At 59.4% G+C, this 44,077-nt stretch carries 42 protein-coding genes and 4 tRNA genes; 19 read left to right on the forward strand and 27 right to left on the reverse strand.

The window, feature by feature from the left end:
• The first annotated feature begins 87 nt into the window (after nt 1–87).
• A complete protein-coding gene (locus MHX65_RS03560) occupies nt 88–438 on the forward strand; it encodes an ArsR/SmtB family transcription factor (RefSeq protein WP_239268705.1) in 351 nt (116 codons plus the stop codon).
• Nucleotides 439–585: 147 nt separating this feature from the next.
• Here the strand turns inward: MHX65_RS03560 and ndk are convergent, their stop codons facing one another.
• The 5 genes from ndk to MHX65_RS03585 all read right to left on the reverse strand — a co-directional run bounded on the left by ndk (nt 586) and on the right by MHX65_RS03585 (nt 6,185).
• Entirely contained in the window at nt 586–996 is a 411-nt protein-coding gene (gene ndk / locus MHX65_RS03565) for a nucleoside-diphosphate kinase (RefSeq protein ID WP_005277934.1), read from the reverse strand.
• Between the two features lie 86 nt (nt 997–1,082).
• Nucleotides 1,083–1,394, reverse strand: a complete 312-nt coding sequence (locus MHX65_RS03570; protein WP_239268707.1) for a hypothetical protein — start codon at nt 1,392–1,394, stop codon at nt 1,083–1,085.
• A gap of 5 nt (nt 1,395–1,399) precedes the next feature.
• Nucleotides 1,400–1,885 carry a DUF4233 domain-containing protein gene (locus MHX65_RS03575; RefSeq protein ID WP_239268709.1) on the reverse strand — a complete coding sequence of 162 codons (486 nt, stop codon included), beginning with the start codon at nt 1,883–1,885 and terminating at the stop codon, nt 1,400–1,402.
• Nucleotides 1,882–3,453, reverse strand: a complete 1,572-nt coding sequence (gene folC / locus MHX65_RS03580; RefSeq protein WP_370657782.1) for a bifunctional tetrahydrofolate synthase/dihydrofolate synthase — start codon at nt 3,451–3,453, stop codon at nt 1,882–1,884. Before folC ends, MHX65_RS03575 begins: the two co-directional genes overlap by 4 nt.
• A complete protein-coding gene (locus MHX65_RS03585; protein ID WP_239268711.1) occupies nt 3,453–6,185 on the reverse strand; it encodes a valine--tRNA ligase in 2,733 nt (910 codons plus the stop codon). Before MHX65_RS03585 ends, folC begins: the two co-directional genes overlap by 1 nt.
• 57 nt (nt 6,186–6,242) lie before the next feature.
• On the opposite strand from MHX65_RS03585, the gene panB reads away from it, so the two are divergent.
• Together panB and panC are read left to right on the forward strand one after the other, a co-directional pair.
• Nucleotides 6,243–7,064 carry a 3-methyl-2-oxobutanoate hydroxymethyltransferase gene (gene panB / locus MHX65_RS03590; RefSeq protein ID WP_239268713.1) on the forward strand — a complete coding sequence of 274 codons (822 nt, stop codon included), beginning with the start codon at nt 6,243–6,245 and terminating at the stop codon, nt 7,062–7,064.
• 10 nt (nt 7,065–7,074) lie between these two features.
• Nucleotides 7,075–7,896 (forward strand): pantoate--beta-alanine ligase, encoded by an 822-nt coding sequence (gene panC, locus MHX65_RS03595; RefSeq protein WP_239268715.1) that lies wholly within the window; start codon nt 7,075–7,077, stop codon nt 7,894–7,896.
• Here panC and MHX65_RS03600 read toward each other — a convergent pair.
• Entirely contained in the window at nt 7,893–8,855 is a 963-nt protein-coding gene (locus MHX65_RS03600; RefSeq protein ID WP_239268717.1) for a malate dehydrogenase, read from the reverse strand. The genes panC and MHX65_RS03600 overlap by 4 nt on opposite strands.
• 408 nt (nt 8,856–9,263) lie before the next feature.
• Between MHX65_RS03600 and MHX65_RS03605 the strand changes: the two genes are divergently transcribed.
• On the forward strand, nt 9,264–10,022 hold the full coding sequence (locus MHX65_RS03605) for a TetR/AcrR family transcriptional regulator (protein ID WP_239268719.1): 759 nt from the start codon (nt 9,264–9,266) through the stop codon (nt 10,020–10,022).
• A 39-nt stretch (nt 10,023–10,061) separates the two neighbouring features.
• Here MHX65_RS03605 and clpX read toward each other — a convergent pair whose 3' ends face one another.
• Complete coding sequence (gene clpX, locus MHX65_RS03610; protein WP_239268721.1) at nt 10,062–11,357, reverse strand: ATP-dependent Clp protease ATP-binding subunit ClpX; 1,296 nt, start codon at nt 11,355–11,357, stop codon at nt 10,062–10,064.
• Between the two features lie 231 nt (nt 11,358–11,588).
• On the opposite strand from clpX, the gene fabG reads away from it, so the two are divergent.
• Nucleotides 11,589–12,353 carry a 3-oxoacyl-ACP reductase FabG gene (fabG, locus tag MHX65_RS03615; RefSeq protein ID WP_239268723.1) on the forward strand — a complete coding sequence of 255 codons (765 nt, stop codon included), beginning with the start codon at nt 11,589–11,591 and terminating at the stop codon, nt 12,351–12,353.
• An 82-nt stretch (nt 12,354–12,435) separates the two neighbouring features.
• Here fabG and MHX65_RS03620 read toward each other — a convergent pair whose 3' ends face one another.
• From MHX65_RS03620 to MHX65_RS03660, 9 genes are all read right to left on the reverse strand, one after another.
• Nucleotides 12,436–12,690, reverse strand: a complete 255-nt coding sequence (locus MHX65_RS03620; RefSeq protein WP_239268725.1) for a hypothetical protein — start codon at nt 12,688–12,690, stop codon at nt 12,436–12,438.
• 163 nt (nt 12,691–12,853) lie between these two features.
• Nucleotides 12,854–13,144: a hypothetical protein gene (locus MHX65_RS03625; protein WP_023023571.1), complete on the reverse strand. Its 291-nt coding sequence runs from the start codon at nt 13,142–13,144 to the stop codon at nt 12,854–12,856.
• A gap of 3 nt (nt 13,145–13,147) precedes the next feature.
• Entirely contained in the window at nt 13,148–14,452 is a 1,305-nt protein-coding gene (locus MHX65_RS03630) for an inorganic phosphate transporter (protein ID WP_239268727.1), read from the reverse strand.
• A 322-nt stretch (nt 14,453–14,774) separates the two neighbouring features.
• A complete protein-coding gene (locus tag MHX65_RS03635; protein ID WP_239268729.1) occupies nt 14,775–16,277 on the reverse strand; it encodes a peptide MFS transporter in 1,503 nt (500 codons plus the stop codon).
• A gap of 272 nt (nt 16,278–16,549) precedes the next feature.
• Nucleotides 16,550–17,173 carry an ATP-dependent Clp protease proteolytic subunit gene (locus tag MHX65_RS03640; protein WP_239268731.1) on the reverse strand — a complete coding sequence of 208 codons (624 nt, stop codon included), beginning with the start codon at nt 17,171–17,173 and terminating at the stop codon, nt 16,550–16,552.
• A 20-nt stretch (nt 17,174–17,193) separates the two neighbouring features.
• Nucleotides 17,194–17,805, reverse strand: coding sequence for an ATP-dependent Clp protease proteolytic subunit (locus MHX65_RS03645; protein WP_023023580.1), 612 nt, complete (start codon nt 17,803–17,805; stop codon nt 17,194–17,196).
• A 191-nt stretch (nt 17,806–17,996) separates the two neighbouring features.
• Complete coding sequence (tig, locus tag MHX65_RS03650) at nt 17,997–19,352, reverse strand: trigger factor (protein WP_239268733.1); 1,356 nt, start codon at nt 19,350–19,352, stop codon at nt 17,997–17,999.
• A 94-nt stretch (nt 19,353–19,446) separates the two neighbouring features.
• Nucleotides 19,447–19,520, reverse strand: a tRNA-Pro gene (locus MHX65_RS03655).
• A 134-nt stretch (nt 19,521–19,654) separates the two neighbouring features.
• On the reverse strand, nt 19,655–20,509 hold the full coding sequence (locus MHX65_RS03660) for a DUF1542 domain-containing protein (protein ID WP_239268735.1): 855 nt from the start codon (nt 20,507–20,509) through the stop codon (nt 19,655–19,657).
• 121 nt (nt 20,510–20,630) lie between these two features.
• Between MHX65_RS03660 and MHX65_RS03665 the strand changes: the two genes are divergently transcribed.
• The 4 genes from MHX65_RS03665 to MHX65_RS03680 all read left to right on the forward strand — a co-directional run bounded on the left by MHX65_RS03665 (nt 20,631) and on the right by MHX65_RS03680 (nt 22,523).
• Nucleotides 20,631–20,705, forward strand: a tRNA-Gly gene (locus MHX65_RS03665).
• Nucleotides 20,706–21,168: 463 nt separating this feature from the next.
• Nucleotides 21,169–21,333, forward strand: a complete 165-nt coding sequence (locus MHX65_RS03670) for a hypothetical protein (RefSeq protein WP_237799856.1) — start codon at nt 21,169–21,171, stop codon at nt 21,331–21,333.
• Nucleotides 21,323–21,550, forward strand: a complete 228-nt coding sequence (locus MHX65_RS03675; RefSeq protein WP_237799855.1) for a hypothetical protein — start codon at nt 21,323–21,325, stop codon at nt 21,548–21,550. The genes MHX65_RS03670 and MHX65_RS03675 overlap by 11 nt, the downstream gene beginning before the upstream one ends.
• A 139-nt stretch (nt 21,551–21,689) precedes the next feature.
• Nucleotides 21,690–22,523, forward strand: a complete 834-nt coding sequence (locus tag MHX65_RS03680; protein ID WP_239268737.1) for an aldo/keto reductase — start codon at nt 21,690–21,692, stop codon at nt 22,521–22,523.
• Nucleotides 22,524–22,612: 89 nt separating this feature from the next.
• Here MHX65_RS03680 and MHX65_RS03685 read toward each other — a convergent pair whose 3' ends face one another.
• Nucleotides 22,613–23,092: a ribose-5-phosphate isomerase gene (locus MHX65_RS03685; protein ID WP_005277878.1), complete on the reverse strand. Its 480-nt coding sequence runs from the start codon at nt 23,090–23,092 to the stop codon at nt 22,613–22,615.
• A 119-nt stretch (nt 23,093–23,211) separates the two neighbouring features.
• Here MHX65_RS03685 and MHX65_RS03690 point away from each other — a divergent pair, with 119 nt between their 5' ends.
• On the forward strand, nt 23,212–23,613 hold the full coding sequence (locus MHX65_RS03690; RefSeq protein ID WP_239268739.1) for a hypothetical protein: 402 nt from the start codon (nt 23,212–23,214) through the stop codon (nt 23,611–23,613).
• Here the strand turns inward: MHX65_RS03690 and MHX65_RS03695 are convergent, their stop codons facing one another.
• Nucleotides 23,614–24,237, reverse strand: a complete 624-nt coding sequence (locus MHX65_RS03695) for a mycothiol-dependent nitroreductase Rv2466c family protein (protein WP_239268741.1) — start codon at nt 24,235–24,237, stop codon at nt 23,614–23,616. It lies immediately after the preceding gene.
• Nucleotides 24,238–24,335: 98 nt separating this feature from the next.
• Between MHX65_RS03695 and pepN the strand changes: the two genes are divergently transcribed.
• Complete coding sequence (pepN, locus tag MHX65_RS03700) at nt 24,336–26,852, forward strand: aminopeptidase N (RefSeq protein ID WP_239268743.1); 2,517 nt, start codon at nt 24,336–24,338, stop codon at nt 26,850–26,852.
• Nucleotides 26,853–26,855: 3 nt separating this feature from the next.
• On the opposite strand, the gene MHX65_RS03705 is transcribed toward pepN, so the two are convergent.
• Complete coding sequence (locus MHX65_RS03705) at nt 26,856–27,545, reverse strand: SDR family oxidoreductase (protein WP_239268745.1); 690 nt, start codon at nt 27,543–27,545, stop codon at nt 26,856–26,858.
• A 79-nt stretch (nt 27,546–27,624) separates the two neighbouring features.
• Between MHX65_RS03705 and MHX65_RS03710 the strand changes: the two genes are divergently transcribed.
• Nucleotides 27,625–29,496 carry an FAD/NAD(P)-binding protein gene (locus MHX65_RS03710; RefSeq protein WP_239268747.1) on the forward strand — a complete coding sequence of 624 codons (1,872 nt, stop codon included), beginning with the start codon at nt 27,625–27,627 and terminating at the stop codon, nt 29,494–29,496.
• Nucleotides 29,497–29,522: 26 nt separating this feature from the next.
• Here MHX65_RS03710 and MHX65_RS03715 read toward each other — a convergent pair whose 3' ends face one another.
• Nucleotides 29,523–30,680: a cystathionine gamma-synthase gene (locus MHX65_RS03715; RefSeq protein ID WP_239268749.1), complete on the reverse strand. Its 1,158-nt coding sequence runs from the start codon at nt 30,678–30,680 to the stop codon at nt 29,523–29,525.
• Between the two features lie 155 nt (nt 30,681–30,835).
• Here MHX65_RS03715 and MHX65_RS03720 point away from each other — a divergent pair, with 155 nt between their 5' ends.
• Together MHX65_RS03720 and MHX65_RS03725 are read left to right on the forward strand one after the other, a co-directional pair.
• Nucleotides 30,836–31,840, forward strand: a complete 1,005-nt coding sequence (locus MHX65_RS03720) for a mechanosensitive ion channel family protein (RefSeq protein WP_034659037.1) — start codon at nt 30,836–30,838, stop codon at nt 31,838–31,840.
• Entirely contained in the window at nt 31,841–32,224 is a 384-nt protein-coding gene (locus MHX65_RS03725; protein ID WP_239268751.1) for a globin, read from the forward strand.
• Nucleotides 32,225–32,355: 131 nt separating this feature from the next.
• Here MHX65_RS03725 and ald read toward each other — a convergent pair whose 3' ends face one another.
• The 6 genes from ald to MHX65_RS03755 form a co-directional block, all read right to left on the reverse strand.
• Nucleotides 32,356–33,447: an alanine dehydrogenase gene (gene ald / locus MHX65_RS03730; RefSeq protein WP_239268753.1), complete on the reverse strand. Its 1,092-nt coding sequence runs from the start codon at nt 33,445–33,447 to the stop codon at nt 32,356–32,358.
• A 257-nt stretch (nt 33,448–33,704) separates the two neighbouring features.
• The gene (locus MHX65_RS03735) at nt 33,705–34,343 is read right to left on the reverse strand and encodes a hypothetical protein (protein WP_239268755.1); all 639 of its coding nucleotides are present in this window, start codon (nt 34,341–34,343) and stop codon (nt 33,705–33,707) included.
• Between the two features lie 42 nt (nt 34,344–34,385).
• The gene (locus MHX65_RS03740; RefSeq protein ID WP_239268757.1) at nt 34,386–34,799 is read right to left on the reverse strand and encodes an acyl-CoA thioesterase; all 414 of its coding nucleotides are present in this window, start codon (nt 34,797–34,799) and stop codon (nt 34,386–34,388) included.
• 12 nt (nt 34,800–34,811) lie between these two features.
• Nucleotides 34,812–36,482 (reverse strand): energy-dependent translational throttle protein EttA, encoded by a 1,671-nt coding sequence (gene ettA / locus MHX65_RS03745; RefSeq protein ID WP_005277855.1) that lies wholly within the window; start codon nt 36,480–36,482, stop codon nt 34,812–34,814.
• A 110-nt stretch (nt 36,483–36,592) separates the two neighbouring features.
• Nucleotides 36,593–37,189, reverse strand: a complete 597-nt coding sequence (locus MHX65_RS03750) for a single-stranded DNA-binding protein (protein ID WP_239268759.1) — start codon at nt 37,187–37,189, stop codon at nt 36,593–36,595.
• A gap of 192 nt (nt 37,190–37,381) precedes the next feature.
• Entirely contained in the window at nt 37,382–39,433 is a 2,052-nt protein-coding gene (locus tag MHX65_RS03755; RefSeq protein ID WP_370657783.1) for a cytochrome c oxidase assembly protein, read from the reverse strand.
• Between the two features lie 66 nt (nt 39,434–39,499).
• On the opposite strand from MHX65_RS03755, the gene MHX65_RS03760 reads away from it, so the two are divergent.
• From MHX65_RS03760 to cmrA, 3 genes are all read left to right on the forward strand, one after another.
• Nucleotides 39,500–40,423 (forward strand): LysR family transcriptional regulator, encoded by a 924-nt coding sequence (locus MHX65_RS03760; RefSeq protein WP_239268763.1) that lies wholly within the window; start codon nt 39,500–39,502, stop codon nt 40,421–40,423.
• A gap of 40 nt (nt 40,424–40,463) precedes the next feature.
• Nucleotides 40,464–40,537 (forward strand) — tRNA-Arg (locus MHX65_RS03765).
• A 125-nt stretch (nt 40,538–40,662) separates the two neighbouring features.
• Entirely contained in the window at nt 40,663–41,463 is an 801-nt protein-coding gene (gene cmrA / locus MHX65_RS03770; RefSeq protein ID WP_239268765.1) for a mycolate reductase, read from the forward strand.
• Here the strand turns inward: cmrA and MHX65_RS03775 are convergent.
• Nucleotides 41,460–43,004 carry an alanine/glycine:cation symporter family protein gene (locus tag MHX65_RS03775; RefSeq protein ID WP_239268767.1) on the reverse strand — a complete coding sequence of 515 codons (1,545 nt, stop codon included), beginning with the start codon at nt 43,002–43,004 and terminating at the stop codon, nt 41,460–41,462. The genes cmrA and MHX65_RS03775 overlap by 4 nt on opposite strands.
• Nucleotides 43,005–43,164: 160 nt before the next feature.
• On the opposite strand from MHX65_RS03775, the gene orn reads away from it, so the two are divergent.
• The gene (orn, locus tag MHX65_RS03780; protein ID WP_239268769.1) at nt 43,165–43,806 is read left to right on the forward strand and encodes an oligoribonuclease; all 642 of its coding nucleotides are present in this window, start codon (nt 43,165–43,167) and stop codon (nt 43,804–43,806) included.
• Between the two features lie 49 nt (nt 43,807–43,855).
• Nucleotides 43,856–43,931, forward strand: a tRNA-His gene (locus MHX65_RS03785).
• The last annotated feature ends 146 nt before the right edge of the window (nt 43,932–44,077 follow it).

Below are 44,077 nucleotides of genomic sequence, written 5' to 3' on the forward strand. Positions count from 1 at the left end.
AGTCGCACCGTACCGTGCTGCACTGTACCCATTCATATCGATACCTGTCAATATGAATGGGTGGGAAAACGCCCATATACTGAATGCATGGTTTCTTCGCACGGCATGACCAAAAATCCCTACATCAACGAATGCTGTTCGCTTAGCAACGGCCCCCTAGATCAAGACAATGCCGTGCACTTTGCCCAGCAGTTCAAGGTACTTGCAGATCCCGCGCGCCTTCGCCTTTTGTCCATTTTGTGCGATGAAGGCTGCGGCCCGATGAGCGTCTCAGAACTGACCGCATTATCCGGTCTGAGTCAGCCGACGGTGTCTCACCATCTTGCAAAAATGCGGGATGCTGACCTCTTAGCCAAACGACAGACTGGCCGCACCGTCACCCATGAAGTGCAAAAACAAGCTTTCACTGCACTGCGCGAACTACTCTCTTTCGACTAAACAGCCACTAACAATGAAATCTTGGCCTTATATGTTTGCAACACTGTGAGCCAATCAAAGTATTTCGCCCCGCAATAAACCCCCTCTTAAAGGAAAAGGCCCGAGCTTAACGCTCGGGTCTCCTTGAAATCTAGGTAGATTCAGTGCTTAGAGGTTGGGGAACCAAATTCCAATCTCGCGCTCAGCGGACTCTGGGGAGTCGGAGCCGTGCACGATGTTCTCGCCCACGCTGAGTGCGAAGTCACCGCGGATGGAACCGGGTGCGGCCTTGGAGACTGGGTCGGTGCCGCCGGCCAGCTGGCGCCATGCCTCGATGGCGCGCTCGCCTTCAACAACGCCGGCAATCAGCGGTGCGGAGGTGATGAAGTCCACGAGCTCGCCAAAGAATGGCTTGTCCTTGTGCTCTTCGTAGTGCTTTTCTGCGGTCTCGCGGTCAGCCACGCGCAGGTCCAACTCAGCCAGCTTGAGGCCCTTGCGCTCGATGCGGGCGATGATCTCGCCCACGTGGCCGTTCTTTACGCCGTCCGGCTTAATGAGGATCAATGTACGTTCAGTCATGCCCCATACTGTACCGAATACCCACAACTCGTCCACGACCGAGGGCCATAAGCGGGGGCAGCGTAGTGGGCGGCATTTAATAAGCATTAAGTAAGCTGCTGGACTATCTCCGTCGCGCGCTCGTGGGAGGTACCCCGAAACCACAGGCGCACTTGGTTAACCGCCGTGCCAAACTGGCCGTTGCCCAGCAAACGCTTAATCTCTGCTCGCTGCTCTTTATCCAAATCATCAAGGGTGGCTTCTTCTGCCCGCTGAAAATTAGCGCGCAGGGCAAGGGCCAAAAATACGGCGGCAATGATGAGTGCTACCAGCGGCAGCCACGGCGCGCCCGTGGCCGCGCGGGCAGCGACCGCGGCAATGCAGGCTAGGGCCGCGAGGACGAGATAGACGGTGCGCATGGCCACTACTTCTGGTTGAGGTGCTGGGTAGTTAAGTAACCGCGCTTCATGCGGGCGATTAAGTTACTGCGCAAATACGCCGCAAGGAGCCACTCCATGCCAAAGATGATGAAGATCGCGGCGATGGACCAGTGCGCCATAAAACCCAGGATAAGGCCCAATAGCTGCGCCCACACGATGACGGTCAGCGCCCACTTCTTATTCATAAACGCGATCATGCCCAAGTGGAATATCAGGGCACCTATGACTACGCCGTAGTTAAACGGCGTCCACAGCGTACCGTCATACAGCTTGTACAACAGCGGCAGCGCCAAAACGAGCGTGATCGACTCCATGATGAGCGAGCTGGCGATGACCATGCCATTAAAGCTCTTGAGCGGATCCTTAACGGGATCCTGCCCTAGGCCCAATGGGCCGATTTCATTGTCCGCTATGTCGTCGCCGCGGCGCGGCTGACGAGGCAGGCGGGACCTAGGATTGGGGCTGGTCATGCGGGCTCCTTTCCAAACATAGCGCGGGCTTCGCCGGCGGTAACCACCGAACCGGTAATGACAATACCGGAGCCGGATTGCACCTCAGATTCCTCCGCCAGCTCCACGGCTTGCGCGTAGGCACCGGGCAGATCATCGGCCACATAGACGCGCTCTTCGCCATAAATATCGCGGGCCGTTTCCGCCAATTCATAGGCATCGATCGCGCGCGGCGAGGAGTTCTGGGAGATTACCACCTCGCTCAAGTACGGCTCCAGCGCGGCGAGGATGCCTTGGGCATCCTTATCGCCAAAGATGGAGAGCACGCCGATGAGCCGCGCAAAATCGAAATCGCGGTCGAGCGCCGCGCCAAGCGCCTTGGCGCCGTGGGGATTGTGGGCGGCATCGATAAACGTCGTGGGCGAGGTGCGCACTCGCTCGAGGCGGCCGGGCGAAATCGTCTTGGCAAAACCGTTGCGCACGGAGGAAATATCCAGAGGATGCCCGGAAGAGGCACCGAAGAAGGCTTCGACCGCTGCAAGGGCAACGGCCGCATTCTTGGCCTGGTGCTCGCCGTGCAACGGCAAGAAAATATCCTCGTACATGCCGCCGAGGCCCTGGATATTAACCTGCTGGCCACCGACCGCAATGCGGGATTCTAAGGCCGCGAATTCCGCTCCGGAGCGGGCCACGCCGGCATCCATATCCACCGCGCGCTGCAGGATGACCTGCATGGCCTCAGGGTCTTGCTCGGCAATAATGGCGATGTTTTCATTCGGGGTCAGCGGGTCTTCGGCATCGGCGCGGCGCTTGATGATACCCGCCTTCTCCCCCGCAATCTCCCGAATATCGCTGCCCAGGTAATCCGTGTGGTCTAGGCCCACCGGGGTAATCACGGAAACGTCCGCATTGACCACGTTCGTGGCATCCCACGTCCCACCGAGGCCGACCTCGACGACGGCGACGTCAACGGGGGCATCGGCAAACGCTGCATAGGATAGGCCCACCAAGACCTCGAACTTGGACATGGGGACCTCAGAGCGCGCATCCACCATCTCCACGTACGGCTTGATTTCGTGCCACAGGCGCACGTAGTCGCGCGGGTGGATGGGCCGGCCATCGATGCCGATGCGCTCGGTGACCCGCTGCAGGTGCGGGCTGGTGACCAGGCCCACGCGGCGGTGGAAGGAACGCAGCAGCGAATCGACCATGCGCGCGGTAGAAGACTTACCATTGGTGCCCGCAATGTGGATGACATCAAAGGACTGTTCGGGGTGACCGAGCAAATCCATGAGCATCTCGATGCGCTCCAGGGTGGGCTCGATCTTAGTCTCCGGCCAGCGCTGGTTGAGCTCGTCTTCCACCTCACCGAGCGCCTGCAGCTCCTCCGGGGATACCTCTTGGGGCGCGGCGTCGTTATATTCTTCGTCTTCGCCCATGCCGAGGTTCAGGGTCAGGCCCGATTCCGTGATCTCCACCGGGGTGCCATCGGTGCCTTCCTTGAGGGCATCGACGATTTCAAAATCGTCCTCTCCCCCGGCGACCTCGCCGTTCCCGTTGGCGTCGTGATTGAAGCGCTGATCTGTCACTACTTAAGGCCCTCCAAACGGCTGGTAATGCGCTCGACTTCCTCGCGTGCGATGTCTTGGCGCGCCCGAATCTTATTGACCACCTCTTCCGGCGCCTTGGCCAGGAAGTTCTCATTGCCCAGCTTCTTGCCGGTCTGTTCCAGTTCCTTATTGGCCTTGGCCAGATCCTTTTCCAGGCGCTTGCGCTCGGCTTCAACGTCGACCGCGCCGTGGGTATCCAGCGTTACCTCCACGGTGGCCTGGGACAGGCGCACCTCAATGGAGGCCGAGGGGTTAAAGTCCTCGCCCGGCGCGGTGGTATTGGCCAGGTTGCGGACCAATTCCTCTTGGCCCTGCAGGTCTGCCGCGGCGAAGTCGAGGCGGCCCGGCACCTTTTGCGAAGGCTTAACGCCCTGATCGGAGCGGAAGCGGCGCAGCTCGGTAATGAGCTTATCGGCATCATCGATGCGGCGGGCGGCCACCGCGTCCTTGGTGGCGCCGCCGTTGGTATCGGCCACTGTGGGCCACGGGGCGATGACGATGGATTCCCCGCCGGTCAATGCCTTCCACAGCACCTCGGTCACATACGGCATGGTGGGGTGCAATAGGCGCAGCACCACGTCGATGACGCGGCCCAAGACGATCTGGGTATTGCGGCCTTCTACCGTTTCGCCATCGCTCGGGATCTGCGTCTTGGCAATCTCCAGGTACCAGTCACAGAGCTCATCCCAGGTGAAGTGGTAGAGCAGCTCGTTGGCCTTGGCAAATTGATAATCGTCCAAGTAGGCATCGACCTGGGTGCGCACCTCTTCGGCGCGGTCAAGGATCCAGCGGTCGGCATCCGAAAGCTCCGTGCGGCTAGGCAAAGGTGCCACGCCGGCGCCGTTCATCAGCGCAAACTTGGTGGCATTAAAGAGCTTGGTAGCGAAATTGCGCGATGCCGCGGCGGCATCAGAGCCCAGCGGCAAATCCACGCCCGGGTTGGCGCCGCGGGCAAGGGTAAAGCGCAGCGCATCGGCGCCGTAATCGCGCACCCAGTCCATCGGGTCAATGCCATTGCCCAGGGACTTGGACATCTTGCGGCCCTGCTCATCGCGCACAAGGCCGTGCAGGTAAAGGTCTTTGAAAGGAATCTGCGGGCGGCCATCGGTGCCCTTACCCAAAAGCTCTGGGGTCTTGGTGCCGGCGAAGGTGCCGAACATTATCATGCGCGCGACCCAGAAGAACAAGATGTCATAGGCTGTGACCAGCACGTTGGTGGGATAGAACTTCTCCAGATCCGGGGTCTTATCGGGCCAGCCCAGGGTGGAAAATGGCCACAGCGCCGAAGAGAACCAGGTATCGAGGACGTCCGGATCCTGCTCGTATCCTGCCGGCGGCTCCTCATCGGGGCCGACGCACACGATGTCACGCTCGATCTCACCGGACTCGTTCGTGCGCTCCGGGCCGTACCAAATGGGGATGCGGTGGCCCCACCACAGCTGGCGGGAGATGCACCAATCGTGCATGTCATCGACCCACTCAAAATAGCGCGGCTCCAGCGACTGCGGGTGCAAGACGGTATCGCCCTCGCGCACGGCATCGCCAGAGGCCTTCGCCATCTGCGCGACATCGACGAACCACTGCAGTGACAGGCGCGGCTCGATGGGCTCGCCGGAGCGCTCCGAGTGGCCCACGGAGTGGACATTGGGGCGGATTTCTTTGACGATGCGCCCCTGCTCCCGCAGCGCCTCCCGAATTTCCACGCGCGCTTCTTCGCGCGTCATGCCATCAAAACGGGTGCCGGTATGCGCGATGTGGCCGGTGGTATCCATCACCGTCGGCATATCCAAGTTATGGCGGGTGCCCATGGCGTAGTCATTGGGATCGTGGGCCGGGGTGATCTTTACCGCACCGGTACCAAACTCCATGTCCACGTAATCATCAGCGATGATCTTCAGCTTCAAGTCATCGCGGAAGGGGTGTTCCAATTCCTGGCCCACGAGGTGGGCGTAGCGCTCATCGTCGGGGTGGACGGCAATGGCGACATCGCCAAGCATGGTTTCCACACGCGTGGTGGCAACAATGAGGTGCGGCTCATCGTCATTGAGCGAGCCATAGCGGATGGAGACCAGCTCGCCCTCGACGTCCTTGTAGACGACCTCGATATCGGAAACGGCGGTCTCCAGCACCGGCGACCAATTGACCAGGCGGTTGGCCCGGTAAATCATGCCCTCATCGTAGAGGTTCTTAAAGATGGTCTGTACCGCACGCGACAGGCCCTCATCCAGGGTAAAGCGCTCGCGGGTCCAGTCCACGGAGTCACCGATGGCGCGCATCTGGTTCTGGATGGTGCCACCGAATTCTTCCTTCCATTCCCAGACCTTGTCGATGAACTCCTCGCGCTCATAATCCCAGCGCTTTTTGCCCTCGGTCTCCTTGAGCTTGGCCTCAACCTTGGTCTGGGTGGCAATGCCCGCGTGATCCGCACCGGGCAGCCACAAAGTGGAATAGCCCTGCATGCGCTTGCGGCGAATGATGGAGTCAATCAGCGTGTGATCTAAAGCGTGGCCCATGTGCAGCTGGCCGGTCACATTCGGCGGTGGCAGCACGATGGAAAAGCCCTCCGCCTCCGAATTCGCATCCGGGGTGAAGTAGCCGCGGTCGACCCAACCTTCATAGAGGTCTTTTTCTACCGCCTGCGGCTCCCAGGACTTGGGAAGCTGGTCCGCGCGATTGGTGCCAACGAGTTGCTCTTTATTCTGATCAGTCACCTGGCCAACTCTACCCTGTGCGTCAACTGGCACCAGCGCCCTGTCTAAAGTAAGGGCATGTCTCACAACCCTGGCCACCGTGCCCGTCTCCGCACCCGTTACTTCGCCCAAGCCAAAGATAACTCTCAGGCCTTCGCGTGCCTGACGAGTTATGACTGCATGACCGCCGAGATCTTCGATGAAGCCGGGGTGGATCTCCTGCTCGTGGGCGATTCCCTGGCCAATGTAGTCCTGGGCCGCGAAACCACGCTCTCGCTCACACTGGATGAAATGATCCCCCTTGCCCGCGCGGTGGTTGCATCGACCTCCCGCGCCTTCGTGGTGGTGGATCTGCCCTTTGGTTCCTACGAAGCCGGCCCCGCCCAGGCGCTCGAGACCGCTGTGCGCGTCATGAAGGAAACCGGTGCGCAGGCCGTGAAGCTAGAGGGTGGTGCGGAGCGCGCACCGATTGTTGCCGCGCTTGCCGCCGCCGGCATCCCAGTCTGCGCCCACATTGGCTTTACACCCCAGCAGGTCCACGCCTTAGGCGGCTTCGTAGTCCAAGGCCGCGGTGCCGGCGCGGAGAAGCTTCACGACGACGCCCGCGCCCTCGCCGAGGCCGGCGCCTTCGCCGTGGTGCTGGAGATGGTCCCAGCAGCCCTTGCTGAGCAGGTGACCAAGGAGCTGCCCATCCCCACCATCGGCATCGGCGCCGGCGCGCAGACCGACGGCCAGATTCTGGTGTGGACCGATGCCTTCGGCCTAGGCGGGCCCAAGGCGCCGCGTTTTGTGCGCCGCTACGCGGATCTGCGCGGCGCGCTGCTGGAGGGCGCGAAGGATTACGTGTCCGATGTGAACGAACGCTCCTTCCCCAACGCCGAGGAGTCCTTCGAGGACTAAGGTTTTGGCCATGCAGATCCTGAAAACTAAATCTGAACTCCGTGCCTTCCGCGCGGCAGCGTCCGGCTCCGTGGGCTTGGTGCCCACGATGGGCGCGCTTCACGACGGCCACGCTTCCCTCATTCGCCGCGCCCGCGAAGACAACGACACCGTGGTGTGCTCGGTCTTTGTCAATCCCCTCCAGTTCACAGACCTGGGCGATTGCGAAGACTACCGCGCCTACCCGCGCACTCTCGACGCGGATGCCGCGGTGCTGGACTCGGTGGGAGTCGATGCGGTCTTCGCCCCCAGCGTGGAGGAGATGTACCCGGGTGGTACCCCGCGGGTGTGGGTGCGCACGGGTGAGATGGGCTCGGTCTTGGAAGGCGCTTCGCGCCCCGGTCACTTCGACGGCGTAGCCACCGTAGTGAGCAAGCTGTTTCACCTTGTTGCACCAGACCGCGCTTATTTTGGGCAAAAGGATGCCCAGCAGGTAGCCATCATCCGCCGCCTGGTGGCGGACCTCGATGTGCCGCTGGACATCATCAGCGTGCCCATCGTGCGTGCAACGGACGGCGTGGCCGAGTCCAGCCGCAATGCGCGCCTCAGTGCCGCCGAGCGTGAGCAGGCGGTCGCCTTATCCCAGGCACTCTTCGCGCTGCAGGATGGCGCCTCACGTGAAGAAGCTGAGGCCCAGCTCGCTTCCTCCCCCGGCGTGACGGTGGATTACCTCACCGTGGTGGACCCGGCCACGCTCGAGCCCGTAGATGCACAACACCGGCCCGCCTTGGCGCTGGTTGCAGCGCAGGTGGGGCCGGTGCGGCTCATCGATAACTTGGTGCTGGAGGCTTAGCCCTTCAGCAGGTGGGCTACGGCCTCGCGCTCCTCACGCAGCTCCTGCACGGAGGCCTCGATGCGCTCCTTCTGGAAATCGCTGAGCTCGAGGCCCTGGACGATTTCCCACTTGCCGTCGCGGGAGACCGTGGGGAAACCTGCGACGAGGCCCTCGTCCACACCATAGAAGCCATCCGAAACGATAGCGGCGGTGCGCCAATCCTCAGTGCCGTGGATCCAATCGTGCATGTGATCCACCGCGGCGGAGGCTGCGGAGGCTGCCGAGGAGCGGCCGCGCACGGCGATGATCTCGGCGCCGCGCTTGGCCACCTTAGGAATCATCTCCTCCTTGTACCAAGTCTCATCTACCTCAGCGTTGGAGTAGGTCAGGTCCGGGAACTGGGTGGCGGAGTGGTTGCCCCAGACCGCAATCTTGGAAAAGTCCTTGGTGGCCTTGCCCGTCTTGGCCGCCAACTGGCCCAAGGTGCGGTTGTGATCCAGACGCATGAGCGCGTTGAACTGGGAGCTATCCAGATCCGGCGCGCTATGCGCGGCAATCAGCGCGTTGGTATTGGCTGGGTTGCCCACCACCAGCACGCGAACATCACGCGCCGCGTAGTCATTGATGGCCTTGCCCTGCTCGGTAAAGATGGCGCCATTGGCCTCGAGCAGGTCAGCGCGCTCCATGCCCTTGCTGCGCGGGCGGGAGCCCACAAGGAATGCGGCGGAGGCATCCTCGAAAGCGACCTTGAGGTCATCGGTCACCGTAATCGAGTTCACCAGCGGCAGGGCGGAGTCGCGCAGTTCCATGGCCACGCCCTCGGCCTTTTCTACTACCGCGGGGATTTCCAACAGGGCAAGGTCAACCGGGGTGTCCTTGCCAAATACGTCGCCCGCGGCAATCCGCCACAGCAGGGAGTAGGCGATATTTCCGGCGGCACCGGTAACGGTTACTTTTACTGGCTGGGTCATGCTCATTCCTCCTCAAATGTCGTGGAGATGTAAGCGTCCCTCATGCACGCCACCCTCCACGGGATGTATCCACCCCCGAGCTTAGCGCTATACGGAGGTAGCGTGTTGTGAAATAAATCCCCCTCTTTCGGAGGGAAAACGCCGCCAAATTTCCGGATATTACCCCCATTTACCTCCAAATTAACGCCCCCAATGGGCACATTCCTCCCGCGGGGTGGGGTTAATCGGGCATGATGGAAGCGGCACAGACCCCACTTGGGAGCGCGCTTGCAGGGATGCATTCACCGCCTGTGGGCGGCTGCACGGTGGCCAACCACTGCCGCATCGAACCAGCATGAGGCCGATCGTGCAGTTCCCGAGACACTACCCACCATCGCCACATCGGCGCCGCGAAGCAGAGATAGGACACATGCTATGAGCACTGAGCACACCGAACCGCTGCACGCTGCGGAGCAGGCGGAGGACTCCGACGCTCACGCTGCGGATTCCATCAGCACCGATGCCGTGGTGGATATCGCCATTTCCCAGTTTTCCGCGTGGGGTTTTTCTGAAACCAAGCTGGACACCATTGCCGCGGAATCCGGCATGTCCAAGCGCATGATTCACTACCACTTTGGCGATAAGCAGGGCCTGTATTTGAGCGCTCTAAGCACCGCCGCCGAGCGCCTCCGCCCCAATGAAGAGGACTTGGAGCTCGATTCCGCGGTCCCGGTCGAGGGCGTGCGCAAGCTGGTGGACTGGATCTTCTGGCAATACGTCAACCACCCCGAGGCCATTCGCATGATGACCTGGGAAACCGCCCAGTCCATCGTGGGCTCTTCCACCAATCCCGTGGCGGATTTCAGCGGCGTCGCCCTCCACCTCGACCGCCTGCTCATGCTGGGCCAGGACGCCGGTGCCTTCCGCCCGGGCATTTCCACCAACGATATTTTCACCATCATCGCCTCGCTCACCTCGTACCGCGTGACCAACCGGGCGATGATGGACAACCTATTGGGCGTGGATATGTCCAGCCAGGCAAATACCGACGGCATGCACCGGCTTACCGTCGATACCGTGCTGGCATTCCTCACCGCCAATATCCCCGATTCCGGCCACGAGTCTTATTTGGTGCCTTCTGATGCCGACGAGGGCGATGAGGCCTCCCCGCAAGATATCTACGGCGAGGCATAAAAGTAGGGGCACCGGCTGCTTGCCGATGCCCCCTTCTAACTAAGCCGATTCCTTCGCCTCATCCTTGTAGGTGAATTCGGGCTCTGCGCCCTGGGTGACGCAGCCCGCGGTGATGTGCACGGCGGAAATATCTTCCCGGTCCGGCAGCTCAAACATCACTGGAACGAGCAGTTCTTCAAGGATCGCGCGCAGGCCGCGCGCGCCGGTTTTGCGCTCGAGGGCGAGCTCTGCGATGGCATCCAGCGCCCCGTCATCCATGTGCAGCTCGCAATCATCCATCTCAAATAGGCGGCTGTACTGCTTGAGCAGCGAGTTCTTGGGCTCAGTGAGCACCTTAACCAGGGCCTCGCGGTCCAAGTTATCCACCGTCGCCACCACGGGCAGGCGGCCGATAAATTCTGGGATCAAGCCGAACTTCACGAGGTCTTCCGGGCGCACCTGGGAGAATAGGTCCACCTTTTCCCGCTCGTCTTCGGTGCCGAGCTTCGCGCCAAAGCCAACGCCCTTCTTGCCCACGCGATCCGCGATCACCTGGTCAAGGCCCGCAAACGCGCCGGCGACGATGAAGAGGATATTGGAGGTATCTAGCTGGATAAATTCCTGGTTCGGGTGCTTGCGCCCGCCCTGCGGTGGGATGGCGGCCACGGTTCCCTCTAGGATCTTCAGCAGCGCCTGTTGCACGCCCTCGCCGGAGACATCGCGGGTAATGGAGGGGTTTTCAGACTTGCGGGAAATCTTATCCACCTCGTCGACGTAGATGATGCCGCGCTGGGCGCGCTCCACGTCAAAGTCCGCCGCCTGCAGCAACTTCAAGAGGATGTTTTCTACGTCCTCACCGACATAACCGGCCTCCGTCAGGCTGGTGGCATCCGCGATGGCGAAAGGCACATCCAGCAGGCGCGCCAAGGTCTGGGCCAGGTAGGTCTTACCTGAACCGGTGGGCCCCAGCATCAAAATATTGGACTTGGAGATCTCTACCTCTTCGCCTTCGGCCTTCTTACGGCGCGCATCTAGCGCGGCGGATTCTTCGGCCTTAATGCGCTTGTAGTGGTTATACACCGCTACCGACAGCACGCGCTTGGCCTTGTCTTGGCCAATGACGTACTTATCCAAAAAGGAAGAAATCTGCGAAGGCTTAGGCAGGCGCACCTCCGCTTCGGAAGATTCCTCGGCCTGCTCGTGGCCGAGCTCTTCTTCAATAATCTCATTGCAGAGCTCGATGCACTCATCGCAGATGTAGACCCCGCCGCCGGCGATGAGCTTTTTCACCTGCTTTTGGCTCTTTCCGCAGAAGGAACACTTCAGGAGATCAGCGCTTTCTTGCATACGTGCCATTCAGTACTTTCACACTCGCTCTTGTTTACCGCTTTTTAAAGGTGGGGCGGAAGGCTCGCTTACTTCCATCCCCGCGGTTGGTTGTTCAAAAATCTACCTTAGTAAATCAACCCGACACGGCTCTTATTCATTCCCTCCGCGTGGCGAAATTCGCAGATCTTTATCCGCCCACACCACTAAACTTGGGATTGGATCCTCCACTTCCTCCACCACCGCCGAAGGAGCCATTTCATGTTTGACCTCACCAACCGTACCGCGATTGTCACGGGCGGAGCTGCGGGCATCGGCAAGGGCATCGTTGCCTGCCTGCGCGAAGCCGGCGCCAGCATCGTCATTGCCGATATCGATGCCGACAAGGCCGAAGCAACCGCCGCAGAGCTCGGCGCGACCGCCTACCCCGTCGATGTCACCGATAGGGCCTCCATCAAAGAAATGTTTGCCAAGGTCCACGCCGCGCACGGGGCGATCGACATCGTCTGCTCCAATGCCGGGGTCTTTCCCAACTGCCCGCTGGAAGAGATGACCGATAAGCAGTGGGAGACCATGTTTGACATCAATACCCACGGCACGTTCAAGGTCGTGCAAGAAGCCCTGCCGTATATGAAGGAGCGCGGCTACGGGCGCATCGTCATCACCACCTCCATTACCGGCTCACACACCGGCTTTCCTGGCTGGGCGCATTACGGCGCCTCCAAGGCGGCCCAACAGGGCTTTATCCGCTCCGCTGCGCTAGAAATCGCCCGCGATGGCATCACCATCAATGGCGTATTGCCCGGAAATATCCTCACCGAGGGCCTCGAGGCACAGGGCCAAGAGTACCTCGATGAGATGACGCGCTCCATCCCGCTGCACCGGCTTGGCAGCCCCCGCGATATTGGCAACGCCGCGGCCTTCCTCGCCTCCACCGAGGCCGGATATATCACCGGCCAAACGCTGATTATTGATGGCGGCCAGCTCCTGCCCGAAACCCCGGAGGCCATCCTGCCGCCGCGCTAGCGCTTGCCGATGCCCAGCCCTATAACGCAGATAACCCGCCAGGCACCTAGGATGGTGCCTGGCGGGTTATCTAGTGCGGCTTTTATTGCAGCCAGCCGAATTCGAGCAAGAATGCCTCAACATCGAGCATTTCCAGCTCATCTGGTGCATGGCCGACAACGAATGCGAAGGACTCAGCGACGTCCTTGGTCGTCGCGGGGGTAAGCCCCGCGTCAACGAGATTTTCCGCTACGCGGGCAGAAACCGGTGCCTGAGACACGGTATCCAAACCCGTACCCGTGGTGGAGTCCTTGAACATATCGCTAATGCCACCAATGAAGGTCCGCATCGTGTTCATCTCTCTCACCTCTCAATGTTGCTCTGTTGATAGGTACAAATATACTTGGTACTTACCCACTAAGCAACCCCTAAGCCATTTAAAGTTAATCTTTTGTTAACATTAAATGGCTATGAGGCATATTACATGGTCACGGGCTTGCTATATAGTCCGCGGGTTACTCTTAAAGGTCGCCAAATGGTGCGAAACCAAAGTAGTGGTCTAGGGAATCGCGCGCGATCCACGCGATTGCCACCACGATAACGACACCCAGTACGGCATAAACGGTCCAACCCAGCAGCTTCATTTGGCGGCTAGCGGGAGTATCTCCTACCACCACACCATTGTCATCCCGAATGGGATCACCTGTCATGGAACGCATGCCCAAGGCGAAGAGCAAGGGGATACCAGCACCGAAGACAAGGGCCAGGCCAGCGACGCGGAGTATAGATTCGAAGATTTCTGCAACAGTCATGTTCTAGCGCTCCTCTTGTGGAGTAGATGAGGTGGAGTCGTTGTCCCCGTTGACCGCCGCTACCGGGGTCATGCCCCCTGAAGCTGCGACAGACTCTTTCGCACCAACGCGTGGCTCCAAGGACGAATCCACGGACTCAGCGTTCTCATCCCAGTCATTATTAACGTTGGATGCATCAACTGGGTTCATACGGGAGCGGATGACGATGAGCGCCGTCATGGCCAAGAGTAGAACGAAGTCCACGATAGCGCCGGTTGCCACATTGGTAGCGGAAGAGACGCCGTGCGCCAACCACCACGATGCGAAGCCAACAAAGGCGGCACAGGGCAGCGTAATGAGCCAGGCAGCCACCATGCGCATTGCAACACCCCAGCGCACTTCCGCGCCACGGCGGCCCAAACCAGTACCAAGGATAGAGCCGGTGGACACGTGGGTCGTAGACAGAGCCATACCACCGGCTGAGGAAGTCAGGATGATGGCCGCGGAGGTAGCCTCGGCTGCCATACCTTGCGGGGATTCGATCTCCACCAAGCCCTTACCCAGGGTGCGGATAACGCGCCAACCGCCGGACAAGGTACCGGCCGCAATGGCAATCGCACAGCCGAAGATGACCCAGGTTGGAATGCGGGCATCGGCAGCCGCGTGGCCCGAAGCCACGAGGGCGAGGAAGATAACGCCCATGGTTTTCTGAGCGTCACCGGCGCCGTGTGCCAGCGATACCAAGCAGGCGGTCACAATCTGGCCATGGCGGAAGTGCTCGTTCTTTTCCTTTTTCGGAATGGTGTTGGTCACCCAATAAACGAGGAAGGTGGCGCACGCAGATACCAAGGCGGCGATAATCGGGGACGCCACCGCCGGAATGATGATCTTGGCCATAATGGAGGTCCACTCCACTCCCCCAGTGCCCATGGCGGCGAAACCAGCGCCGATAAGGCCACCGAAAAGGGCGTGGGAAGAGCTGGACGGTAGCCCGAGCAACCAGGTGAAAAGGTTCCACAGAATACCGCCGATAAGACCGGTAAAGACCACCATCAACAGGGCTTGGCCATCCGAGTCGGCGGCTGCACCCGAAAGGTCATAGGAATCGAGGTTGACGATGCCTTTGGCCACCGTTGCCGCGACATTCACGGACAAGAATGCGCCAACGAGGTTAAGTACGGCAGAAATCGCCACCGCAGTAAATGGCTTCAGCGCGCCAGTAGCAATGGAGGTTGCCATCGCATTGGCTGTGTCGTGAAAACCATTGGTGAAGTCGAAGGCTAAGGCGGTAAACACCACAATGCCCAAGATAATCAGAGTCGCTGTCACAGCATTGGCCCCTTGTAAGCAATTAACAAATGAGAAGAAAGTGTTATTGCGGCGCCATCACGCGTCGCGTACGAAGTGCAGCGTACTCCGCAACAATAAGTTGAGCCAATAGCTTTTCTAAGAAGTAAACTGCACTTTGCCTAGTGTTAACCTTCCACATATGCCTGAGCGCTAGGCACCTGCCAAAGATCTGCGGTTTACCAGCAATTTTTAAGACACCTAATCTATTTTCACCCTTTAATAGCGTGGCAGAAAACACTTAGAGAGGTGCGCCGGCTTAACACCAACACACCTCTCGAAATAAAGGTTTTAGCTTCCCTTTTTAGCGGAAGGTAGCAAACTTCTTGACCACCCAGCGGCTCAGCACGAGTAGGACGATGCCCAGTGCGATGGAGACGACACCTAAGGAAATAAAGAAGGTGTTTTCCGCACCCGCATCCTCTGGGTTGTAGAAGCTAGCCAGCGAACCGGCAAGTGCGGTACCCATGGCCACGGCCATCATCCACACGGCCATCATGCGCGATGGGAACGCCTCAGGTGCCACCTTGGTGGCCAGAGAGTTGCCCACTGGGGACAACATCAGCTCACCCATGGTGAATAGGAAGAGGATCCAGATAATGACATACATTGGCGTGGAGTTTGCGCCCGAGCCGGAGAATGGCAGGAAGAAGAACAGCGAGATACCGATGATGATATTGGCCACGCCGAACTTCACCGGCGTGGACCACTGACGGTCACCGAGCTTCGTCCACATAGCCGCGAAGATTGCAGAGAAGATAACGATGAAAATCGGGTTAATGGACTGCACCAATGACGGCGGAATCTCGATACCAAAGATGTGGCGGTCCAGGCGCACATCGGCGTAAATGGTCATCACGGTAAATTGCTGCTGGAAGATACCGAAGAACAGCACACCGGAGATGAACATTGGAATAAAGCCCAAGAGGCGGTTCTTTTCTTTCCGGGTCACCAAATCAGAGGTGTACATCTGAATCCAGAAGTACACGGCGGCGATCAGGGCAACGGCGGTGACGATATTAGACAGCCACTCTACCTTGATGATCCCAGTACCCAGGCCGATAACCATGACGAGGACAGCGACGACAATCGCGCCCAAGCCCAGCATGCGCTGTTTAAAATCTGCAGGATTAGGAATTTCGTGACCAGCGTCCTTAATCGTGGTCTTACGCATGGCAGTATACTGGATAAGGCCTAGGGCCATACCGACGGCAGCGATGCCGAAGCCCCAGTGGAAGCCCTTCCAGCCCCACATTGCGGTGGTAAGAAGCGGTCCGAAGAGGGCACCAATATTAACGCCCATGTAGAAGACGGAGAAGCCGCCGTCACGGCGAGGATCGTCGCGGCTATACAGCGAGCCCAGCACCACCGAAGCGGTAGTCTTTACACCGCCGGAACCAACGGCGATGAGGATCAGGCCGATAGCCAGGCCGGTTACGGCAGGAATGAAGGCCAAGACGAGGTGACCAGCCATCACCATGAGTGCGGAGTAGAACAGGGTGCGCTCCGCACCGAGGATGCGGTCAGCTACCAACGATGCCAACAGGCATGCCATGTACACCAAGCCGCCGTAGGCACCGACGATCGACGTCGCGTCGCCACGGTCGAGGCCTAGGCCGCCATCGGTGGTGGCGTAGTACATATACAGCAGCACGATGGACTGCATGCCGTAGAAGCTGAAGCGCTCCCACATCTCCACGCCGAACAGGTTAGCCAGCCCCCACGGGTGGCCGAAAAATGTGCGCTCCCCGCTCGAAGCAGCGGGTGCGGAGGTTCGATCCTCCGCTTCTGGTTCCTTATTTGTCATAACATAATACGACCACTCAGAGGCCTAATTCACAAATCGGCCATTATACGTGAAACATCGCACTAAATAATCTGCCTAACGACCTGCAGATATTTCTCTGAAAGATTCACCCCGTTTGGGGTAGATGTGCGTGCACCGTTACTCGCCCAGCGCACCTTCTCATAGGCATATACCGCAGTCGCTTATACGCAAATAATAAAAGCCCTGCGAGGGCTTCTCTCGAAGCGGTCTCACAGGGCCTCCGCTGATGGATTCAGTCCATCAGGACCGAATTAAGAATTGAGCTTGCGGTACTCAAAGACGGTATCGATGATTCCGTATTCCACAGCGTCTTCCGCAGTCAGGATCTTATCGCGGTCGGTGTCGATGCGGATTTGCTCGGACGTACGGCCGGTGTGCTCCGCCAAGGTGTTTTCCATCAAGGTGCGCATACGCTCGATCTCTGCGGCCTGGATCTCCAAGTCCGAGACCTGACCCTGGGTGCCCTGGGTTGCAGGCTGGTGGATCAATACGCGCGAGTTCGGCAGCGCCGCACGCTTGCCCGGAGCACCAGCGGCCAACAGCACTGCAGCAGCAGAAGCCGCCTGGCCCAGGCACACGGTCTGCACATCAGGGCGCACGTAGCGCATGGTGTCATAAATTGCCATCAGGGCAGTAAAGGAGCCACCGGGCGAGTTGATATACATGGTGATGTCACGGTCCGGATCCTGGCTTTCAAGAACCAGCAGCTGGGCCATGATGTCATTGGCAGAGGTGTCATCGACCTGGGTACCCAAGAAGATGATGCGCTCTTCAAAGAGCTTAGAGTACGGGTTGGTTTCCTTCGTCCCCTGAGCGGACTGCTCAATAAAAGAAGGCAGTACGTAACGGGAACTTGGCATCTGCGACTTATTCATAGTGATTTTCTCCTTATTCCCTAGTTGCTCAGCGGGCCGTTTACAGACTCGATTACGTGGTCAACAATGCCGTAATCCTTGGCTTGCTGCGCAGTCATCCAGCGGTCACGGTCAGAGTCCTTGGTGATCTGCTCGAAGGTTTGGCCGGTGTGCTCTGCAATGAGCTCGGCCATCTCGCGCTTGGTCTGTGCGAATTGCTCCGCCTGGATGGCGATATCGGCAGCGGTACCGCCCACGCCAGCGGAAGGCTGGTGCATCATGATGCGAGCGTGCGGCAGTGCATAGCGCTTGCCCTTCGTACCACCAGAGAGCAGGAACTGGCCCATAGAAGCGGCCAAGCCCATGCCGTAGGTGGAGATATCGCAGGGCGAGTACTTCATCGTGTCATAAATGGCCATGCCCGCGGTCACGGAGCCACCCGGGGAGTTGATGTAGAGCGAAATATCGCGCGTGGGATCCTCTGCGGAAAGCAGCAGGATCTGTGCGCACAGCTTATTGGCAATTTCATCGTCTACCTGGGTGCCCAAAAAGATAATGCGCTCGTGCAACAGGCGCTCATAGACGCTGTCACCCAAGTTCAGGCCGGAGCCTGCTGGGGTGGTCATCTGAAGCTGGTCAGATTTCTTAGACATTCGAAAAGTCTCCTTGAGGACGGTTAATCTCTAATGCCACCACACTACTTAATGTGGCGATAATTGTGGGGTCTGTTCGCTATCAGCGTTTGCACCGATCTTTGTCTGCTTTTTCGACCCGGCGATGAGAAAAGCCCAGCCAGACTTCCTCGCTGGTGCGAGGGGCCAAGCTGGGCTTTTAAGGAGAAGATTTACTCCGCGTCGGTAGCTTCGTTCTCATCTTCTTCTACTTCACCGAAGTACTGCTCAACGTCAACGTCGTTGCCTTCTTCGTCCTTTACGGTGGTACGGCAAATGGCGGCAGCCAGTGCCTTGCCGCGGCGTACGTCAGAGAACAGGTTGGCAATCTGGCCGTTGGACTGCAGCTGCTGGATGAACTGGTTCGGGTCCATGCCGTAGGACTGCGCGGTGAACAGGATGTGGTCCGAGAGCTCCTGCTGGGAAACTTCCGGCTCTTCCTTTTCTGCCACGGCATCCAAGAAGATCTGCGTGCGCACGGACTCTTCGGCCTGCTCGCGGGTCTGCTTATCAAACTCTTCGCGGGAGGTGCCCTGTGCCTCGAGCAGCTGTGCCAGTGCCTTCTCATCGTGTGCGAGCTGGCCCAGGATCTGGTGCAGCTGGGCGTGAGCCTGCTCGTCGACTACGGACTGGGGCAGCTCAAAGTCGACATCGGCAAGCGCAGCCTTCAGAACCTCATCGCGGATCTGGCCGGCCTGCTCAGCCTTCTTGGACTCCTCAACCTCGGTCTTGGTGGCTTCGCGCAGCTCCTCGATGGTGTCGTACTCGGAGGCCATCTGGGCAAACTCATCGTCCATATCCGGCAGCTTGCGCTCCTTGGTCTGCTGCACGTGGACCTTGAAGGTAGCCTCTTCGTCCTTGTGCTCGCCGGACTGGATGGTGGAGGTGAACTCGTTATCCTCGCCGGTCTTCATGCCGCGCAGTGCGGTGTCCAGCCCCTTGATGAGGTTGTCATCACCAATGGAGTAAGACAGGCCCTCGGTGGAAGCCTCCTCGATCTTCTCGCCGTCCACCTCTGCGGTGATGTCGATGATGGCGTAGTCACCGGTCTTCATCTTGCGCTTGGTGTCCTTCAGTTCACCGAAGCGCTCTGCAAGATCCTCGAGGGCCTTGTCCACGTCTTCCTCGCCGGCCTTGATGGCCGGGACGATGACGGAGATTTCGGAGAAGTCCGGAACCTCGAACTCAGGGCGAATGTCAACCTCGGCGGTAAACTCGACGAAGTCCTTGTCCTCGATCTTGGAAATGTCTACGTCCGGCTGGCCGATGACCTTCAGGTCCTCGGACTGAACGGCCTGCTCATAGCGGGAAGGCAGCATGTCATTGACAACCTGCTCCAGAATCGGGCCGCGGCCGAAGCGAGCGTCGATCAGCTGGCGCGGGGCCTTGCCCTTACGGAAACCTGGAATAGAAACCTGCTGCGCGATTGCCGCGTAAGCTTGATCGATTTCCTGGTCTAGCTCCGCAAACGGAACGTTGACGGTGAGCTTAACGCGGGTATCGCTCAGCTTGTCTACGGTGGTCTTCACGAGTGAATCTCCCTGGCTTCATTGTTTTTCTACGTACATAAAAATTAAAGGGGGTCTGAAAAACCTTATTAGGGCATTTTCAGACCCCCATACGTCGGGGCGACAGGATTTGAACCTGCGACCCCCTGCTCCCAAAGCAGGTGCGCTACCAAACTGCGCCACGCCCCGTATGTAGGCCACCAAGTTGCCTTGGCTGCGTTGCATACCTGAGACAGTTTAGCGTGTTGGTTTTAAATCTCCTAAATCAACCCCCTGTTAAGGGCGTAGACGCAGGTTAACGGCATAATTTCTGGCCGCTTGACTTAGAAATCGAAATCAAACATACCGTCAAAGAAGCCGCCGCCATCGCCGTCAGATAATCCATCGAAGAATCCGCCACCGTCACCGGCGTCTCCCCCTCCGGCATCGCCGCCCATATCACCGGGGTCACCGGCGTCTCCGGCATCTCCTACGTCTGCGCCGCCGTCGGCTCCGTCTATGCCGCCGCCTTCGGCGCCGCCCCAGTCGCCGTTTTCTGCGGCGGCTGCGGAATAGCCCACGCCGGACATGCCGGCAAACATGGCGTTAAACATCATGGAATAACCCATCATCCACACGCCCGTTTGCAGGGCATCTTCCCACCAAGGGCGGGAGTACCAACCGGCCGGAACGGGACGGCCGGCCACGGTTCCGCCTGGGTAATAGTTCGGGGTTTCCTCAGAGGCGTAGGGGGAGGCAGTCAATTCCTGCCCATTGGCATCCACCGTGCGCTTCTCGGTGACCTTACCGGCGGCGCGCTGCCCCTCCAGCGGCGGCAATTCCGGCCCTGGGTTCATGTCCATAATCTCGCGGGCGGCATTGACGTAATGCATGCCCTCAAGCGCCGATTCGCGGGCCAAATTGGCCTGCTTGACCGTGGTGGCCCTTGAAATAGCGGAGTTAGCCGCAGTAAAGCGCTCTGATGCGTCCGCCATCGCCTGCTGCGAGGCGGTATCCGTACCGGAAATCTGCATGACCTGGCCACCCAGGCGCTCAATCCAGCGGCGCGCATCCGCCTGGGCATCCGCTAACTGCTGCGCCTCTCGCTCCTCCCGGCTCTTTTTTGAGCTGCGCGAGGATAGATACCACGCGCCGCCACCGAGTACGACTACAAGAAGTAGAAGTTCCACAACAATCATCGCTTTCTTTACTGGAATTGGTCCTACCTATTTTAACGGCCTACCCACTGCGCGTGTTCCCTATTTTCATTTTGGGGCGCTCATGCGCTAAAGTAGCCGACAGCGTTCAAGGTAACGCTGTGGGAATGTCGTATAGTGGCTAATACCTCAGCCTTCCAAGCTGAAGACGCGGGTTCGATTCCCGTCATTCCCTCCATGTTTGTACTGCAATAATTGACTATTGCAGCTGGTTGTTAGCGGTAAGTGGAACCATTGGTAGAACCATTTTGGTTGGCGTGTTTAAACCCTCACAGATTGTATATTCTGTGGGGGTTTGAATATTTTTAGCTTTGGTTAGAGTTTCTTCCAGAGTGCGGGCACGGCGGGCGCCCCCATCCGGCTCGTGTGGTGTGGGTTTGGGTTGTTTTTGGGAAATATTCTTAAAATGTTCGTTCTTCCAGTTTACCAATAACGCATTACTGTGTTATACTAGTGAATGTAAGGCTGCAAGGCACTTACAAAACTGAAGAGGTGATGGAGGTCGCGGCGCTAATTATTTCACTGTGTAGCCTAGCTATTCAGATAAAGCAGCACCGCAACGACCACCCACCAAAATCGGGTAGGCATCGCAAATAGCCTCTAGGGGCACACCTCCCAATATACCGAAAGGACACATTACAGTGACATTGAAACAGGCCTCCGCCGTCTCAGGCATCGTAGTCGCCGCCGCCTACTCGATAATTGCCGATTCGCCCATCTGGCTTATTGTCATAGCCTTAGCGGCACTATCCGGCTACAACCTAGCTACAGCCACTAACCAAGGGAGGAAAAACCGTGCAGCCTAAAATCATCGATGTCGATACCGGCGATGAATTGTGGACTGGCTCGGATTGCGCCGCCCATATCGGCGTGAGCTACGCAACCTGGCGCAATTACTCAGCTAATCACCGCACCCCTGAGCATGTGGCCACGATTTTGGGCCGCACGCGACTGTGGCTTGCTGAGGATATTAAGCGCTGGCACGCGTCCCGGCCGGGGTCACCCAGCCAGCTCCGCCGTTAGGCCTCCTTGCTGGTTCCTTAGCTTTATCGAGGTCCCTGCTTGCCGATGCCTCCCTCCATCCCGCCGCCCATCTCCCGCCAAGCGCGGCTATAAATACATCACATTGGGGCGGTAGCCAGAAAAGCGTAATCTGGTGTCCATGACCGTACCTAATATTACTTTGAACGATGGAAATACAATCCCCCAGCTGGGCTTTGGCGTCTTCCAAATGGACCCGGAAAAGACCGAGGAATACGTAGCTGAGGCGCTGCGCGTGGGCTACCGCCACATCGATACCGCAGCCATCTACGGCAATGAAGAAGGCGTGGGCAAGGCCATTGCCAACTCCGGCATCCCGCGCGAGGAACTCTTCATTACCACCAAACTGTGGAACGACCGCCACACCGATGCCGCTGCAGCGCTGGATGAATCCCTGCAGAAGCTGGGCCTTGACTACGTAGACCTGTACCTCATCCACTGGCCTACCCCAGCCAAGGGCACGTACGTGGAGGCTTGGAAGCAGCTCATTGAACTGCGTAAAGAAGGCAAGGCGAAGTCCATCGGCGTGTCCAACTTTGAGCCGGAGCACTTAGATCAGTTGGAGTCACACACGGACGTCGTCCCCGCGATTAACCAAGTGGAGCTGCACCCTTACCTGCAGCGCTGGCGCGAACTGGACGCTGGCCGCGCCCACGGCATCGCCATCGAGGCATGGGGCCCGCTGGGTCAGGGCAAGAGCGATATCTTGGAGGCACCAGAGGTTACTGAAGCCGCCGAGGCGCACGGTGTTTCCCCAGCCCAGGCCATTATTCGCTGGCACCTGCAAAATGGGGTCATCCTCTTCCCCAAGTCCTCGACGCCATCGCGCATTGCAGAAAACTTCGATGTCTTCGGCTTCGAGCTCACTGATGCAGAGATGGCCGCCATTACCTCTTTGGAGGAAGGCGAAGACGGCCGCGGTGGGCACCACCCCAATGACATGAACGACGCCTAATGCGCTTGGTGTAACCACCACATAGAAACGCCGCGTGGCACAAAGGGCCCGCGGCGTTCATTTATGTCTATTTAAGGAACCTGGCGGTTTTAGCGCGGGTCCTTGGGCAGCTCGGGTGGGATATTGGTGCGCTCGTATTCTGCGAGGATATCGATGCGGCGCTGGTGACGCTCGGCGCGGGACCATTCTTGATCCAAGAAAGCATCCACGATTTCTAGGGCCTCTTCCTGCGAGTGCATGCGCCCGCCGATGCCGATGAGCTGCGCATTATTGTGCTCGCGGGCTAGGCGTGCCGTTTCTGGCGACCATGCCAGCGCACAGCGCGCGCCCTTGACCTTATTGGCGGCAATCTGCTCGCCATTTCCGGATCCACCTAGCACGATTCCCAGGGAACCTGGATCGTTGACGGTGCATAGGGCCGCTTCAATGCAGAATGCGGGGTAGTCATCCTCGGCGTCATAGGTATGAGCGCCGCAATCGATGACGTCATGGCCTTGTTTGGTGAGGTGTTCAGAAATCAGGTTTTTGGTCTCAAAACCTGCGTGGTCAGCTCCAAGATATACGCGCATAGCCCCTACAGTACCGGCACCGCCGCCTTCTGGGCACCACTTTCTACAACCTATTTCGTTCATCGTCCGGTGCTGTTAAGCTAAAGCGCAGATTACGTGCTGCATAGAAAGGCTAAAGCATGGCCCCTCGCGTCCTCGCACTCTACGGCAGCATCCTTGCTATCGCGGTGCTGTTATTTGCGGCGAATATCTTCTTAACCAATAAGAACTACCTCGTGCCGCTTATTCATACCGTACTTTTCACTGTCGCCCACCTTGTTCTTGGGCTGTGGTGGCTGAATCAGAGGGTACTAAAGAAAAATCGCCTCGGCGGTTTAGCCGCGGTGATTGGGGTGTTATCCCTGCTTACCGCGGCCTCATGGGCTACGTGGGTGGCCGCCGCTTGGTCAGAATTTCAAGCCCAGACGGCCCTGCCCATTATCAATATCGCCGGGGTGCCGGCGTTTTTACTCACGCCGGTCATCGCGGTGTGCTGCCTGGCCGCCGCCGTGCGCCGCAAGCAAGGCCAGCAGCGCTCATAACTAGTCCTCTTCTACCTGTGGCATCTCTGTGCGAGAGCGCTTGAGTTCGAAGAAGTAAGGGAACTGGGCTAGGCGCACGGAGGCATCGAAAAGCTCACCGGCTTCCTCACCCGTGGGAACGCGGGTAATAACCGGGCCGAAGAAGGCGGTATCGCCCAACTTAATAACCGGGGTTCCTACCTCATCGCCCACGGAAGAAATGCCGTTGTGGTGGTATTCGCGCAGCTTCTCGTCGTACTCCTCGGTGCGTGCCACCTCCGCAAAGTCTGCGGGGAGGCCAACCTGCTCTAATGCCTGGGCGATGATCTCGTCATAGCCGCCATCCCCCTTCTTTCCGCCATTGCCCTTGGCGTGAATCAGGGTGCCCATGGCGGTATAGAGCTCGTCTACCTTTTCTGGCTGCTCGGTCTTTACCTTGGCAAATACGCGGGCAGGGCCCCAGTTGGCCTCCATCATCTCCATGTATTCGGGATCGAGATCGCGGCCATCATTCAGCACCGACAGGGACATCGGCTCGAATTCCACCGTAATATCGCGGACCTTTTCTACCTCTTTGATCCAGCGGGACGTTGCCCATGCGAAGGGGCAGGAAGCGTCGAACCAAAACTTAACTGGGGTGGTCATTATTCCTCCTTGAAATAAGTGCAGTTTGCCCCACCACTGTAAACGCGCTGCTAACCTTGATGCATCACTATTTTCGTTAGCAAAGGAGAATCTAGGCAATGACCTCTGTAAACCTCACGTGGGAGGAAGCAAAAAATCGCTCCCAGATGCTCAAGGTTGAGCATTACGATGTCGCTTTAGACCTTAAGCATTCCGATACCCACTTCCTGTCCACCACCACGGTGCGCTTTAGCACCCAGGAGGCCGGTTCTACCTTCATCGATCTGCGCGCGGACAAGCTGCACGAGGTGCGCCTGAACGGAAACCCGCTGCCCACGCAGTCCTATGACCCCACCTACGGCATTCCCCTCTCCGGGCTGCAGGTAGCGGATTACACGCTCAAGGTCACCGCGGAGATCCCCTTCTCCCGCACCGGCGAAGGCCTGCACCGCTTCGTGGACCCTGCCGATAACGAGGTCTACCTCTACACCCAGTTTGAAACCGCCGATGCCAAACGCGTCTTTGCCTGCTTCGACCAGCCGGATCTGAAGGCCACCTACTCCCTGCACTTTAAGGCCCCAGAGGAGTGGACCATTATCACCAATGGCCCGGTCACCCGCGAGGGCGATACCTCCCATTCTGAGATCGACTACCCGCTATCGACCTACCTGGTTGCCCTGTGCGCAGGCCCCTACCACGAGGTCACCGATACTTGGCGCGGCGAGCTGACCGAGCACCCCGAAGGCAAGCCGGCGCAAAAGCTCGAGGTCCCGCTCGGTATTTACTGCCGCGCCTCGCTGGCAGATTCCCTCGATGCCGAGCGCCTTTTTACTGAGACCAAGCAGGGTTTCGACTTTTACCACCGCAACTTCGGCTTCCCCTACCCCTTTGGCAAGTACGACCAGATTTTCGTCCCAGAGTTCAACGCCGGCGCGATGGAAAACGCCGGTTGCGTAACCCTCCGCGATGAATACGTCTTTACCTCGCAGGCCACGCACTACAAGTACGAGCGCCGCGCCGATACCGTCCTGCACGAGCTCGCCCACATGTGGTTCGGTGACCTCGTGACCATGCAGTGGTGGAATGACCTATGGCTCAACGAGTCCTTCGCCACCTGGTCCGCGGCCATCTCGCAGGCGGAAGAAACCGAATACGATACCGCCTGGGTCACCTTTGCCAACGTGGAAAAGTCCTGGGCCTACCAGCAGGATCAGCTGCCTACCACCCACCCCATTTCCACCGATGCCAGCGATATCGAAACCGTGGAGCAAAACTTCGACGGTATTACCTACGCCAAGGGCGCCTCGGTGCTCAAGCAGCTGCAGGCCTACGTTGGCCGCGAGAACTTCCTCGCCGGCGTGCGCCGTCACTTCGCCGCTCACGCGTGGGGCAATGCCACCTTCGACGATCTGCTCCGCCACCTCGAGGAGGCCTCCGGGCGCGATCTCTCCTTCTGGGCACAGCAGTGGCTGAAGACCACCGGTATTAATACCCTGGCGGTTGCCACGGGGGCCGATGATGACGGCACCATCACCCAGGCGCAGCTCACCCAGCGCGGCGATACCCTGCGCACCCACCGCGTTGCAGTGGGCCTGTACAGCACGCAGGACGGCAAGGTTGTGCGCACCGAGCGCCTCGAGATGGACGTGGATGGCGAATCCACCGAGATCCCAGAGCTGGTCGGCCGCAACCTGAAGGACATCGACTTCATCCTGCCCAACGATGACGATCTGACCTACTGCCTCATCGATTTGGATGCAGGATCCCTGCAATTTCTGCTGGATAATATCGAGAAATTTGATGACCCCATGGCGCGCACCCTGTGCTGGTCCACCGCCTGGGAGATGACCCGCGCCGGCACCATGCGCGCCCGCGACTTTATCCGCTTGGTGGCCCGCGGTATGAAGGCGGAGACCGAGCTCGCCGTCCTCGAGCGCATCGTCTCGCAGGCCTCTACCGCACTGAAGAACTACGCCGATCCGGCGTGGGCGAAAGACAGCACGGTTTTGGCGCAGGCGCTTGTCGATGGCGCCCGGAGCACCGATGCGCAGCGTTCCATCATCTGCACGCAGGCGCTGTCTAGGATTCGGCTGCACCAGCCGGCCCGCGACTACCTGCACGATCTCCTCGCGGATTCCGATGATGCCGGGCTGCGCTGGTCCGCCGTCGCAGCGCTCGCTGCCGCGGGTGCGCTTGCCGATGCCGAGGCCGCCATCGCCGCCCAGCTCAAGCGCGATAATTCCGCTACCGGCTACTACTCTTCCCTGCGCGCCCACGCCGCGATTGCCACCGCGGATAATAAGCGCGCGGTATGGGAAGAAATCGTAGCCGGGGATCTCACCAACCGCGAGCTCACCTCGAAGCTGGAGGGCTTAAACTACCCGCACTCCGATGATCTCTTACCCACCGCGGAATTCTTCGAGGTGGCCGAAAAGATCTGGGACTCCCAGTCCTCCGAGGTGGGCCTGACCACCGTTACCGGGCTATTCCCGTCCTGGGATATCAGCCAAGATGGCCTCGATCGCGCCGATGCCTTCCTGCAGAAGGATCTGGCAGGCGGCCTGCGCCGCACGATTACCGAGCAGCGCGACCGCGTGGCCCGCGCCCTGCGCAACCGCGAGGTCGACGCCGCTTAATGCTTAGTTCTTGCGGAGGTTCAGTTCGATGCGCGGGCGCACCTGAATCTCCGTGAGCTGGGTGGTGGGCCCAGCCTCCACGACGGTGCGGATGGCGCGCGCCACCTCCACGGGCGCAATAACCTCGTTCGGGTTGTAGTCCTGCAGGCCCTCCAGCATCGGGGTATCGGTGGGCCCCGGCGCCACGGTGGAGACGCGGATGCCGGGTTCGGAGATACGCAGGGCATCGGCAAGCGCATACAGCGCGTGCTTCGTCGCGGCATAAACCACGTTATCGCCGTAGCTCTTGCGCCCCGCCCCCGAGTTGATGAAGACGACGGTGCCCTCCGCCTTGCGCAGCTGCGGCAAGAGCGCGCGAGTAACCTCCGCTGGCGCGTGAACGTTTAAGTCCATGTGGGCGCGCCAATCGTGCGGGGTGGCCTCTTCCACCGAGAACTTCGTGGCGCGTGCCGCGCCGTGCACGAGCACATCGACCCGCTCTAGCTCGGGCAGCTGCATGCCCTCATCCAGCCCGGCTACCAAGTCGCTGGCAACCGGCGTGATATTTGCGGCTTTCGGCAGCTCATCGGCTCTGCGGCCCAGCGCATACACGTGGTGATCGCGGGCGAGATCCTTGATGATCTCGCGCCCCATGCCACCGGTGGCACCGGTAACGACGGCGATTTTCTCTGGCACATTCGTGGTATCAGTCATGCCACCCCATCATAGGGAAAATGGATGCTAGCGGTGCGCGGCGTTCGTCCCCGTTCCGCGATGTGGAACGATAGGGGCTATGGCTACTCCTGCAATCGCGATCGTCGGCATGGGCCCGCGCGGCATCTCTATCTTGGAACGCCTCGCCGCTCGCATGGATGATTCCAGCTCCCCCGTCACCGTCCACCTCATCGACGAGGCCCAGCACGGCGCCGGCCGGGTCTGGGACACCGCCCAAACCAAGACCCTGTGCATGAATACGCGCGCTGGCGCCGTCACGCTTTTTACCGAGCCCGGCGCGACGGTGAACGCCCCGGTGCTCGAGGGGCCAACGCAATACGAGTGGATCCAGCTGCTGCGCGGTGAGGGCGATAAGGTAGCTCCTGCCAAGCGCGAGCTTTATGCACAGCACCCTCCCGCCCCACACATTGCCACCGAGTACCGCGCGGAGCTGGCCGCCACCCGCCCAGAGTCCAATCCCACGCGCGCTTTATACGGCGAGTACCTGCGCTGGGTCTATGACGTGGTGCTGGCGCGCCTGCCGGAGAGCATTTCCACGGTGAGCCACCACCACCGCGTGGAGACCATCACCACGGATGGCTCAGCCGATATCCTGCACCTGGACGATGGCTCGCAGGTGCACGCCGATGCCTCGGTCCTAGCCTATGGCTGGATGGCGCCGCGCTTTAATGACGAGGAGCAGCACTTGGCGGAATCCGGGCTGCACTGGATCGCGCCGGGCAATCCCGTGGAACAAGACTATAAAGCCATTCCCGCCGGCGAAGACGTGCTGGTACGCGGGCTTGGCATGGGTTTTTATGACATCATGGCGCTAACCACCATTGAACGCGGTGGCAAATTCGTCGAGGATGCCACCACTCGCTCTGGCCTGCGCTACGAGGCGAGCGGGAAGGAACCACATTTCATCGTCGCCTCCGGCCGCGGTTATCCCTTCCATCCCAAGTCCGAGTACAACGAGCTGCCGCCCACGATGCCGCGGCGGCGGTTGCATGGGGTCATCGGAAAGCTCAAGGGCGCCGAGGACATCGACTTCGACGCCCAGGTTTGGCCCGCCATCGCGCGCGATAGCTACGAGGCGTATATCACCACGCTGGAACGAGTGAATCCGGCAGCTCTCCTTCGCCCGCGCGAAGAGATCCTCACGGTCATCGATGCCACCGCGCCTGACGATCTCGGCACCGCCCTTGCTCCCCTAGTCACCCAGCCGTGGGATATGACAGACCTTATGTACCAAGTTGCTGGATTTACCGGCGATATTTCGGCGCTCACCGCCCACATTGCGGATTCCCTGGCGGGCGATATCCAGGAGGCGGCCGCCGGGTATGATTCGCCCATGAAGGCCGCGCTGTGGTCACTGTCCCAGTCGCGCAAGCCCTCCTCCATCCTGGGTGCAGAAGGCCGCTATACCCGCGAGTCCCGCACAGGCCGCTACGCGCAATTCATGTCCTTTGGGCAGATGGTGGGCTCGGGCCCTCCGCTGTTCCGCGTGCGCCAGCTGCTCGCGCTTGTCGATGCCCACCTGGTCCATTTCCTTGGTGATCACCCCACCCTCGCGATCGAGTCAGACCATTACACCCTGACTTCTGGCCCGCGCTCGGCATCGTCGCCCACGCTTGTCGATGCCTTCATGCACAAGCCCGATATCCGCGTCGCCGGCGATCCGCTCACCCGCGGATTGGCCGAGGGTGGCCGGGTGCGCCCGTTTGCTGATCACGGGCAGGACACCGGCTCCCCCGAAACCGATGGTGCCACGCGGCGCACCGTCCACCCAGATGGCAGCCTGGATGAGCGCCTGCATATCGTGGGCATTCCCACCTATGCGCAGTGGCCGGATACAACGATTTCCCCCATGCCGGGCACGGATCCACTCATGCTGCAGGAAACCGATAAGACCGCCGGCTCCCTGCTCAAGGTTGCCGGCGGCCGGTAAACTCGCGGTTGCGCTGTGAGCGCGATTTAAAGGGCGTCGAGCGCCTGCTGCAGATCCGCTAGCAGGTCATCGATGTCCTCGATGCCGATGGAGATGCGCACCATGTCTTCCGGTGGCACCAGTTCCGATCCTTCGGCCGAAACGTGGGTCATGTTCTGCGGGTGCTCGATGAGCGATTCCACCCCGCCCAGCGATTCCGCCAGGCAAATAAGGCGCGTATTCAAACAAATCTGCTTGGCGTGCTCTGGGTCGTGGAAGCGCACGGACATCATGCCGCCGAACCCGCGTATCTGCTGCGCCGCCAGTTCGTGGCCCGGGTGCTCTGCCAATCCCGGGTAGCGCACCTGCTTAACCTCTGGGCGGGCCTGTAAGAATTCCGCCACCTTTTGCGCATTGGCGCAGTGGCGATCCATGCGCACGCCAAGGGTCTTAATGCCACGCGCAGTCAGGTAGGCATCGAAAGGCGAGGCGACCGCGCCCACGTTGCCCTGGAAATACAGCAGCTGCTCATCCACCTCGGGGTCATTGGTAACTACGGCGCCACCGAGGACATCGGAATGCCCACCCAAGTACTTCGTGGTGGAGTGCAGAACGTGGTCCGCGCCGAGTGCGAGGGGGTTCTGCAGGTACGGCGTGGCGAAGGTATTATCCACCAACACCTGCGCATTGCCCTTGACCTTAGCCACCGCCGCAATATCGGTGATATTCAGCGCCGGGTTGGTCGGGGTTTCCAGCCAGATGAGCTTAGTATTGTCCTTTACCGCAGCGGCGACGGCATCGACATCACAGGTGTTGATAATGGACATCTCCACGCCCCACTCCGTGAAATCATTAAGCAGGCGATAAGAACCGCCGTAGGAATCATTGCCCAAAATGACGTGATCGCCGGGGCGCACCAAGATGCGCACCATCGTATCGGCGGCTGCCATGCCGGTGGCAAAGACGCGGGCGTAATCCGCGCCCTCCAGTGCAGCCAAGGTCTTCTCGAGGGAGCGCACCGTCGGGTTGGCCACACGCCCGTATTCAAAGCCGCCGCGCAGTTGCGCGAGGCCATCCTGGGCGAACGTGGTCGAAGCGTAGATCGGCACGTTGATGGATCCCATGTGCGGATCCGGGTGATATCCAGCGTGAATGGATCGGGATGAAAATCCTTTTGCCAAGTTATGTGCGCTGTGTTCAGTCATGCCTCCCAATCGTAGACTAAGCGGTTCATCCACACCGGCCATTCGGCAATTTATATTCTGCCCTCTCCACGCGTTGCCGATTCGGCGCCATCAGTGAGATTTCAGGATTTTCTCTAGAATGGGTGCGGTTAGTTTGTGTCCACGATCAAGAAAGAATGATGAGTACGAACCTATTTACCATGGCTCAGGGCGCTGCAGAGAAAAAAGACGATGCAGTAGAGTCCGTATCGAGCTTCTGGAACGACGAGAACGTTCAACTTTGGCTTATCGAGCGACCCATCCGCATCGGCCTCATTATCATTTTGGCCTTCATTGCGCACTGGGCGCTGCGCCACCTCATCAACCGGCTGGCGAAAAACAGCATTAAGGCCTCCACCCTCAAAAAGCCCAGCCGCAGCCGCAGCAGGTCTGCGGAGGACGGCCAACCGGATGACACCCTGCGAGAAACCAGGGAGGCGCGCCGCGCCTCGCGCATTAAGACCCTCGCCGGCGTAGGGCGCTCGGCGGTCGCCATCGTGGTCTGGGTTTCTGCCGGCATTGCCATCCTGGACGAGTTGGAAGTCAACGTCGCCCCGCTGATCGCCTCAGCCGGTGTTATCGGTGTTGCCCTCGGCTTCGGTGCGCAGGAACTGGTCCGAGACTTCCTCTCCGGTATTTTCATGCTCATTGAGGATCAATACGGCATTGGCGATGTCATTGACCTGGGCAACGGCGTCTTCGGTGACGTCGAGTCCATTTCCCTGCGCATTACCACCGTCCGCGATATCGACGGTGCCCTGTGGTACGTCCGCAATGGCGAAATCCTGCAGGTGGCTAACCACTCCGATGAGTACTCCGTTGCCCGCATCCAAATCCCCGTCGGGCTATCCAATGACCCAGAGGTTGCCGGCGAGGTCATCGACAAGGCCGTCAAGGATGCCGTCAAGGACGAAAAGATCCGCAAGATGGTGCTCAGCACCCCGCGCATCGACGGCATGTCCAAGTTCGAGCCGGATTACGTATCCTTCCGCGTGTCCACCAAGACGCTGCCGGGCCGCCAGTGGGATGTCCAGCGCTTTGTCCAGTCCCGCGTCCTCAACGTCATGCACGCAGAGGGCATTACCACCCCGTACCCACACGGCATCGGCATTGCCAATCCGCATAAGGGAGACGATGCCTAAATGAATTCCGTCTATGAAGCCATCGGTGGCACCCCTACCTTTGAGCGCCTCGTGCATGGCTTTTATGACCAGGTCAAAGAAGATGACGTGATTGGTCCCATGTACCCGGATCAGGATTGGGAAGGCGCGGAACAGCGTCTTACCTGGTTCCTGATTCAGTACTGGGGCGGTCCCCAACACTTCTCCGAAAACCGTGGCCACCCGCGCCTGCGCATGCGGCATGCGACCTTCCCCATTGGTATGGAAGCCCACGATCGCTGGCTCGAGCTCATGGGAAAGTCCCTCGATAGCATCGAGGAAGACACCATCCCGCCGGCGTATCGCACCATGCTTTGGGATCACATGCAGCGCGTCGCCGCCATGCTCATCAACAGAGCGCCTTAATTTTTCAACTGCTTGTAGCGCTGCCTGTGCAAGCGTTGCAAGCTGTACAAAGAGGCCCGCGCACTTTCACATTAGGTAGTGCGCGGGCCTCTTTTACTGTGCGCTAGCGCCAAGTTAGCGCTGCCGGATGCTTAGTCTTTCCAGTCGAAAGCCTGGCGTACCGGCTCAGATACCAGCTTGCCCCCGCGGGTCATCACGCCTGAGCGCAGACCTGGGAAGCGCTCGATCGCGGCATCCAGGTCGTCGTTAGCCACCGCGCGGATATACGGCAGCGTCGCCGAGGCCAAGGCGCGGGCCGAGGTATTGGCCACCGCACCGGGCATATTGGCCACGCAGTAGAAGAGGGTGTCGTGCACCTTGAAGGTCGGCTCGTCGTGGGAGGTCTTGCGCGAGTTCTCGAAGCAGCCGCCCTGGTCGATGGCGACATCGACAAGCACCGCGCCCTCCTTCATCTTCTTCACAGTCTCCTCGCGCACCAGCTTCGGTGCCGCAGCGCCTGGAATCAAAACGGCGCCAATGACGAGATCGGCCTCCTCCAGCTCCTTATCCAGCGTGGACGGATCAGAGATCAGGGTGCGTACGCCGCCGGCGTACTGGTCATCAAAGCGCTGCAGGACGTGCGGATCCACGTCTAGGACCGTGACTTCTGCGCGTAGACCGTGCGCCATGGCCACGGCGGACGCTCCTACCTGGCCACCGCCGATGACCACCACGCGCGCAGGCTGGGTGCCCGGAATGCCGGAGACCAAGAGGCCGCGGCCGCCCTGGGTGGACAAAAGGTGGTGCGAGCCCTCAATAACGGCCAAGCGCCCGGCGACCTGGGACATGGGGGTCAGAAGCGGCAGGGTGCCGCGGCGGTCCGTAACGGTTTCATAGGCAATCGAGGTCGTCTTCGATTCCGTCAGCGCCTCCGTCAACGGGCGATCCGCCGCCAAGTGGAGGTAGGTAAAGACGGTGAGATCCGAGCGCAGGTACTGGTACTCCGACTCCAACGGCTCCTTTACCTTCAGCAGGAGCTCGGCCTTGGCCCACGTCTCGTCCGCAGAATCGACGATGGTGGCCCCAGCCTCTACGTACTCCTCATCGGGGAAGGACGCGCCGACGCCCGCGCCCGTTTCAATGAAAAGCTCGTGCCCATCAGTAACCAAGGTCCGCACCTCGGTTGGGGTGAGGGCGACGCGGCTTTCATTATTCATGATTTCTTTGGGTACAGAAATGCGCACGGAGGTTCTCCTTCATGTGTTGGTTACAGAGGCGAAAATTTACTTCTCGCTGTCAGGTTAACGCAGAATGAGAAAGAGAATATAAGTTTGTGCGTATTTCACGAACGGGGGTGGAAGCTAAAATCCCGTTTTCCCAGATACCGCAGTATATAGGGTTAAAAATGCGCGCACCGGGGATACCCACTACCCCCGACTATTGGGTTATAGGTATTAATCACTGTCCGTTTTGGGTAACGGAATACCAGATTCGGGGAGTTTTACAGCACGGATAGCCGCGTGGAACGGTAGATGCTGCCAAACGGTGCATCAAGGCGCACCCACCGGCCAAGGCTCGATACACGCAGGTGTCGCGGAATATCCATGGAGGCAGAAAACCCCGGAATTAAGCCCAGGTTGGTGCAGGCGAAGATCATCCGCATCGGAATTTCCACCGTTTGGCCGTTGCCCTCAACCGTGACCACGGTCTGATTAAGCAAGCTGGGCGGCGGGCCCATGGGTCCAGAAAATTCCCGGGTCAGCTTCTGCCCCTGGTCCGAGAGCTCGCGTACTACCGTCACCGGCAGGGTATCTACCACGCTAAAGCCGGTCGCCGGGGGCAATGCGCCCGGCCACGACGCATCGCGGGACGGGCCGAGTTCCATAACACCGGTGCCATCGTTTTTCGCGAGCTGTTGCTCCAGCGTCTCCGCGGACCCCACTGCCCCATCGCGAGAGGCTTTCCCCTGCACCCGCCGGGAGGCGACAACCTCGAAGGGGGTGGTAACGAAGGCATCAACGACGTCATCGGCAAGCTGGCGCAGGCGCACCGATGCATTCGCGTCTACCCCGACTGCGCGCGCAAGAAGGGCCCGTAAGCCAGGTCCTCCGCTGCGAACTTCAAGCGACTCGGTGACCATGGCTTGCGGGCCCTACCTTTCTATGTGTGCACAGTGCGCCGTTTAAGAGGCGCTCATCTGCAGAATATCCTTTTCCTCATCCGTCAACGGGCGCGGGGTGTGCTTCTTCTTGTCAATGACAACCTGCACACAGTTCACCGTGGCCGCTACCTCCCCAGCAGCGGTCTTGACATGCTGGGTCGTGGTAAAGGATGACGAACCGATCTGGGAAACGGAGGTTTCCACGATGACGTGGGCATTGCCCTCAAAGGGAATGGGCCGCATATAGTCCACGTCGAGATGACGCACCAAGGCCATGAAATCGATGCCCTTGGCATAGATATTCTCCTTGGCAAAAGCCAAGCGTGCCTCCTGGGCAACCTCGATATAGTTGGCGTTCATCATGTGGCCGTACATATCGAAATCGCCCCAGCGGGTGGGCACTTGGTGGGTATGCGCGTTATCGGTCGCCATCATTCTCCTCAGGGATTATCGGGTGAGCTTGCGGTGAGTGACGCGAGAAGGACGGGCGGCGTCTTCTCCCAGACGCTCCACCTTGTTCTTCTCATAGTCACCAAAGTTACCCTCAAACCAGAACCATTGCCCCTCGGCAACGTTTCCTTCCCACGCCAGAATGTGGGTACAGGTACGGTCCAAGAACCAGCGGTCGTGGGAAATAACAACGGCGCAGCCCGGGAATTTCTCCAAGGCGTTTTCTAGCGAACCCAGGGTTTCGACGTCCAAGTCGTTGGTTGGCTCGTCAAGAAGGATAAGGTTGCCGCCCTCTTTCAAGGTCAGCGCCAAGTTCAAGCGGTTGCGCTCACCGCCGGAGAGCACCTTCGACGGCTTTTGCTGATCCGGGCCCTTAAAACCGAAGGCGGAAAGGTACGCGCGCGATGGCATCTCATTTTGGCCAACGTGAATATAATCCAGCCCGCCGGAGACGACCTCCCACACCGTAGCCTCTGGGTCGATATTCTCGCGATTCTGGTCCACGTAGGACAGCTTGACGGTCTCGCCGACCTCAACGGAGCCATCATCCGGTTCTTCCAAACCAACGATGGTCTTAAACAGCGTGGTCTTACCCACACCGTTCGGGCCGATAACACCGACGATGCCATTGCGCGGCAGGGTGAAGGACAAGTCCTTAATCAGGGTGCGATCATCGAAGCCCTTGACCAGGTTCTTTGCCTCGACGACCTTATTGCCCAAGCGTGGCGGCGTAGGAATCTGGATTTCCTCGAAGTCCAGCTTCTTATACTTCTCCGCCTCTGCAGCCATCTCTTCGTAGCGCTCCAAACGAGCCTTGTTCTTGGCCTGGCGAGCCTTGGCGCCGGAGCGTACCCATTCCAGCTCGTCCTTCAAGCGCTTGCGCAGCTTGGCGTCCTTCTTGCCGGCGACCTGGAGGCGCTCTTGCTTCTTATCCAGGTAGGTGGAGTAATTACCCTCGTACGGGTACAGCTTGCCGCGGTCCACCTCACAGATCCAGCCGGCCACGTGATCTAGGAAGTAACGGTCGTGGGTGACGGCTAGGACGGCACCTGGGTAATCCGCCAAGTGCTTTTCCAGCCATTCCACGGACTCGGCGTCCAAGTGGTTGGTGGGCTCGTCCAAAAGTAGCAGGTCCGGCTCCGTCAACAGGAGCTTGGCCAGGGCCACGCGGCGGCGCTCACCACCGGAGAGGTTGGTCACCGGGGCATCGGAAGGCGGGCAGCGCAATGCCTCCATCGCCTGCTCGATCTTGGAATCAACCTCCCATGCATCGGCGGCATCCAAGTCCTCTTGCAGCTTGCCCATTTCCGCCATGAGCTCATCGCTGTAATTGGTCGCCATCTCTTCGGCGATTTCCTCGAAGCGCTGCTTCTTTTCAAAGATATCGCCGAGGCCCTCCTCGACGTTGCCGCGCACGGTCTTTTCTTCATTCAGCGGCGGCTCCTGCTGCAGGATGCCCACGGTGGCACCCGGATCGAGGAATGCCTCACCGTTAGAAGGCTGATCCAAACCGGCCATAATCTTCAGAATGGAGGACTTACCGGCACCGTTGGGGCCGACCACACCAATCTTGGCGCCCGGGTAGAACGCCATCGTGACATCATCAAGGATGACCTTATCGCCAATTGCCTTGCGCACGTTTTTCATCGTGTAGATGAATTCGCCCACTTTTTACCCCTTTGCAAAAATTTGGGAGACGTATTTATCTACACAAACACTACATCAGAATGCGCGCCTAGGTGCCTCGGGTCGGGCGAACCCGAGGCGGATGGCAGGCGCTATGCATGCACGGTTTCGGCGGCCTCCTCTTCTTGCGTTGCTACTTGCTCGCCGTCCTGGGCTGCTGCACTATTTCCCGCTTGGATGCGGTCTGCAGCGGTATCAGCGGCGGTATCGCCCGGCGCGGAGTTATCTACGTCCGGTTCCACCTCATTATCGCCAAGCTCAGGGATGGCGATGTTTTCCTGGTTATACTGCGGCGCCAAGCGCTTTGCGCCGATGACGTGGCGGTTTAGGTCTAGGCCCACATACTGCGCCTTGATAAAGGTGCGGTAATGGTCCTTGCCCTCATCATCGCGCCACTGATCAGAGACGATCGAGCCGCAGACCAATAGCGGCATGCCCTTGGCCAGGGATTTCTTGACGTTGATGGCAAATTGGTTCCACATCTCCACGTCAATAAAGAGGTGGTCTACATCGCGCCACTGCTGCTGGCCGCGTTGGTTTTCGGCGTCGGTACCGGTATCGGCGGGGCGATCAGGAACGCGCCGGGAGGATGCGATGCGCAGCTTGGTTTTATATGCGCCGGTCGAGGTCTTGGTCAGGATGGGATCTTGGGTAAGGCGGCCGGTTAACATTACTGGGTATTGAGACATGGTGCTGAAATTCCTTTACTAGGTTGTGAGTTCGCGAGTGGTATGTCCCTCGCTCGCCTTCACATCCTGCTGCCGCAGCGCAAACCGCACCATGCCATGCCGCCCAGCGCTGTGGATAACTTGTTGTTCCCCTCAACAAAGCGGCCCCAGGATGGTCACTTTCGGGCGGGTTATCCACAGGTGGGCAATAAATTAGTGCCCGCGGAAGCCGCTTTCATCGCCGTGGCTCATGTCCTCCAGCATCGCGTTATAGCGGGCGAGCTCAGCATCGTCGTCCGCCTCCGCCTGCACATCGTGGCGCCGTGCGGTCGCGCGGTCATCGCGCAGCCAATCCAAAAAGAGCTTGCCAAAGACAATGACCAAGGGGAATTGGCCAAAGCCCCAGGCAATACCCCCGCCCACGCGCTGATCCTGCAGCAAGTCCTGATCCCAAGGCAGCTCGAGATACTGATAGAAGTCGAGGCCAAGCACCGTTTGCAGCTGCATCAGGTAGACCCCGGCGAAGAGGTGGAAGGGCATCGACAAGAAAAGCATGCCAAGCCGGAAGGGCGTGGAATGGCGCTTAGGCAAGGGATCTGGGCCAATGACCTCCCAGAAGTAGAAGTAGCCGGAAATGAGGAACACGTAGTTCATGATGAGATGGCCGGCGTGCTCCGAAATGGCGAATTCGTACAGGCTCGGGAAAAGATAGAGCACGTAGAGGAAAAAGAGGTACTGCGCCAAGTTCACGAAGGGATTGGTAATGACCCGCACGAACTTAGATTGGGTCAGCGCCAAGGCATAATCGTGCGGGCTCGGCTGCCCCTTTGGACCCGGCTCGTAGGCCTCCATGACCAAGGTGACGGGCGCGCCTAGCACCATGAGCAGCGGAATGGTCATGGACAAAATCATGTGCACCAGCATGTGGATGGAATACATTGCGGGCATGTACAGGCCGAGGCCGGTGGACATGACAAGCGTAAGGCCCAGCGAGCCGACCATAAACCACGCGGTGCGTCCCTTGTCCCAGCTCAACCCGCGCTTGTGCACGCGGTAAACGCAGTAGCCATATGCCGCGGCCATGAGCAGGCCAATCGTGCCAAACATGATGTCAAAGCGGAACATCGTCCAGATATTGAATACCGTGGGCGCCTCATGCAGGTTATAGCCCATGAGGATCTGCATGGAGCTCAAGTTCGGATCCCGCGGTGGCGGCGGCACGGTGCGCCCCAGGGTGATGGCTACGCCAATCGTGCCCGCCATGACCGCGAGCTCCACGATGGCGATGCGGATAAAGAGCCGCGGGTTTTTATCTAACTGCGGGATGGTGAGTTCGCGGTGGATAAGCCCCAAAATGCCCAGCAGGATGGTGAGCACGAACTTGGTGATCAGGATAATGCCGTAAGGCGATTGCGGCAGGTCCGAAATATCCATCCGGATGAGCGTATTGATTAGGCCGGATACCGCCAGCACGACGATGGCCATGAAAGCGATGGCGGAATATCGCTTGACCGCGAAGGGGAGGTTCGGGCCCAGGCGCCGGCCATGCGCGATGAGCGCCATGAGGCCGCCCACCCACAGCATCACAAATACCAGGTGCCACAGCAGCGAGTTCGTGCCGTAATCGTGATCGCCACCGGTCGCAGAGTGGCCTTCAAGGCCGATGGGGACTACTTGCAGGATGGACAGCAAAAGCAGCACCGGCTGCATGGCCCAGGTGCGGCTGAGGCTGCCAATAATTCCCACGGTAAGGGCGATGAGCACCGCAATGCCCCACACGATGGTGGAGGAAATTTCCGTAAAGGCCATTTTCAAAATGGTCAGGTTGAAGACCTTAAAAAACGGCGTGCCGGTCAGGTCCGACATGATCATCGGGATTTCTACCAGCCCCACGGCCGCAGCACCGAAGGCCGACCACGTGCCAGTGCGGGCGGCGATATGGCCGTCGACCGATAAAGGCGCCTCGATGAGGGAATCGTTCTCCCCGCGCGGGGCGATGAGAAACGACGAGGCCAAAAAGGACCCCACGGATAGCGCCATCAATAGCCACGCCAGCCCACGGAACAGCGGCAGGCCGAAGGTGGTAATCCGTCCTGGGTCCGGAATGCCCAAGGCGGCCAAGGAATCCGCCAATAAGAACAAGGAAATGAACCCGGCGAGCAAGCCAGTAAAAAGCATTGCTGCAATAAAAATCCCCCAGGAAGGACGGGGTTTTTGCGTTCCAGACTGCGTGCCTTTGACCAGCTTATTGACCATAGCTCGCATTCTATAGGGCCACCCTAATGCAAAGCGAACGCATATTTTCTCCCTGGATGTGCCATGATAGGACTTATGGACACCCGTCAACTTCTTTATTTCCGTGCCGTTGTAGACAATGGGTCCTTTACCCATGCCGCCGCAGCCCTCGAAATGACCCAGCCCTCCCTGAGCCTTTCCATCCGCAAATTGGAAAAGGAGCTCAATACCCAGTTGCTGTCCCGGGGTCGTTCGGGCGTAACCACCACGGAGGCAGGTGATTATGTCTATGACACCGCCCTTAAGGTCGATGCCCTGCTGGCCGATGCCCAGCGCCACATCAGCGAAATCACCGGCGATAACGCCAATACCGTCTCCCTGACGTCGTGTCCCATTTTGAACTGGGAATTTACCCCCTCCATCCTCTCCGAGCTCACCGAAATCCACCCCTCAGCTCGCATCAGCCTGGATGATTCCACCGCCGCCACCGCCATCAAGCGGCTCTTGGAGGGCCAGGTGGACCTCGCGCTCTTGCCGACGTCCGACCCCAAAGCCTTCATCCGCCGCTACTCCCCCGAGCTCACCGTCCACGACGTCGCCGAATTCGACTACTCCCTTGCGGTGCCAGAGAGCATGGCAGATCTTCCTTCCCCCGTCTCCTTGCAGGACTTGCGCGAGGAAACCTGGCTGGTTCCTCCCCACTGCCGCGAGCTTCCCGGCATGGCGGAGCTTTACGATGAACTGTGGGAACACCACCCCTCCTACAAGCCGGATCACATTCAAGACGTCGCATCGCTGCATGCCGCCATCCCGATGATTTCCAGCGGCTTTGGCATCAGCTTCATGCCGCGATGCGCCCCCGCACTGCATCCGCAGGGCATCGCTAAACTAACGGTCAAAGAGGATCTTCCACGATTCCATGCCATCTTGGCGTATCGCTCCGACCGCGAACTGACCCCTGCCGCCCAAGAATTGATCGAAATTCTGCGCGCGCACGATTCCGCCCGCCCCCTGGCTTAGGAATCGCCGTGGCTGTGGGCTAATATGAGTGTGCTGTCCAGCCCCCATAGCTCAGCGGATTAGAGCAGTGGGTTTCTACCCCATGTGTCGCGGGTTCGAGTCCTGCTGGGGGCACCGTCTGAAGTCTCGAGGCATCGTTTCTTAAAGCTACGATGCCTCGAGACTTTTTCGCAGCGTGCCGGCTTTTTGTCTACGCTGGGGTCTTTAGAACCTAGCCCCCCCCTTCGAAAGGCTCGACAATGTCACTTCCGGCACCATCTCGTACCTCCTACGCCCTAGTTACGGGCGCTAGCCAGGGCATCGGCAAGGCGATGGCCCACGATTTCGCGGCGATGGGCTATAACGTCATCCTCGTTGCCCGGCGCGGCGAAATCTTGGAAGATTTAGCCACAGAACTTCAGCGCCGCCACCACATTGAGGCCAGTGCCCTACCCGCGGATTTGGCCACCGATGAGGGCGTCGAGGCGGTCATTGACACCATCTCCTCCAAGAAAGTCTCCATCTTGGTCAATTCCGCCGGCATCGCCAGCTTCGGGCCCTTCATGGACCAGGACTGGGGCTACGAGACCTCCCAATTCGCCTTAAACGGCACCGCCGTGCACCGCCTGACCCGCGCCGCGCTGGAACACATGCTCCCGCGGCGTGCGGGCGCCATCTGCAATGTGGGCTCAACGGCCGGCAATATCCCCATCCCCAATAACGCGACCTACGTCTTTACCAAGGCCGGGGTGAATGCGTTTACGGAGGCGCTGCACTATGAGCTCAAGGGCTCTGGCATCAGCTGTACCCTGCTAGCTCCTGGGCCGGTACGTGAGGCGACCATCGCCGAAGAGGACCAGACCATCGTGGATAAGGTCGTGCCCGATGCGCTGTGGACCACGTATGAGTCCTGCTCCAAAGAGACCATCGCGGCCATGCAAAAAGGCCAGCGACGCGTGGTCCCTGGCCCCTTGTCAAAGGCGATGAACGTGGTCAGCAAGGTGCTGCCGACCCCAGTCATCGCGCCGCTCATTGGGCGGTTTTATTCCCAGATGAGCTAGCGTTCCGCATTCTCGCCGGCGGCTTGCTTGCTGGCCGCTTGTGCCGCCGCACGGGCGTTTTTGCGGTCCACCCAGAAATCGGCATTCTTGATGCCCACCGCCTCTGGGTCGAATTCCGGATCCTTGCCCGCCTTCTTTTGTTTCTCGTAGTCCTTCAGGACCTTGAGCGCCGGCACCTGCAGGAAGAGGACGGCGATGATATTTAGCCATGCGGTGGTGCCCACGCCGATATCGCCCAGCGCCCAGGCCGAGCCCGGAGTCGTGGTAGCACCCACGATGACCGAGACGATAATCAGGATGCGCAGCGCCCATACTAGGCCGCGACGAACCGCGCGGGACTTGACCCAACGGTTGAAGTAGGTCAGGTTGACCTCGGACATGTAGTAGTACGCCAGCACGGTGGTAAAGGCGAAGAAGGCAATGGACACGGCGATAAACGTCGGGCCCCAGCCAGCAAAGACGCTATCGAGGCCGGATTGGACGAAGCCGGGGCCGACTGCGACGTCATCGGGAAGCGAGCCTTGGTAGACAACCTCGCCATCCTCGGATTCGCCGCGGAAGACGGTGTACATATCCGTGGAGATGATCATAAACGCCGTTGCGGAGCACACGAAGAGGGTGTCGATGTACACGGCGAAGGACTGCACGAAGCCTTGCTTGGCCGGGTGGGAGACCTCCGCGGCGGCAGCGGACTGCGGGCCGGTGCCCTGGCCAGCCTCGTTGGAGTAAATACCGCGCTTAACGCCCCACATGATGGCCACACCCAGCATGCCGGAGAACCCGGCCTCGAGGTTAAAGGCAGACTTAAAGATAAGGCCAAAGACCTCTGGGATCTGCGAGTAGTTGATGAGCATCACGACGATGGAGATGCCGATGTAGATCGCAGCCATAAACGGCACGACTAGGGTGGCGAAGTTAGCGATGCGCTTGACGCCACCGATAATGATGGTGGCCAAAATGCCGGCCAGGACTACCGCGGCCCAGGTGGAATTGATACCCCACGCGGTATCGGCCGCTGCGGCCACAGCATTGGCCTGAATGCCCGGCAGGAAGTAGCTGGTGGCCAAAATCATGGCGATGGCAAAGAGGATGCCATAGACCATCATGAACGGCGCAGCCTTGGTGTGCTTATACGCCTTTTCGATGTAATAAGCCGGGCCACCGCGGTACTCGCCGGTGTCCTGGTCCTTTTCTTTATAAATCTGCGCCAGGGTGCACTCGATGAAGGAGGTGGACGAGCCCAAAAGCGCCACAGCCCACATCCAGAACACCGCACCCGGGCCACCGAAGGCAATGGCCGTGGACACGCCGGCGATATTACCCACGCCCACGCGGCCGGATAGAGAGACCATCAGCGATTGGAAGGAAGAAACACCGTCGTCAGATTTTTCGCCCTTGGAAATTTGCCGCAGCATATCCGGTAGGCAACGGACCTGCAGGCCCCGCGTTATCACGGTGAAATAAACACCCGCACCCAAGCACAAAAACACGAGGGCGGGCGACCAAATTATGGAATTGAGGGCATCGAGAAAGTTTGCCATCGAGAAACTCCTTAGTCATTCGCACCTCCCTTGTGAAGCACGATATAGAAAGTATGCCGTAAATCACTCCCCCGTGTCGGTAAAACGATAGGTAAATTTTTCTTTTGCTTTTCGGGGTGCAGATCGGGGCGCGCGGAGGGCCCCGTCAGTCGGGGTTAGAATGGAACGCATGTCTTCTCCCGAAATCGCCGCAAAATATGATCGCCTCGTGTGGATCGACCTGGAAATGACCGGCCTCGACCCGGAACGCCACGTCATCGTCGAGGTGGCCGCAGTCATCACGGACGGCAACCTCAACATCCTTGGCAAGGGCATCGATCTCGTCGTCCACGCCACCGAAGAGGAACTATCCCAGATGGATTCCTTCGTCACCGAAATGCACGCAAACTCCGGCCTCGATAAGGAAATCCACCAGTCCACCACGACCATCCGCGAGGCCGAGGACGCGGTACTGGCGCTCATCAACGAGCACTGCGAGCACCCGGCTCCCCTAGCCGGCAATTCCATCGCCACCGACCGCACCTTCATCCGCACCTATATGCCGCGGCTAGATGAGGCGCTGCACTACCGCATGATCGATGTCTCAACCATCAAGGAGCTCGCCCGGCGCTGGCACCCGCGGGCCTACTACAACCAGCCCGATAAGGGCATGGCCCACCGCGCGCTGCAGGACATCATCGAGTCCATCCGCGAGCTCGATTTCTATCGCCGCAGCGTCTTTCGCACCGATGAGGGCCCAACTTCTACCGAAGCCGAGGAGCTCAAGGCCGAAACCACCGCCGATTACCAGGCGTTTTTGTAATTTACGCGGCGTGAGTTAACCTATATCTCGTTGCTTTCGCGCAACGATGGTGGCTGTAGTTCAGCTGGTAGAGCACCAGGTTGTGATCCTGGTTGTCGCGGGTTCGAGTCCCGTCAGCCACCCCAATCTCCCGAGCCCCGTGCTCGGGATTTTTTATATCTCCACCACCATTTCCTCCGAGCGGGCCCTCCCCGCGAGATCCGGCATGTCTCCGGTAATCAGGAACTCATCGACGCCCAGCTGCTTGCCGATGCCCCTTAGTTCCTCCCCC

Source organism: Corynebacterium sp. ACRPS, assembly GCF_022346005.1.
GTDB lineage: Bacteria > Actinomycetota > Actinomycetes > Mycobacteriales > Mycobacteriaceae > Corynebacterium.

Excerpts from the sequence above, each read along its gene's own strand:
- MHX65_RS03560 (WP_239268705.1), top strand. The coding sequence starts at position 88 with ATGGTTTCTTCGCACGGCATGACCAAAAATCCCTACATCAACGAATGC.
- ndk (WP_005277934.1), bottom strand. The coding sequence starts at position 996 with ATGACTGAACGTACATTGATCCTCATTAAGCCGGACGGCGTAAAGAAC.
- MHX65_RS03570 (WP_239268707.1), bottom strand. The coding sequence starts at position 1,394 with ATGCGCACCGTCTATCTCGTCCTCGCGGCCCTAGCCTGCATTGCCGCG.
- MHX65_RS03575 (WP_239268709.1), bottom strand. The coding sequence starts at position 1,885 with ATGACCAGCCCCAATCCTAGGTCCCGCCTGCCTCGTCAGCCGCGCCGC.
- panB (WP_239268713.1), top strand. The coding sequence starts at position 6,243 with ATGTCTCACAACCCTGGCCACCGTGCCCGTCTCCGCACCCGTTACTTC.
- panC (WP_239268715.1), top strand. The coding sequence starts at position 7,075 with ATGCAGATCCTGAAAACTAAATCTGAACTCCGTGCCTTCCGCGCGGCA.
- MHX65_RS03600 (WP_239268717.1), bottom strand. The coding sequence starts at position 8,855 with ATGAGCATGACCCAGCCAGTAAAAGTAACCGTTACCGGTGCCGCCGGA.
- MHX65_RS03605 (WP_239268719.1), top strand. The coding sequence starts at position 9,264 with ATGAGCACTGAGCACACCGAACCGCTGCACGCTGCGGAGCAGGCGGAG.
- clpX (WP_239268721.1), bottom strand. The coding sequence starts at position 11,357 with ATGGCACGTATGCAAGAAAGCGCTGATCTCCTGAAGTGTTCCTTCTGC.
- fabG (WP_239268723.1), top strand. The coding sequence starts at position 11,589 with ATGTTTGACCTCACCAACCGTACCGCGATTGTCACGGGCGGAGCTGCG.
- MHX65_RS03620 (WP_239268725.1), bottom strand. The coding sequence starts at position 12,690 with ATGAACACGATGCGGACCTTCATTGGTGGCATTAGCGATATGTTCAAG.
- MHX65_RS03625 (WP_023023571.1), bottom strand. The coding sequence starts at position 13,144 with ATGACTGTTGCAGAAATCTTCGAATCTATACTCCGCGTCGCTGGCCTG.
- MHX65_RS03635 (WP_239268729.1), bottom strand. The coding sequence starts at position 16,277 with ATGACAAATAAGGAACCAGAAGCGGAGGATCGAACCTCCGCACCCGCT.
- MHX65_RS03640 (WP_239268731.1), bottom strand. The coding sequence starts at position 17,173 with ATGAATAAGTCGCAGATGCCAAGTTCCCGTTACGTACTGCCTTCTTTT.
- MHX65_RS03645 (WP_023023580.1), bottom strand. The coding sequence starts at position 17,805 with ATGTCTAAGAAATCTGACCAGCTTCAGATGACCACCCCAGCAGGCTCC.
- MHX65_RS03660 (WP_239268735.1), bottom strand. The coding sequence starts at position 20,509 with ATGATTGTTGTGGAACTTCTACTTCTTGTAGTCGTACTCGGTGGCGGC.
- MHX65_RS03680 (WP_239268737.1), top strand. The coding sequence starts at position 21,690 with ATGACCGTACCTAATATTACTTTGAACGATGGAAATACAATCCCCCAG.
- MHX65_RS03685 (WP_005277878.1), bottom strand. The coding sequence starts at position 23,092 with ATGCGCGTATATCTTGGAGCTGACCACGCAGGTTTTGAGACCAAAAAC.
- MHX65_RS03690 (WP_239268739.1), top strand. The coding sequence starts at position 23,212 with ATGGCCCCTCGCGTCCTCGCACTCTACGGCAGCATCCTTGCTATCGCG.
- MHX65_RS03695 (WP_239268741.1), bottom strand. The coding sequence starts at position 24,237 with ATGACCACCCCAGTTAAGTTTTGGTTCGACGCTTCCTGCCCCTTCGCA.
- pepN (WP_239268743.1), top strand. The coding sequence starts at position 24,336 with ATGACCTCTGTAAACCTCACGTGGGAGGAAGCAAAAAATCGCTCCCAG.
- MHX65_RS03705 (WP_239268745.1), bottom strand. The coding sequence starts at position 27,545 with ATGACTGATACCACGAATGTGCCAGAGAAAATCGCCGTCGTTACCGGT.
- MHX65_RS03710 (WP_239268747.1), top strand. The coding sequence starts at position 27,625 with ATGGCTACTCCTGCAATCGCGATCGTCGGCATGGGCCCGCGCGGCATC.
- MHX65_RS03715 (WP_239268749.1), bottom strand. The coding sequence starts at position 30,680 with ATGACTGAACACAGCGCACATAACTTGGCAAAAGGATTTTCATCCCGA.
- MHX65_RS03720 (WP_034659037.1), top strand. The coding sequence starts at position 30,836 with ATGATGAGTACGAACCTATTTACCATGGCTCAGGGCGCTGCAGAGAAA.
- MHX65_RS03725 (WP_239268751.1), top strand. The coding sequence starts at position 31,841 with ATGAATTCCGTCTATGAAGCCATCGGTGGCACCCCTACCTTTGAGCGC.
- MHX65_RS03735 (WP_239268755.1), bottom strand. The coding sequence starts at position 34,343 with ATGGTCACCGAGTCGCTTGAAGTTCGCAGCGGAGGACCTGGCTTACGG.
- MHX65_RS03740 (WP_239268757.1), bottom strand. The coding sequence starts at position 34,799 with ATGATGGCGACCGATAACGCGCATACCCACCAAGTGCCCACCCGCTGG.
- MHX65_RS03750 (WP_239268759.1), bottom strand. The coding sequence starts at position 37,189 with ATGTCTCAATACCCAGTAATGTTAACCGGCCGCCTTACCCAAGATCCC.
- MHX65_RS03755 (WP_370657783.1), bottom strand. The coding sequence starts at position 39,433 with ATGCGAGCTATGGTCAATAAGCTGGTCAAAGGCACGCAGTCTGGAACG.
- MHX65_RS03760 (WP_239268763.1), top strand. The coding sequence starts at position 39,500 with ATGGACACCCGTCAACTTCTTTATTTCCGTGCCGTTGTAGACAATGGG.
- cmrA (WP_239268765.1), top strand. The coding sequence starts at position 40,663 with ATGTCACTTCCGGCACCATCTCGTACCTCCTACGCCCTAGTTACGGGC.
- MHX65_RS03775 (WP_239268767.1), bottom strand. The coding sequence starts at position 43,004 with ATGGCAAACTTTCTCGATGCCCTCAATTCCATAATTTGGTCGCCCGCC.
- orn (WP_239268769.1), top strand. The coding sequence starts at position 43,165 with ATGGAACGCATGTCTTCTCCCGAAATCGCCGCAAAATATGATCGCCTC.